Annotated in this window: 61 protein-coding genes (1 of these 61 running past the window's edge); 38 read left to right on the top strand and 23 right to left on the bottom strand. The window is 66.2% G+C overall.

Features of this window, described 5'->3' with window-relative positions:
* From glnD to GGC30_RS11610, 4 genes are all read left to right on the top strand, one after another.
* Positions 1-253, top strand: the final stretch of a protein-coding gene (gene glnD / locus GGC30_RS11625; protein ID WP_153924249.1) for a [protein-PII] uridylyltransferase. The gene continues 2,453 nt to the left of window position 1, outside the view; the window shows 253 of its 2,706 coding nt (coding positions 2,454-2,706); its start codon lies beyond the left edge, outside the window; the stop codon is at positions 251-253.
* Positions 254-289: 36 nt separating this feature from the next.
* The gene (murJ, locus tag GGC30_RS11620; protein ID WP_153924247.1) at positions 290-1,885 is read left to right on the top strand and encodes a murein biosynthesis integral membrane protein MurJ; all 1,596 of its coding nucleotides are present in this window, start codon (positions 290-292) and stop codon (positions 1,883-1,885) included.
* A gap of 125 nt (positions 1,886-2,010) precedes the next feature.
* Entirely contained in the window at positions 2,011-3,066 is a 1,056-nt protein-coding gene (gene trpS / locus GGC30_RS11615; protein WP_153924237.1) for a tryptophan--tRNA ligase, read from the top strand.
* Complete coding sequence (locus GGC30_RS11610; RefSeq protein ID WP_137720462.1) at positions 3,066-3,530, top strand: OsmC family protein; 465 nt, start codon at positions 3,066-3,068, stop codon at positions 3,528-3,530. The genes trpS and GGC30_RS11610 overlap by 1 nt, the downstream gene beginning before the upstream one ends.
* On the opposite strand, the gene GGC30_RS11605 is transcribed toward GGC30_RS11610, so the two are convergent.
* Genes GGC30_RS11605 through GGC30_RS11595 form a run of 3 tightly spaced genes read right to left on the bottom strand, consistent with a single transcriptional unit; the run spans position 3,527 to position 5,732 of the window.
* The gene (locus GGC30_RS11605) at positions 3,527-4,468 is read right to left on the bottom strand and encodes an NAD(P)/FAD-dependent oxidoreductase (RefSeq protein WP_228763716.1); all 942 of its coding nucleotides are present in this window, start codon (positions 4,466-4,468) and stop codon (positions 3,527-3,529) included. The genes GGC30_RS11610 and GGC30_RS11605 overlap by 4 nt on opposite strands.
* Positions 4,446-4,925, bottom strand: a complete 480-nt coding sequence (locus GGC30_RS11600) for an Rrf2 family transcriptional regulator (RefSeq protein WP_153924230.1) — start codon at positions 4,923-4,925, stop codon at positions 4,446-4,448. The genes GGC30_RS11605 and GGC30_RS11600 overlap by 23 nt, the downstream gene beginning before the upstream one ends.
* 57 nt (positions 4,926-4,982) lie before the next feature.
* A complete protein-coding gene (locus GGC30_RS11595) occupies positions 4,983-5,732 on the bottom strand; it encodes a dienelactone hydrolase family protein (protein WP_153924227.1) in 750 nt (249 codons plus the stop codon).
* 108 nt (positions 5,733-5,840) lie between these two features.
* On the opposite strand from GGC30_RS11595, the gene GGC30_RS11590 reads away from it, so the two are divergent.
* A complete protein-coding gene (locus tag GGC30_RS11590) occupies positions 5,841-6,470 on the top strand; it encodes a PadR family transcriptional regulator (RefSeq protein WP_153924225.1) in 630 nt (209 codons plus the stop codon).
* Positions 6,467-7,267 (top strand): siderophore-interacting protein, encoded by an 801-nt coding sequence (locus GGC30_RS11585; protein ID WP_153924223.1) that lies wholly within the window; start codon positions 6,467-6,469, stop codon positions 7,265-7,267. The genes GGC30_RS11590 and GGC30_RS11585 overlap by 4 nt, the downstream gene beginning before the upstream one ends.
* Before the next feature lie 3 nt (positions 7,268-7,270).
* On the opposite strand, the gene GGC30_RS11580 is transcribed toward GGC30_RS11585, so the two are convergent.
* Complete coding sequence (locus tag GGC30_RS11580) at positions 7,271-7,909, bottom strand: alpha-ketoglutarate-dependent dioxygenase AlkB (RefSeq protein ID WP_153924221.1); 639 nt, start codon at positions 7,907-7,909, stop codon at positions 7,271-7,273.
* Positions 7,872-8,240, bottom strand: a complete 369-nt coding sequence (locus GGC30_RS11575) for a hypothetical protein (protein WP_153924218.1) — start codon at positions 8,238-8,240, stop codon at positions 7,872-7,874. Before GGC30_RS11575 ends, GGC30_RS11580 begins: the two co-directional genes overlap by 38 nt.
* Before the next feature lie 257 nt (positions 8,241-8,497).
* Here GGC30_RS11575 and dnaK point away from each other — a divergent pair, with 257 nt between their 5' ends.
* The 3 genes from dnaK (at position 8,498) to dapB (ending at position 12,562) form a co-directional block, all read left to right on the top strand.
* The gene (dnaK, locus tag GGC30_RS11570; RefSeq protein ID WP_255353582.1) at positions 8,498-10,438 is read left to right on the top strand and encodes a molecular chaperone DnaK; all 1,941 of its coding nucleotides are present in this window, start codon (positions 8,498-8,500) and stop codon (positions 10,436-10,438) included.
* A 175-nt stretch (positions 10,439-10,613) separates the two neighbouring features.
* Positions 10,614-11,816, top strand: coding sequence for a molecular chaperone DnaJ (gene dnaJ / locus GGC30_RS11565; protein WP_055755084.1), 1,203 nt, complete (start codon positions 10,614-10,616; stop codon positions 11,814-11,816).
* Entirely contained in the window at positions 11,813-12,562 is a 750-nt protein-coding gene (gene dapB, locus GGC30_RS11560) for a 4-hydroxy-tetrahydrodipicolinate reductase (protein ID WP_153924217.1), read from the top strand. Before dnaJ ends, dapB begins: the two co-directional genes overlap by 4 nt.
* A gap of 69 nt (positions 12,563-12,631) precedes the next feature.
* Here the strand turns inward: dapB and dnaQ are convergent, their stop codons facing one another.
* From dnaQ to GGC30_RS11535, 5 genes are read right to left on the bottom strand one after another with little or no spacing between them, the layout of a single operon-like run.
* On the bottom strand, positions 12,632-13,354 hold the full coding sequence (dnaQ, locus tag GGC30_RS11555) for a DNA polymerase III subunit epsilon (RefSeq protein WP_153924215.1): 723 nt from the start codon (positions 13,352-13,354) through the stop codon (positions 12,632-12,634).
* 24 nt (positions 13,355-13,378) lie between these two features.
* Positions 13,379-14,011: a dephospho-CoA kinase gene (gene coaE, locus GGC30_RS11550; protein WP_153924213.1), complete on the bottom strand. Its 633-nt coding sequence runs from the start codon at positions 14,009-14,011 to the stop codon at positions 13,379-13,381.
* On the bottom strand, positions 14,008-14,838 hold the full coding sequence (locus tag GGC30_RS11545; RefSeq protein WP_153924211.1) for a shikimate dehydrogenase: 831 nt from the start codon (positions 14,836-14,838) through the stop codon (positions 14,008-14,010). Before GGC30_RS11545 ends, coaE begins: the two co-directional genes overlap by 4 nt.
* The gene (locus tag GGC30_RS11540; protein WP_370451966.1) at positions 14,835-15,431 is read right to left on the bottom strand and encodes a nucleoside triphosphate pyrophosphatase; all 597 of its coding nucleotides are present in this window, start codon (positions 15,429-15,431) and stop codon (positions 14,835-14,837) included. The genes GGC30_RS11545 and GGC30_RS11540 overlap by 4 nt, the downstream gene beginning before the upstream one ends.
* Positions 15,428-16,297 (bottom strand): pyruvate, water dikinase regulatory protein, encoded by an 870-nt coding sequence (locus tag GGC30_RS11535; protein ID WP_055809600.1) that lies wholly within the window; start codon positions 16,295-16,297, stop codon positions 15,428-15,430. The genes GGC30_RS11540 and GGC30_RS11535 overlap by 4 nt, the downstream gene beginning before the upstream one ends.
* Before the next feature lie 450 nt (positions 16,298-16,747).
* On the opposite strand from GGC30_RS11535, the gene hemE reads away from it, so the two are divergent.
* From hemE to GGC30_RS11480, 11 genes are all read left to right on the top strand, one after another.
* A complete protein-coding gene (hemE, locus tag GGC30_RS11530) occupies positions 16,748-17,806 on the top strand; it encodes a uroporphyrinogen decarboxylase (RefSeq protein ID WP_153924210.1) in 1,059 nt (352 codons plus the stop codon).
* On the top strand, positions 17,803-18,864 hold the full coding sequence (gene hemH, locus GGC30_RS11525) for a ferrochelatase (RefSeq protein WP_153924208.1): 1,062 nt from the start codon (positions 17,803-17,805) through the stop codon (positions 18,862-18,864). The genes hemE and hemH overlap by 4 nt, the downstream gene beginning before the upstream one ends.
* Positions 18,861-19,328, top strand: coding sequence for a CopD family protein (locus GGC30_RS11520; RefSeq protein WP_153924199.1), 468 nt, complete (start codon positions 18,861-18,863; stop codon positions 19,326-19,328). Before hemH ends, GGC30_RS11520 begins: the two co-directional genes overlap by 4 nt.
* Positions 19,329-19,535: 207 nt before the next feature.
* The gene (gene rho, locus GGC30_RS11515; RefSeq protein ID WP_153924197.1) at positions 19,536-20,969 is read left to right on the top strand and encodes a transcription termination factor Rho; all 1,434 of its coding nucleotides are present in this window, start codon (positions 19,536-19,538) and stop codon (positions 20,967-20,969) included.
* A gap of 40 nt (positions 20,970-21,009) precedes the next feature.
* Positions 21,010-21,234 carry a DUF6489 family protein gene (locus GGC30_RS11510; protein WP_055755073.1) on the top strand — a complete coding sequence of 75 codons (225 nt, stop codon included), beginning with the start codon at positions 21,010-21,012 and terminating at the stop codon, positions 21,232-21,234.
* 36 nt (positions 21,235-21,270) lie between these two features.
* Complete coding sequence (gene mnmE / locus GGC30_RS11505; protein WP_153924195.1) at positions 21,271-22,581, top strand: tRNA uridine-5-carboxymethylaminomethyl(34) synthesis GTPase MnmE; 1,311 nt, start codon at positions 21,271-21,273, stop codon at positions 22,579-22,581.
* Positions 22,582-22,683: 102 nt separating this feature from the next.
* Positions 22,684-24,564, top strand: coding sequence for a tRNA uridine-5-carboxymethylaminomethyl(34) synthesis enzyme MnmG (gene mnmG / locus GGC30_RS11500; protein WP_153924193.1), 1,881 nt, complete (start codon positions 22,684-22,686; stop codon positions 24,562-24,564).
* Positions 24,564-25,196 (top strand): 16S rRNA (guanine(527)-N(7))-methyltransferase RsmG, encoded by a 633-nt coding sequence (gene rsmG, locus GGC30_RS11495; protein WP_153924191.1) that lies wholly within the window; start codon positions 24,564-24,566, stop codon positions 25,194-25,196. The genes mnmG and rsmG overlap by 1 nt, the downstream gene beginning before the upstream one ends.
* Positions 25,177-25,995: a ParA family protein gene (locus GGC30_RS11490; protein WP_039246649.1), complete on the top strand. Its 819-nt coding sequence runs from the start codon at positions 25,177-25,179 to the stop codon at positions 25,993-25,995. Before rsmG ends, GGC30_RS11490 begins: the two co-directional genes overlap by 20 nt.
* A 24-nt stretch (positions 25,996-26,019) precedes the next feature.
* Positions 26,020-26,910 carry a ParB/RepB/Spo0J family partition protein gene (locus tag GGC30_RS11485; protein ID WP_153924189.1) on the top strand — a complete coding sequence of 297 codons (891 nt, stop codon included), beginning with the start codon at positions 26,020-26,022 and terminating at the stop codon, positions 26,908-26,910.
* Positions 26,911-26,936: 26 nt separating this feature from the next.
* Positions 26,937-27,119 (top strand): hypothetical protein, encoded by a 183-nt coding sequence (locus GGC30_RS11480; protein WP_055755069.1) that lies wholly within the window; start codon positions 26,937-26,939, stop codon positions 27,117-27,119.
* Between the two features lie 2 nt (positions 27,120-27,121).
* On the opposite strand, the gene holA is transcribed toward GGC30_RS11480, so the two are convergent.
* From holA to GGC30_RS11460, 4 genes are all read right to left on the bottom strand, one after another.
* Positions 27,122-28,174, bottom strand: coding sequence for a DNA polymerase III subunit delta (gene holA, locus GGC30_RS11475; protein ID WP_370451965.1), 1,053 nt, complete (start codon positions 28,172-28,174; stop codon positions 27,122-27,124).
* Complete coding sequence (gene lptE, locus GGC30_RS11470) at positions 28,171-28,650, bottom strand: LPS assembly lipoprotein LptE (protein WP_153924187.1); 480 nt, start codon at positions 28,648-28,650, stop codon at positions 28,171-28,173. The genes holA and lptE overlap by 4 nt, the downstream gene beginning before the upstream one ends.
* Entirely contained in the window at positions 28,650-31,229 is a 2,580-nt protein-coding gene (leuS, locus tag GGC30_RS11465; protein WP_370451964.1) for a leucine--tRNA ligase, read from the bottom strand. The genes lptE and leuS overlap by 1 nt, the downstream gene beginning before the upstream one ends.
* A 174-nt stretch (positions 31,230-31,403) precedes the next feature.
* Positions 31,404-31,868, bottom strand: coding sequence for a DUF3576 domain-containing protein (locus GGC30_RS11460; RefSeq protein WP_017505409.1), 465 nt, complete (start codon positions 31,866-31,868; stop codon positions 31,404-31,406).
* Positions 31,869-32,231: 363 nt separating this feature from the next.
* Between GGC30_RS11460 and GGC30_RS11455 the strand changes: the two genes are divergently transcribed.
* On the top strand, positions 32,232-32,612 hold the full coding sequence (locus GGC30_RS11455; RefSeq protein WP_066627100.1) for an NtrZ family periplasmic regulatory protein: 381 nt from the start codon (positions 32,232-32,234) through the stop codon (positions 32,610-32,612).
* Between the two features lie 10 nt (positions 32,613-32,622).
* On the opposite strand, the gene GGC30_RS11450 is transcribed toward GGC30_RS11455, so the two are convergent.
* A complete protein-coding gene (locus GGC30_RS11450; RefSeq protein ID WP_228763715.1) occupies positions 32,623-33,267 on the bottom strand; it encodes a thiamine phosphate synthase in 645 nt (214 codons plus the stop codon).
* Between GGC30_RS11450 and GGC30_RS11445 the strand changes: the two genes are divergently transcribed.
* Positions 33,266-33,982 (top strand): YggS family pyridoxal phosphate-dependent enzyme, encoded by a 717-nt coding sequence (locus GGC30_RS11445; protein ID WP_153924181.1) that lies wholly within the window; start codon positions 33,266-33,268, stop codon positions 33,980-33,982. The genes GGC30_RS11450 and GGC30_RS11445 overlap by 2 nt on opposite strands.
* A 65-nt stretch (positions 33,983-34,047) precedes the next feature.
* On the top strand, positions 34,048-34,734 hold the full coding sequence (locus tag GGC30_RS11440) for a response regulator transcription factor (RefSeq protein ID WP_066627096.1): 687 nt from the start codon (positions 34,048-34,050) through the stop codon (positions 34,732-34,734).
* A 4-nt stretch (positions 34,735-34,738) separates the two neighbouring features.
* On the opposite strand, the gene GGC30_RS11435 is transcribed toward GGC30_RS11440, so the two are convergent.
* Complete coding sequence (locus GGC30_RS11435) at positions 34,739-35,338, bottom strand: YitT family protein (protein ID WP_153924179.1); 600 nt, start codon at positions 35,336-35,338, stop codon at positions 34,739-34,741.
* 11 nt (positions 35,339-35,349) lie between these two features.
* Here GGC30_RS11435 and GGC30_RS11430 point away from each other — a divergent pair, with 11 nt between their 5' ends.
* Positions 35,350-36,849, top strand: a complete 1,500-nt coding sequence (locus GGC30_RS11430; protein ID WP_370451963.1) for a PLP-dependent aminotransferase family protein — start codon at positions 35,350-35,352, stop codon at positions 36,847-36,849.
* A gap of 3 nt (positions 36,850-36,852) precedes the next feature.
* Here the strand turns inward: GGC30_RS11430 and GGC30_RS11425 are convergent, their stop codons facing one another.
* From GGC30_RS11425 to GGC30_RS11410, 4 genes are all read right to left on the bottom strand, one after another.
* Positions 36,853-37,650: an exodeoxyribonuclease III gene (locus tag GGC30_RS11425; RefSeq protein WP_153924171.1), complete on the bottom strand. Its 798-nt coding sequence runs from the start codon at positions 37,648-37,650 to the stop codon at positions 36,853-36,855.
* A gap of 217 nt (positions 37,651-37,867) precedes the next feature.
* Entirely contained in the window at positions 37,868-38,371 is a 504-nt protein-coding gene (locus GGC30_RS11420; RefSeq protein ID WP_153924169.1) for a hypothetical protein, read from the bottom strand.
* Between the two features lie 47 nt (positions 38,372-38,418).
* Complete coding sequence (locus GGC30_RS11415) at positions 38,419-39,351, bottom strand: Gfo/Idh/MocA family protein (protein ID WP_153924167.1); 933 nt, start codon at positions 39,349-39,351, stop codon at positions 38,419-38,421.
* A 4-nt stretch (positions 39,352-39,355) separates the two neighbouring features.
* Positions 39,356-40,519 carry a DegT/DnrJ/EryC1/StrS aminotransferase family protein gene (locus GGC30_RS11410; protein ID WP_153924165.1) on the bottom strand — a complete coding sequence of 388 codons (1,164 nt, stop codon included), beginning with the start codon at positions 40,517-40,519 and terminating at the stop codon, positions 39,356-39,358.
* Between the two features lie 175 nt (positions 40,520-40,694).
* Between GGC30_RS11410 and GGC30_RS11405 the strand changes: the two genes are divergently transcribed.
* The 3 genes from GGC30_RS11405 to GGC30_RS11395 all read left to right on the top strand — a co-directional run bounded on the left by GGC30_RS11405 (position 40,695) and on the right by GGC30_RS11395 (position 43,222).
* Positions 40,695-41,771: an AGE family epimerase/isomerase gene (locus tag GGC30_RS11405; protein ID WP_153924163.1), complete on the top strand. Its 1,077-nt coding sequence runs from the start codon at positions 40,695-40,697 to the stop codon at positions 41,769-41,771.
* Positions 41,768-42,277 carry an HAD-IIIA family hydrolase gene (locus GGC30_RS11400; RefSeq protein ID WP_153924161.1) on the top strand — a complete coding sequence of 170 codons (510 nt, stop codon included), beginning with the start codon at positions 41,768-41,770 and terminating at the stop codon, positions 42,275-42,277. The genes GGC30_RS11405 and GGC30_RS11400 overlap by 4 nt, the downstream gene beginning before the upstream one ends.
* Before the next feature lie 63 nt (positions 42,278-42,340).
* Positions 42,341-43,222, top strand: a complete 882-nt coding sequence (locus GGC30_RS11395; protein WP_153924158.1) for an alpha/beta fold hydrolase — start codon at positions 42,341-42,343, stop codon at positions 43,220-43,222.
* Here GGC30_RS11395 and GGC30_RS11390 read toward each other — a convergent pair.
* On the bottom strand, positions 43,219-44,193 hold the full coding sequence (locus GGC30_RS11390) for an ABC transporter ATP-binding protein (RefSeq protein ID WP_153924156.1): 975 nt from the start codon (positions 44,191-44,193) through the stop codon (positions 43,219-43,221). The genes GGC30_RS11395 and GGC30_RS11390 overlap by 4 nt on opposite strands.
* 185 nt (positions 44,194-44,378) lie before the next feature.
* Between GGC30_RS11390 and GGC30_RS11385 the strand changes: the two genes are divergently transcribed.
* The 5 genes from GGC30_RS11385 (at position 44,379) to polA (ending at position 49,048) form a co-directional block, all read left to right on the top strand.
* Positions 44,379-44,663, top strand: coding sequence for a hypothetical protein (locus GGC30_RS11385; protein WP_370451962.1), 285 nt, complete (start codon positions 44,379-44,381; stop codon positions 44,661-44,663).
* Between the two features lie 56 nt (positions 44,664-44,719).
* A complete protein-coding gene (locus GGC30_RS11380) occupies positions 44,720-44,959 on the top strand; it encodes a zinc-finger domain-containing protein (protein ID WP_153924154.1) in 240 nt (79 codons plus the stop codon).
* A gap of 81 nt (positions 44,960-45,040) precedes the next feature.
* Entirely contained in the window at positions 45,041-45,481 is a 441-nt protein-coding gene (locus tag GGC30_RS11375) for a VOC family protein (protein WP_153924152.1), read from the top strand.
* Complete coding sequence (locus GGC30_RS11370) at positions 45,481-46,098, top strand: DUF6655 family protein (RefSeq protein WP_055809524.1); 618 nt, start codon at positions 45,481-45,483, stop codon at positions 46,096-46,098. The genes GGC30_RS11375 and GGC30_RS11370 overlap by 1 nt, the downstream gene beginning before the upstream one ends.
* Positions 46,099-46,135: 37 nt before the next feature.
* Positions 46,136-49,048 carry a DNA polymerase I gene (gene polA / locus GGC30_RS11365; protein WP_153924150.1) on the top strand — a complete coding sequence of 971 codons (2,913 nt, stop codon included), beginning with the start codon at positions 46,136-46,138 and terminating at the stop codon, positions 49,046-49,048.
* Positions 49,049-49,055: 7 nt separating this feature from the next.
* Here the strand turns inward: polA and GGC30_RS11360 are convergent, their stop codons facing one another.
* Positions 49,056-50,210: a hypothetical protein gene (locus GGC30_RS11360; protein WP_153924148.1), complete on the bottom strand. Its 1,155-nt coding sequence runs from the start codon at positions 50,208-50,210 to the stop codon at positions 49,056-49,058.
* Between the two features lie 157 nt (positions 50,211-50,367).
* Between GGC30_RS11360 and GGC30_RS11355 the strand changes: the two genes are divergently transcribed.
* Together GGC30_RS11355 and GGC30_RS11350 are read left to right on the top strand one after the other, a co-directional pair.
* Positions 50,368-50,571 (top strand): twin transmembrane helix small protein, encoded by a 204-nt coding sequence (locus GGC30_RS11355; RefSeq protein ID WP_055755048.1) that lies wholly within the window; start codon positions 50,368-50,370, stop codon positions 50,569-50,571.
* Positions 50,572-50,573: 2 nt separating this feature from the next.
* Positions 50,574-51,146 (top strand): cob(I)yrinic acid a,c-diamide adenosyltransferase, encoded by a 573-nt coding sequence (locus tag GGC30_RS11350; RefSeq protein ID WP_039246607.1) that lies wholly within the window; start codon positions 50,574-50,576, stop codon positions 51,144-51,146.
* Positions 51,147-51,156: 10 nt separating this feature from the next.
* On the opposite strand, the gene GGC30_RS11345 is transcribed toward GGC30_RS11350, so the two are convergent.
* Positions 51,157-51,501: a hypothetical protein gene (locus GGC30_RS11345; protein ID WP_055755047.1), complete on the bottom strand. Its 345-nt coding sequence runs from the start codon at positions 51,499-51,501 to the stop codon at positions 51,157-51,159.
* A 116-nt stretch (positions 51,502-51,617) separates the two neighbouring features.
* Between GGC30_RS11345 and GGC30_RS11340 the strand changes: the two genes are divergently transcribed.
* From GGC30_RS11340 to GGC30_RS11325, 4 genes are all read left to right on the top strand, one after another.
* Entirely contained in the window at positions 51,618-52,382 is a 765-nt protein-coding gene (locus tag GGC30_RS11340; protein ID WP_017505433.1) for an electron transfer flavoprotein subunit beta/FixA family protein, read from the top strand.
* A gap of 1 nt (position 52,383) precedes the next feature.
* A complete protein-coding gene (locus GGC30_RS11335) occupies positions 52,384-53,313 on the top strand; it encodes an electron transfer flavoprotein subunit alpha/FixB family protein (protein ID WP_153924146.1) in 930 nt (309 codons plus the stop codon).
* Between the two features lie 76 nt (positions 53,314-53,389).
* Positions 53,390-53,680, top strand: a complete 291-nt coding sequence (locus tag GGC30_RS11330; protein WP_153924143.1) for a DUF167 domain-containing protein — start codon at positions 53,390-53,392, stop codon at positions 53,678-53,680.
* A 54-nt stretch (positions 53,681-53,734) separates the two neighbouring features.
* Positions 53,735-53,935 (top strand): hypothetical protein, encoded by a 201-nt coding sequence (locus GGC30_RS11325; RefSeq protein WP_153924141.1) that lies wholly within the window; start codon positions 53,735-53,737, stop codon positions 53,933-53,935.
* Positions 53,936-54,155: the final 220 nt, after the last annotated feature.

Genomic DNA, 54,155 nt, shown 5'->3' with positions numbered 1-54,155 from the left:
CGCCCATGTCGCCAGCTATGGCGAGCGGGCGGTGGACAGTTTCTACGTCGTGGATCGCAAGGGGCGGAAGATCACCTCGGAACAGCGGATCGCCGAACTGCGCACCGCGCTTGAGGCCGTGCTGGACAGCCGCGCGCCCGCGCCCGCCGGACGCAAGGTCGCCTCGGCCCGCGCCAGCGCACGCGACGTCTCCGACCTGGGCCGCCGCAGCCCGCGCGCAAAGCCCGTATCGCCCGGCGAACAAGCGCGCTAAGCGACAACCTTCCTCCGCGCCCTGTCGAATGTCCGCATGAGCCTCGCCCGAAACACCCTGGTGCAGTCGACCCTGACGCTGGGCAGTCGAATTCTCGGCTTCGTGCGCGACATGGCGCTGGCGGCGCGCTTCGGCCAGGGGCCGATGATGGACGCCTTCACCACGGCGTTGATGCTGCCCAACATGTTCCGCCGCCTGTTCGCCGAGGGCGCCTTCGCCCAGGCCTTCGTGCCGGTCTATGGCGGGGTTCGGGCGCGCGAGGGCGAGGAAGCGGCCGCCGTCACGGCGTCCGAGGCGCTCAGCTTCATGCTGGCCGTGGTCGCCGGCTTCTGCATCCTGTTGCAGGTCGTGATGCCGTGGATCATGCCGTGGCTGCTGTCGGCCTATCAGGGTCAGCCCGAGGTGCTGCGCGCCGCCGTGATCGCGACCCAGCTGGCCATGCCCTATCTGGCCTGTATGACCGTGGCCTCGCTGCTGTCGGGCGTGCTTAACACCGGCGGTCGGTTCGCGCTGTCGGCGGCCGTGCCGGTGTTTCTGAACCTGTGCACCCTGGCCGCCCTGATGCCGCCGCTGATCCTGCCGATCCCGCAGGAGACGGTGCTGCTGATGGTGACGGCGGCGGTGACGGTGTCGGGCCTGATCCAGGCCGGTCTGCTGTGGTGGGGCGTGCGGCGTCTGGGCGTTCGGCTGAAGATCGGCCTGCCGCGCATCACGCCGAATGTGCGTCACACCCTGGCGCTGGCCGTGCCCGGCGCCCTGGCGGGCGGGGCGCTGCAGATCAACTCTCTGGTGTCGCAGTTCCTGACCGGCTCGGACGAGGGCGCGCGCTCGGTGCTGTATAACGCCGACCGCCTGTATCAACTGCCACTGGGGCTGGTGGGGGTCGCCATCGGCCTGGCCCTGGTGCCGCGCCTGACCAAGGCTTTCGTCGATGGCGATCACGAGGGCGGCCAGAAGACGCTGGACGACGGCATCAACCTGGCCATGGCCTTCACCCTGCCGGCGGCCGTGGCCCTGTTTGTCATTCCCTTCTTCATCATCGACGCGACGGTGACGCGGGGCGCCTTCACCTCGGCCGACGCCGCCCGCACCGCCGACGTTTTGCGTCAGTTCGCCTGGGGCGTGCCGGCCTTCGTCCTGGCCAAGGTTCTGACCCCGCCCTTCTTCGCGCGCCAGGACACGCGCCGTCCGATGATCTTCGCCGTGGCCAGCGTGGTCATCACCGTCATCCTGGGCTCGGCCCTGTTCTTCTGGTTCCGCCGTCAGGGCTGGGACGGGGTGCTGGGCCTGGCCATCGCCACCAGCACCTCGGCCTGGGTCAACGTCGCCCTTTTGGGCGGCGTCCTGATCCGCGAGAATAGCTGGCGGCCGTCGCCGGCCTTTTTGTCGCGCATCGCGCGCGTCATCGCCGCCAGCGCCATGATGGCCGCCCTGCTGTTCGCCGCCGACGTCTTCTATCCGCAGCTTAGCCGCCTGTTCCTGGCCAAGGAGATCGCCGTCCTGGTGGTCTGCGGCGCCGGAGCAGGGCTTTACGGCTTCTGCCTGCTGGCGTTCCGGGCCGTCACGATCTCGGAACTGAAGGCCACGCTGAAGCGCGAGCCCGGCGGCGGCGCGGTCTCCGGTCTGGACTGACAGGCGGCGAATCGATAAGCGCGAGGCCATGACGACCTCGGGCCTGATCCATGACCTGCGATGGCGCGGCTGAGCCGCCGCCTGCCTCGCCACGCCTGCCTTTCGACCTTCCGAGACCCGATCCCATGACCGACCAGACCCCGGACGTTGCGACCCCCGTCCCTAACTATGACGGCCCTCGCCGCATCCTGTCCGGCATACAGGCCTCAGGCGCGCTGCACCTGGGCAACTACCTCGGCGCCCTGAAGCGGTTCGTGGAACTGCAGGACCAAGGCGCGCCGGTCTATGTCTTCGTCGCCGACATGCACGCCATCACCGTGTGGCAGGATCCGGCCAAACTGACCGCCCAGACGCGCGAGATCGCCGCCGCCTATCTGGCCTCGGGCCTGGATCCGGAAAAGGCGACCATCTTCCCGCAGTCGGCCGTGCGCGCCCATGCGGAACTGGCCTGGATCTTCAACTGCGTCGCCCGCCTCGGCTGGCTCGACCGGATGACCCAGTTCAAGGAGAAGTCGGGCAAGCACAAGGAACGCTCCTCGGTCGGCCTCTACACCTATCCCGTGCTCCAGGCGGCCGACATCCTGCTGTACAAGGCGACCGAAGTGCCGGTCGGAGAGGACCAGAAGCAGCATTTGGAGCTGACCCGCGACATCGCCGCCAAGTTCAACAACGACTTCGGCGTTCCCGGCTTCTTCCCCGTACCTGAACCGATCATCCAGGGACCGGCGACCCGCGTCATGTCCCTGCGCGACGGGGCGGCCAAAATGTCCAAGTCGGATCCGTCCGACAACAGCCGCATCAACCTGACCGACGACGCCGACACGATCGCCTCCAAGATCAAGAAGGCCAAGACCGATCCCGAGCCGTTGCCGGAAACGCTGGATGGCCTGAACGAACGGCCCGAGGCCAAGAATCTGGTCGCCATCTATGCGGCGTTGGCGGGCCTGACCCGCGAACAGGTGATCGCACAGTTCGGCGGCCAGGGCTTCGGCGCCTTCAAGCCGGCGCTGGCGGACCTGGCGGTGTCGTCGCTGGCGCCCGTGACGGCCGAGATGCGCCGTCTGATGGACGATCCGGCCGAGATCGACCGCGTGCTGAAGGCCGGCGCCGAACGCGCCGCCGAGGTCGCCGATCCCGTGGTGGACGAGGTCAAGAAGATCGTCGGCTTCTGGAGGGCGTAATGGGGGTCTATGAAGCCAAGGTCGTCTGGAACCGCGGCGACCAGCCCTTCCTGGACAAGGGCTACAGCCGGGCCCATTCCTGGAGCTTCGACGGCGGAGCGGTGGTGCCGGGGTCGTCGGCGCCCTCCAGCGTGCCCGTGCCGATGTCAGATCCGGCCGGCGTCGATCCGGAAGAGGCGATGATCGCCTCTCTGTCCAGCTGTCACATGCTGTGGTTCCTCGCCTTCGCCGCCAACGCCGGCCTGGTGGTCGACACCTATGTTGACGAAGCGTCGGGCAAGATGGGCAAGGACGAGAACGGCAAGCGCTACCTCGCCGAGGTGACGCTGCGCCCCTTCACCAGCTTCACCGGCCGCGAACCCGATCAGGCCGAGATCGACGCCCTGCACCACCAGGCCCACGATCACTGCGAAATGGCCCATTCGGTCCGCGCGACCATCACGGTCGAGGCGACGATCGGCTAGGCGGCGATCGCCGTCTCTTCCTCGACCAGGGACCGGAACAGGGCGTGGGCGGCGATCATGCCGTCGGAGGTCGCCAGGGTGATGTTGGAGGCGGCGCGCGCCAGATCGCCGGCGGCGAAGACGCCCGGCTGGGTCGTCTGCTGCATAGCGTCCACCTTGATCACTCGCCCCATCGGGGTGTCAGTCATCTCGCAGCCCAACCGCTCGGCGAACGGGCTGGCGACGCGCACATTGGCGCCGACGAAGATCGCCTTCAGGTCGACGAACCGTCCATCGGTCAGCCGCGCGCCGCTTAGCTCCGGCGCCTCGCCCTCCAGCCGCGCGATGGGCGTGGCCTCGATGGTGACCCCGCGTCGATCCAGCAGACGGGCGTCCTCGGGCGACAGTTCGACGTCCAGATCCATGAACAGGGTGACCTGGCCCCATTCGGCGACCGTCGCCGCATACTGGACCGCGTGATCGCCGCGCCCCAGCACGCCGATGGGGCCGCCGCCGATCTCATAGCCGTGGCACCAGGGACAGTGCAGGGCGGTGCGGCCCCAGCGTTCTTTCACCCCCGGGATGTCGACCAGCACGTCCTCGACTCCGTGCGACAGCAGCAGCCGGCGACCGCGTGTGCGCGTGCCGTCAGCGAAGGCGACCGAGAAACCGCCATCGATCCGTTCGACCTCGACCGCCTCCGCCATGCGGAAGGCGGCGGTCGGATAGGCCGCGACCTGGGCTCGAGCCGACGCCGTGATCTCAGCGCCGGGCTTTCCGTCATTGGTCAGGACGCCATGGGCGCGAGCGGCGAACCGATTGCGCGGCCGGCCGTCGTCGATGACCAGAACGCGGCGGCGCGCGCGGACCAGCTGCATGGCTGCGGATAGGCCGGCATAGGAGCCGCCGATGATCAGGGCGTCGTGCGCCATGACGTCAGGACTTTCGGGCGTGGGCATGCAGGAGGTCTCTCTTGGGATGTTCGGCCATGCGGCGCGAGAAATCCGCCGCCAGATCGGCCAGGGTTATGTCGTTCAGACGCGCGATCAGCAGGGCGCGGGCGGCGGCGTAGGTCTCGGCCAAGGCGTAGTTGACCGCCGCCTCGACCAGGCAGCCGTCGGCCTCGATAGGCGGAGCGGCCGGAAACAGATCCGCGCCGCCGAGGGCCGCGTTCACCTGGCCCAGGGTGACCTGATCCAGCGGTCGCGACAGACGCCAGCCGCCGCCATGTCCCTTTTCCGACGCCACCAATCCCTGCTCGCGCAGGCCGGCCATGGTTCGGCGCACCACCACGGGATTGGTCGAAAGGCAGACCGCGAGCTGGTCAGAGGTCATGGGCGAGCCGGTGCGTGTCTCATGCCCGGCCATGTGCAGCAGGGCGTGGAGAATGTTGGACAGGCGAGAATCCCTTTTCATGTAACTGCAATTGTTACGTGATGGATCGCCCGTCAAGAGCGCGCGTCTGCTTTTTTTTTAGCCGTGTGGGACGGCGTCGGTCAGGAAGGCGCCGAAACGGCGCAGGGCCTCGACTGTTAGGTCCGGATCGTGGCGCATCGGACCGTTGTTGGTGGGTTCGTCGAAGGCGTGAGTGCCCCCGGCGATCCAGCTTTCGACCTCGGAGCCGCAGTTGCGGATCATGGCGTTGACCTGTTCGGCGTTGCGCACAGTGGTCAGGTGGTCGCGCTTGCAGGTGACGGCCAGAACGCGCGGGCAATGCCGCCAGGGCTTCAGCCGGTTGAAGGCGAACGGGCCGATGTAGGGATAGGCCAGCCACACCGCCTTGACGCCGGACAGGTCGGCCTCGGCGGGATCGATCACGCCAAAGGCGCCGGGCGTCGGCGCGCCGCTCATCATCTCCATGATCGACCAGCCGCCGTGGCTCCAGCCGGCCAGGGCCAGCTTTGTCGCATCGACATCGGGGCGTGCCGAAACGCCCTGGATCGCCGCCAGGACGTCGCCCACCCGCTCATAGCCCCGGAACGACAGGCCCGTGCAGACCGCCGCCAGGGTGAAGGCCCGACCCCAGCCGCGCGGGCCGTAGGAATCGATGATGAAGGCGCGCCAGCCCGCCGCCTTGGCGACCTCGGCATAGCGGGGCAGGTGATCGCGCAGACCCCCGCAGCCGTGGAACATCAGCACGGCAGGACGGGGCCGATCGTCGTCCGGACCTACGACGGTGATGTAGGGCTCCAGCCGGGCCCAGCGGCGCTTCAGATCATCCATTCCCGATTTACGCCGCAGCTTACGCTCCGACGCCAGCCCCTCTTGCGCATTTCCTCATTCAGATATATCTGAACCGCTGTGAATAGATATATCGAAAAGGAATCGATCATGAGGTCCAAGGGGATCTTTCAAGGACGCCGCAACGGGTGCGGCGAAAAACACGGTCGCCATGGCGGCCTGGCCTTCGGGCGCGGCATGCGCGGCGGGCGCGGCGCGGACTTCGGTCCCGGGTGGGAAGGCGGCGAGGCGCGCGGACGTGGTCACGGCCATGGCCGGCGCGGCGGCGGGCGCCTGTTCGACCACGGCACGCTGCGCTGGGTGCTTTTGTCGCTGATCGCCGACAAGCCCAGCCACGGCTATGAGCTGATCAAGGCGGTCGAAACGAGACTGGGCGGCGCCTATTCGCCCAGCCCCGGCGTCATCTATCCCAGCCTGACCTTGCTGGAGGAGATGGGCGCGCTGGAGTCCGAGGCCCAGGGCGGCAAGAAGCGGTACGCGATCACCGAGGCCGGACGCGCCATGCTGGCGGACAAAGACGATCTGCTGAAAACCGCCGAGGCGACGATGGACAAGTTCGCTGCACGCGCCCTCCGTCCGCCCGCCATCCAGGACGCCATCGGCCGACTGCGCCACACCCTCCATGGGCGGCTGACCGGCGAGGTCGCCCTGACCGACGCTCAGGTCGACGCCATCGCCGCCGTTTTGGCCGAGGCGGCCGACAGGATCGAAAAGACATGAGTGCGCGCGAAAGCCGTCGCGTTCGGCACGAGCTGAAGTTTCGCACGCTCTCGGTCGTCTCGGTCGAAGGCCTGACGCCCACCCTGAAGCGGGTGATCCTGAGCGGCGATGACCTGACCGGCTTCGTCAGCGCAGGATTCGACGATCATGTGAAAATCTTTCCCGTACGAGACGGAGAGACGCTGAACCTGCCGACCGCAGGGCCAGACGGCCCGGTGTTTTCAGAGCCCCGGCCGATCGCGCGCGACTACACGCCGCGGGCCTATGATCCCGCGACCAACCGGCTGACCATCGACTTTGTCATCGGCCATAGCGGTCCGGCGACGGAATGGGCCGAAGCGGCGGCGCCTGGAGCGATCTTGGGCGTCGGCGGGCCGCGTGGGTCGTTCATCGTCCCGGTCGACTATGCCGACCATGTCCTGATCGGCGATGAGACGGCCTTGCCGGCTATCGCCCGCCGTCTGGAGGAACTGCCGACCGGGGTGCGCGCCCTGACTGTGATCGAGGTTGCAGACGCCGCCTCGCGATTGACGCTGACGAGCCGCGCGAACCTGACGTCAGTCTGGGTCGAGCGCGACGGCGATCATGAACAGGCCCGCGCCCTGGTTTCGGCCGCGAAGTCGGCGGCGGCCGACGTATCGCGCGACGACGCCTATGTCTGGATCGCGGCGGAAGCCCAGGCGGCCAAGGCGTTGCGCGGCGCCATGGTCGCACTCGGTTTCGACCCCAAGGCGATGAAGGCGGCGGGCTACTGGCGTCTGGGCGATGGCGGCGCCCTTGGCGTCATCGAAGACTGACGTTCAACGCGCCCGGCGCAGCGTCAGGTTCAGCCGGCCGCCGCCGGGGATCAGGCGCGACGATCCGGCCAGCACGCGGTCGACGCCGTGACGGGCCAGGCGCGCGGGGCCGGTCAGGGCGCAGACGTCGCCGCTGTCCAGCCTCAGCGTCGTGGTGCGTCCGCCGTCCGCCGCGCCGATGCGGAACGTCGCCGCGTCTCCCAACGACACCGACAGGACAGGCGCGCCGAGATCGGCCTCGTCCTTGTCCTGATGCAGGCCCATCTTCGCCGCATCGCGATACAGATTCACCAGACAGGCGTCCGGCGGCGTGGGCCAGGCGACCGTCGCGTCCCACAGGTCGAGCAGCACAGTCGGGATCGCGGGCCACGGTCGCCCGGTTTCGGGATGGGTCGACTGATAGCGATAGCCGCCCCGGTCGGAGACCCAGCCCAGAGGCCCGAAGTTGCTCATCTGAACCGAAAAGGGCCGCCCGCCCGGCGTGGTCGGCCGATAGAGGGGCGCGTCATCCAGCCGGGCGACCACCTCGGCGACCAGATCAGCCTGCGCCGCGGCATCGAGCGCCCCCGGCCAGAGCCGGTAGCCCTCGACGGCGGTCTTCACCTCAACGGGTGTAGGTGTATTCGCTGACCTCACAGACATTGATGCGCGACCGCGTCAGCTCCTGACCGTTGGTGAACTCGGCCTTGAAGTCATAGATGCAGGCGCCCGAGCCGTCATCGATGTTGATGCGCACATCCTGCCCGCTTTCCAGAACATCCGAGCCCAGGATGTCCTCTTCCCAGTCATCGCTGCGCGAATCCGACGCGTAGAAGCGCAACATGGTCCAGCCGGTGCGGTTCTTGATGGTGACGTGCCGATCATAGCCGTCGCGCGACTGGATGGCCGGCGCCCCAGCAGGCGGCGCGGCGGCGGCCGAAGAGCCGATCAGAACGGCGGCGGCGACGGCGGCCTTGAGCATGATCTTGATCATTGTTTCCTCTCCCTTCCTTCATCGCGGTCCCCAGAGCGCGATGGGAAATCTTATGCCCGACGATCGCTGCCTCCGCATCTTCGAATTTCAACGTTCTTCGAAAGCGTTGAATCGCATAACGCCCTTGCGGGCCGGGGGGATTTTCCCATATCGGGGCCAGCTTCGGAGAAACCCCGCGAAACTTGGGGCTATCCAGCCTGATCCACGCCAACCCAACCGGGGGCGGTCACGCGCGGCGCTTCGTCGAAGGCCGCCGCATCGCCCGCCGAACCAGAGAGACTGAAGAACACATGGCCAAGATTATCGGCATCGACCTGGGCACCACCAACTCGTGCGTCGCCGTCATGGACGGCAAGACGCCGAAGGTGATCGAAAACGCCGAGGGCAACCGCACGACCCCATCGGTCGTGGCGATCCAGGACGGCGCGGAAGTGCTGGTGGGCCAACCCGCCAAGCGCCAGGCCGTCACCAACCCGTCCAACACCTTCTTCGCGATCAAGCGCCTGATCGGCCGCAACTTCGATGATCCCGTCGTCGCCAAGGACAAGGGCATGGTGCCCTATGAGATCGTCAAGGGCCCGAACGGCGACGCCTGGGTGCGCGCCTTCGGCAAGGACTATTCCCCGCAGCAGATTTCGGCCTTCACCCTGACCAAGATGAAGGAAGCGGCCGAGGCCTATCTGGGCGACAAGGTCACCCAGGCCGTGATCACCGTGCCGGCCTACTTCAACGACAGCCAGCGTCAGGCCACCAAGGACGCCGGCAAGATCGCCGGCCTGGAAGTGCTGCGCATCATCAACGAGCCGACTGCGGCGGCCCTGGCCTATGGTCTGGAAAAGAACGACGGCCAGAAGATCGCCGTCTATGACCTGGGCGGCGGCACCTTCGACGTCTCGATCCTGGAGATCGGCGACGGCGTGTTCGAAGTGAAGTCGACCAACGGCGACACCTTCCTGGGCGGCGAGGACTTCGATCTGCGTCTGGTCGACTACCTGGCCGACGAGTTCAAGAAGGAGCAGTCGGTCGACCTGCGTCAGGACAAGCTGGCCTTGCAGCGCCTGAAGGAAGAGGCTGAAAAGGCCAAGAAGGAGCTGTCGACCACGACCCAGTACGAGGTCAACCTGCCGTTCATCACCATGAACGCCTCGGGTCCGCTGCACCTGAACATCAAGCTGACGCGCGCCAAGCTGGAAAGCCTGGTCGAGGATCTGGTCCAACGCACGATCGAGCCGTGCAAGAAGGCCCTGGCCGACGCCGGCCTGAAGGCTTCGGACATCGACGAAGTGGTTCTGGTCGGCGGCATGACCCGCATGCCCAAGGTCGTGGAAGCCGTGAAGGCCTTCTTCGGCAAGGAGCCGCACAAGGGCGTGAACCCTGACGAAGTCGTGGCCCTGGGCGCCGCCGTTCAGGCCGGCGTTCTGCAAGGCGACGTCAAGGACGTGCTGCTACTGGACGTGACGCCGCTGACCCTGGGCATCGAAACCTTGGGCGGCGTGTTCACGCCCCTGATCGAGCGCAACACGACGATCCCGACCAAGAAGAGCCAGACCTTCTCGACCGCCGACGACAACCAGTCGGCCGTGACGATCCGGGTCTTCCAGGGCGAGCGTCCGATGGCGTCGGACAACAAGATGCTGGGTCAGTTCGACCTGATGGGCATTCCGCCCGCACCGCGCGGCATGCCGCAGATCGAGGTCGCCTTCGACATCGACGCCAACGGCATCGTCAACGTCTCGGCCAAGGACAAGGCGACCAACAAGGAGCAGTCGATCCGCATCCAGGCGAACGGCGGCCTGTCAGACGCCGACATCGACAAGATGGTCAAGGAAGCCGAAGCCAACGCCGCGACCGACAAGGCCAAGAAGGATCTGGTCGAGGCGCAGAACGCCGCCGACAGCCTGATCCACTCGACCGAGAAGGCCCTGGCCGAACATGGCGACAAGGTCGGCGCGGACGAGAAGACGGCCATCGAGACCGGCCTCGCCGAGCTGAAGACCGCGCGCGAAGGCACTGACCCGGAAGACATCCGCGCCAAGACCAACACCCTGGTCCAGGCCTCGATGAAGCTGGGTGAAGCTATGTACGCCCAGCAGCAGGGCGACGCCGCCGCCGAAGGCCAGCCGGCCGACGACGGCGTGGTCGACGCCGAGTTCGAGGAAGTGTCGGACACGGACGGCGACGACAAGAAGAGCGCCTGATCCGTCACAGGTCGCTGAAATGATAAGGCCCCGCTTGTCTTGCGATAGGCGGGGCCTTTTCATGAAACTTGCATCATAGGTCCCGGACCCCATGTCATCCGGGACATCGATTTCGACCAACGCTCGATAAGAGGCGAGGCGAAAGCGAACGGGGAAGTATGAGGACGAACGCCCGATGGCGCGTGATTATTACGAAGTTCTGGGTGTCGAACGCACGATCGACGCCCCCGGCCTGAAAGCCGCCTACCGCAAGCTGGCCATGATCCACCACCCGGACCGCAATGGCGGCTCGGAAGAGTCGATGGCAAAGTTCAAGGAGCTGTCCGAGGCCTATACGGTGCTGTCGGACGACAACAAGCGCGCGGCCTATGATCGTTACGGCCATGCGGGCGTAAATGGGGGTGGCGGCGGCAATCCCTTCGGCCAGGGCGGCCAGGGTTTCTCGGACATCAACGACATCTTCTCCCAGGTCTTTGGCGATGCGTTCGGGGACGCGTTCGGCGGACGCCAGGGCCGGGGCCAGCAGGGCGGACCGCGCCGGGGCTCGGACCTGCGCTACGATCTGGAGATCACCCTGGAGCAGGCCTACAAGGGCGAGGACGTCGAGATCGACATCCCCTCGACCATGACCTGCGACACCTGCGAGGGGTCGGGGGCCAAGCCGGGCACCAAGCCTGTCACCTGCACCACCTGCCAGGGCGCCGGTCGCGTGCGCCAGGCCAACGGCTTCTTCCAGGTCGAGCGCACCTGCCCCCGTTGCCACGGCCAGGGTCAGATGATCGCCGATCCCTGCACCACCTGCCACGGGCATGGCCAAGTGCGCAAAACCCGCACCCTGAACCTGAAAATCCCCGCCGGCGTGGACGACGGTTCGCGCATCCGTCTGTCGGGCGAGGGCGATGCGGGCCAGCGCGGCGGACCGCGCGGCGATCTGTACGTCTTCATCTCGGTCACGCCGCACGACCTGTTCGAGCGCGACAACCTGGACCTGCTGGTCACCGTGCCCGTGCCGATGACGGTGGCGGCCCTGGGCGGCGAGATCGACGCCCCTTGCCTGGTCTCAACGGCCTGCGACGGCAAGTGCAAGGCCTCCGTCGCCGTGCCGGCCGGCGCCCAGACCGGCAAGACCGTACGCATCAAGGGCAAGGGCATGCCCCATCTGAACGGCCGCAACCGGGGCGATCTGGTGGTCGAACTGTTCGTCGAGACGCCCACCGATCTGACCGCGCGCCAGCGTGAGTTGCTGGAAGAGCTTGCCCTGTCGTTCGGGGAGGGGCAGAACCCCAGGAATTCCAGCTTTGCCGGAAAGGCGAAGCGTTTCTGGGCCGACATCCTGGGCAGTCAGGACGCGGACGGGTCGAAAGAGAACGCGGTTTGAGCGCAATCTTCCACGCCGGCATATCCGGCTATCGCGGCCGGATGGGGCGTGCGGTCTCTCAGGTTCTGGACGCCCGCGAGGACGTGGTGGTCGCCGCCCGTTTCGATTGGGGCGAAACCGCCGACCTGTCGCTATGCGACGTGATCATCGATTTCTCCACCCCGGCCGCCTCGGTGGCCCTGGCCCGGAGCGCAGCCGAGCGCGGCGGCCCGGCCCTGGTGATCGGCTCGACCGGCTTCACGGACGAGCAGGAGGCCGATCTGATGAAGGCCGCCGAGAAGGTCGCCATCGTCAAGAGCGGCAACTTCTCCCTAGGCGTGAACATCCTGATCGGCCTGGTCCAGCACGCGGCCCAACGTCTGGACGCCCAGGATTGGGACATCGAGATCACCGAGGCCCACCACCGCCGGAAAGTGGATTCACCGTCGGGCACGGCCCTGATGCTGGGCGAAGCCGCCGCCGAGGGGCGGTTCGCGGATCTGGATGACCTGCGCTCCAAACCCTATGACGGGGTCCAGGGCGAGCGCGAGAGCGGCAAGATCGGCTTCTCCTCCATCCGCGCCGGCGGCATCATCGGCGAGCATACCGTGCTGTTCGCATCGGAAGACGAGGTGCTGACCCTGAGCCATTCGGCGATCGATCGGTCGCTGTTCGCCAAGGGCGCGGTCGCCGCCGCCGCCTGGGTGCGGACGCGGGGCCCCGGTCTCTATGACATGCAGGACGTACTTGGCTTTCGCCAAGCATGATTTAGAGGCGCTGACGCGCCGCGCTACGTTCGCGCCGCGGTCGCTCACGACTTGAGCGCCGAAAAGAGACTAAGCCGCGTCTTCCTGCGCCGGCAGGCCGTAGGCGTCCCAAAGTGATCGGTCCTTCAGCGCCTTGGCGAGGAAGGCGACGTGGGCGGCCTGTTCCTCTGGCGTGGAGCGCGGCGCCAAGGGGCGGGGACGCTGGCCGTAGGCGGCGGTTTCGATGACGCCGCCGGGGCCACGACCGACCGGCGCGGACGACAGGTCCAGCACCCGTTCCTTGCCGCCGCGAAGCTCCAGATAGACCTCGGCCAGCAGACGGGCGTCGATCAGGGCGCCGTGCAGCGTCCGCTCGACCAGCGACACCTTGTAGCGTTTGCACAGGGCATCCAGTGAGTTGGGCATCCCCGGAAACCGCGTCTGGGCCAGTTTCAGCGTATCGATCCAGCGCGCCTCGCCGGTGATCGGCCGGCCGCACCGCGCATATTCGAAGTCGATGAAGTTGCGGTCGAAGGCGGCGTTGTGGGCGATCATCTGCGCATCGCCGATGAATTCGATCAGGTCGTCGGCGATCTCGGCGAACTTGGGCGCATCCTTGACCTTTTCGTCGGTGATGCCGTGAACCCGGATGGCGTCGGGCGGGATCAGCCGCTCGGGATTGACGAACCGATGGAAGGTCCGCCCCGTCGGCAGCAGATCCTGGATCTCGATACAGCCGACCTCGATCAACCGGTCGCCCGTCTTGGGGTCGAAGCCGGTGGTTTCCGTATCCAGAACGATCTCGCGCGCCATTTGCTCTTAATGGCGTCATTCGCCTCAGCGCGAAAGGCTCGCCGCGCCACGCCGGGGAGATATCCACGACGGGTCCAGAACGGCGGCCACGATCGCCTCGACCTCGGCCCGCGCGGCCTCCAAACCCCGGCCGGTGTCGATGACGAAATCGGCGCGCATACGCTTTTCGGCGTCCGGCATCTGGCGCGCCAGGATGGCGTCGAACCGTTCGCGGGTCATGCCGAGGCGGGCCAGGACGCGCTCCGCCTGGATCGCCGGATCGGCGGTGACCACGACCACGGCGTCGACGGCCCTGTCTCCACCCGTCTCGAACAGCAGGGGGATATCCAGAACCGCCAGTTTACTACCCGCCGAGCGCGCCGCCTCCAGGTCCGCCGCGCGCCCCTGGGCGACCAGGGGGTGGACGATGGCTTCCAGACGCCGAAAGGCGGTCTCGTCTTTCCCAAGCGCCTCAGCCAGACGCGTGCGATCGACCGCGCCGTCCACCACGACGCCGGGAAAGGCTTCGCCTACCGGACCGACCGCCGCGCCGCCGGGCGCGTAGAGGCGGTGAACCGCATCGTCGGCGTTCCAGACGACGGCCCCCAGATCGGCGAACATGGCTGTCGTCGTCGACTTGCCCATGCCGATGGAGCCGGTGAGACCGAGCAGGATCATGCCGCCTCGCCCAGATGCGTCATCAACAGGGCCCGAAGATCGATAGGCGGCGGCGGGCGGCGGAACAGGGCTTCGAACGACGGCGCCGCCTGGCCGATCAGCATGGCCAGTCCATCCACCGTCGGCAGGCCGCGTTCGCGCGCTGCCGTCAGGAACGGCGTGGACAGCGGCTTGTACGTCATATCCATCACCACCGTGCCTGGCGCGATCCGGTCGAAGTCGATGGTCGGCGGGACGCTGAGCGCATTGATGACCAGGGCCGCGCCGTCGAAGGCGTGGCCGTCCGCCATGACCCGAACCGAGGGTCCAAGATCAGCGGCCAAAGCCTCTGCACGTTCGGGCGAACGGTTGACGATGCGAACCTCGGCGCCGGCCTCGACCAGGGCGCCGGACCCTGCGCGGGCCGCGCCGCCGGCGCCCAGCATCACCACCGGCCGCCCGGCCACGTCCAGGTCCGGCGCCTTTTCCTTCAGGCCGCGCATCAAGCCCACGCCGTCGGAACTGTCGGCCAGCACCCGCCCGTTTTCGAACTGCAGGATATTGGCCGAGGACGTCAGCCGCGCCGCCGCCGTCGCCTGATCCGCCACGGCGAAGGCCTGTTGCTTGAACGGCGCGGTGACGTTCAGCCCCATGATCAAACCGGCGCGTCCCGCTGCGACTAGGGCCTCGAACCCGGCCGCATCGGCAGGGGCGAAGGGGACGTAGGCGCCGTCGATCCCGCCGGCCGCCAGCCAGGCGTTGTGGATGACCGGGCTGAGCGAATGGGCGACCGGATTTCCGACGATGCCGGCGACCAGGGCGGCCCCGGTTATGCGGTGCGTGCTCATGTCGCGATCACCCCCGCCCGACGCAGCTCTTTCAACACCGGCCAGAGCGGCAGGCCCAGCACCGTGAAATAGTCGCCGTCCACCGCCTCGAACAGCTGCGAGCCCAGCCCCTCAAGCCGGTAGGAACCGACGCAGGACAGCAGGGCCTCGCCCTCCGCGGCCAGATAGGCGTCGAGGAAGGCGACCGAGAAATCGCGCATCCGCATCTGAACCGTATCGACGCCGGACCAGACGATCTGGCCCTTGGTCGCCAATGCTGCGCCGGAATGCAGCTGGTGCGACTTGCCGCGCATGGCCTTCAGCCGCTCGCGCGCCGCGTCCAGAGACCTGGCCTTGGAGACCAGGCCGCCGTCAAAGGCCAGGGTCTGATCCGAGCCCAACACCCAGGCGGTCTCATCGTCGCGTGAGACGGCCAGGGCCTTGGCTTCCGCGAGACGAACGGCGAGGGCGGCGGCGTCCAGGTCGGTCGAGACGGCCTTGATGGCGTCCTCGTCCACATCGGCGACGCGCACCTCGAAGGCGACGCCGGCGTTGTCCAGCATGGCGCGGCGGGCCGCGCTCTTGGACGCCAGGATGAGAGCTTCAGATTTCACCAGGTCGTCCCGATCTTGTGGTTGCGATGCTCGCTCAGAAGATTGGTGATCGCCGCCGCCGTCTCTTCCACCGAACGGCGGGTCACGTCGATGGTCGGCCAGCCGCGCCGCTCGAAGGCCCGGCGCGCTTTGATCGTCTCGTCGCGCACGGCGTCCTGATCGGTGTAGTTCGACGACTGGCTGGCGTTCAGATTGTCGATGCGGTTGCGCCGGATCTGAACCAGTCGATCCGGCGACACGGTCAGTCCGATCACCAAGGGGTTCTTCAGCTTGGTCAGCCGCTCGCCGTCCTCCTGACCCGGCACCAGGGGCACGTTGGCCGCCCTGATGCCCCGGTGGGCCAGATAGATGCAGGTCGGGGTCTTGGATGTCCGGCTGACCCCGCACAGAACGACATCGGCGCCCTCCAGCTGATCCAGAGAGCCTTGGCCGTCGTCGTAGGCCATGGCAAAGTCCAGCGCCGCGATCCGGTTGAAATAGTCGTGGTCCAGCGCGTGCTGGGCGCCGACGCGTGTGGACAGGGCCGCGCCGAGGTAGCGCGACATGGCCCCGACCAGCGGATCCAGCGCGCCGATCTGGGGCATGTCCAGGCGACGGCAGCCTTCTTCCAGCTGCTCGCGCAGATCGCGGTCGACCAGGGTGTGGAGAACGACGCCCGGCGCGGACTCCACCTCCTGCAGCACCCGCTCCATCTGCTTTGCCGACCTCACCAGGGAATAGATGTGCTCGATCGGAATGACGCCGTCGAAGCGTGCGGTCACCGCCTTGGCCATGGCGTTCAAGGTCTCGCCGGTGGAGTCCGACACCAGGTGAACGTGGAAATAGGTGGCCAGACGGGCCGGTCCCGAGGGTCTTGCAGGGCTCATGAGACTGTCTGTCTCCCTGTTGAAAGTTGGGGGACGGCGTTGGACCGTCGGGGCGCCGTTTTTCTTAGCCGCTGATCGATCCGCCCGCGAGCGGGGATGATGGTGGATCGCGTTGGTCGTCCGCCGCCGGATCATCCCAAGGCGGAAAACCGAATTTCCAACCGCTGTGGAAAATCCTAATGAAAGGTTAACGGCGCTTAACCGCGTTCACAGCCGCAAGTCCCCGCAAACCCTTGTCTGTTAAGGTTTCGTTAGGGATTGTCCACCGGCTGGATTGGTCGTTTCGACATCCCCGTTAAGGATATGGCAGACGTGGATATCCGCTTTTGTTCCGCCGCCTCCGATCGAGTCATCCCCGTCATTCCACCGCCCTACCTGCCACTTCGAATCTTTTAATTCTTAATCTGATTAGGGATTGAGAGCGGGGGGCTGTGACCTTAATCCTCCGGGATGACCGATCAGACCCAGACTGCCGATCCGACACCCTTGGTGCTCCGGGCTCTCCGCGGGGAGACCCTGGAGCGTCCGCCGGTGTGGTTCATGCGCCAGGCCGGTAGGTATCTGCCGGAATATCGCAAGCTGAGGGCCGAGGCGCCCGACTTCATCGCCTTCTGTCTGAACCCCGACATGGCCGCCGAGGCGACGCTTCAGCCGATGCGCCGGTTCGGCTTCGATGCGGCGATCGTCTTCGCCGACATTTTGCTGATCCCGCGCGCCTTGGGCCAGGACGTTTGGTTCGAGACGGGGGAGGGGCCGCGTCTGGGCGAAATGCCGATTCCGGGTCGGATGGCCGAGCTTGCCCCGGCGGCGGGCGAGCATCTGTCGGCGGTGGGTGAGACCCTGTCGATCGTGCGCGCGGCCCTGGAGCCTGAACGCGCCCTGATCGGCTTCGCCGGCGCGCCCTGGACAGTGGCGACCTATATGCTGGACGGACAGGCGCGCACCATCGGCAAGGGCGAGCGCGCCCAGGCCCGCACCTACGCCTATGCCGATCCCGAGCGCGTCGACGAGACGCTGGAGGTTCTGGTCGAGGCCACGGCCCGATATCTGAAGATGCAGGCCGACGCCGGCGCCCAGGTTCTGAAGATCTTCGAGAGCTGGGCGGAGGGTCTGCCGGATGATCTGTTCGAAAGATTGGTCCTGAAGCCCCACCAGGCGCTGGTGAAGCGCACGCGGGAGCTGGGTGTCACTGTACCCCTGATCGGCTTCCCACGGGGCTCTGCGGCGCTCGCAGAGAAGTATGCCGAGGCGGTCGAGGTCGACGCCGTCGCCCTGGACACCGCCTGCCCGCTCGAGGTCGGCAAACGGGTGCAACAGATCAAGCCGATCCAGGGGGCGCTCGACCCGCTGTTGCTGCGCGCGGGCGGGGATTTGCTGGACCGACGCGTCGATCAGCTGATGGAGGCCTGGGGGCAGGGGCCTTGGCTGTTCAACCTCGGCCACGGCATCCTGCCGGATGTGCCGATCGACCATGTCGAACAGGTTTTGAGACGGATCGGCGCCCAATGAGCGACGCGACCCCCGGCCGCCGCATTGCGGTGGTGCTGTTCAATCTGGGCGGGCCGGACGATCAGGCTTCGGTCAAGCCGTTCCTGTTCAACCTGTTCAACGACCCGGCCATCATCGGCCTTCCGGGGATTTTCCGCACGCCTCTGGCCAAGCTGATCTCCAGCCGGCGCGAAACCAGCGCCCAGGCCAACTACGCCCTGATGGGCGGGGGATCGCCGCTGCTGCCCGAAACCCGTCGTCAGGCCGAGGCTTTGCAGGCGGTGCTTGGCGCGCGGCTTGGCGGCGATGAGGTCAAGGTCTTCATCGCCATGCGCTATTGGCATCCGTTGACCGAGGAGACGGCGGCCGAGGTCGCCGCCTTCGGACCCGACGAGGTCATCCTGCTGCCGCTCTATCCGCAGTTTTCGACCACGACGACGGAATCCTCGCTGAAGGCTTGGAACGCCGCCTATACCGGCCCGGGCGTCAGCCGCGCCGTCTGCTGCTATCCGGCCGCGACAGGCTGGGTCGAGGCCCAGGCCCAGGCGATCGGCGAGAAGCTAGATGAGGCGGTGGGCCAGCCGGTGCGGGTGCTGTTCTCCGCCCATGGCATCCCCGAGAAGCTGGTGACCGGCAAGGGCGATCCCTATCAGGAGCAGATCGAGACGACGGTCGCCGCCGTGGTCGCCGCCATCGCGGCGCAGCGCGGGCCGATCGACCACGCCATCTGCTACCAAAGCCGGGTTGGGCCGATGAAATGGCTGGGCCCGTCCACGCCTGAAGCCATAGAAGCCGCGGCCAAAGACGGCGTTGGGGTCGTCGTCACGCCTATCGCCTTTGTCTCGGAGCATATCGAGACCCTGGTCGAGCTGGATATCGAATACGGCGAACTGGCCCACGAAAAAGGGGCCAGTCCATATTTGCGGGCGCCGGCGGTCGGGATTGAGCCGCTGTTCATAGACGCCTTGGCCGATGCGGCCGTGGGCGCGCTATCCCACGCGGGCGTCGCGCCGTTCGGCCAGGGGTGCAAGGCGGACTGGAAGGCCTGTCCGCATCGCAAGGTAAGGCAGGCGGCATGAACCCCTATGATCTCGCACGCGGGCTGCACATTCTGGCGGTGATCGCCTGGATGGCGGGTCTTCTGTTCCTGCCTCGGCTCTACGCCTATGACGCCGAGCAGAACGCCAAGCCTGAACCGCTGAAAAGCGAAATGCAGACCCTGTTGCGCCTGTGGCAGACGCGGCTGCTGCGCATCATCCTGAACCCAGCGATGATCCTGGCCTGGGTGTTCGGCCTGTGGCTGATCCACATCGACGTATCGGCGCGCGGCGCCGCCTTCCTGGGCGAGCCGTGGATGGTCGCCAAGCTGGCGGGTGTCTTCCTGCTCAGCGGCTGGCATGGATTTCTGGCGGCCCAAAGGAAGAAGATTGCGGCCGGCACGTCGAAATATTCCGGCAAGTTCTGGCGCATGACGAACGAAGTGCCCTTCGTTCTAGCCATCGTCATGGTGCTGTCGGTGACGACGGAGTGGACGTTCCGATAAGCGGCTCCGCTTGACCTGACCCGCCGCCTGTGGTTCCGCTGGCGGCGAACCGTTCGGCGTCCTGCGCCGGCGGTCCCTCTCTTTCGTGACGCCTGCAGGCCTTGGAGCCAGCGGGAGCCCGTCGCACCTCCCTTCGGCCTTCCGGCCAGACATTTTCAGAGACCCGCGCCGCAGCCGTCTGGCCGTGTGCGCCCGCGAGCCTGCATCATGACCGACGTCCGCGACACCAATCCCGAGACCCCCGAGAACGAAGGCGTGGAGCTTGAAGCCCCCACCCATCACGGCGCGGCGCATGAAGCCGGCGAGGCGGCGGGCGCCGATTCCGGCGTGGACACGACGGCGGATGACGAAGAGGACGGCGAGCCCGTCGTCGCCAACGGCCGCATCACGCTCGCCGAACTGAACGAGAAGACCCCGGCCGACCTTGTCGCCTTCGCTGAACAGCTGGAGGTCGAGAACGCCTCGAACCTGCGCAAACAGGATCTGCTGTTCGCCATCCTGAAGGCCCTCGCTGACGAAGAAGTCGAGATCATCGCCGACGGCGTCCTGGAAATCCTGCCGGACGGCTTCGGCTTCCTGCGCAGCTCGGACGCCAACTATCTGCCGGGCCCGGACGACGTTTACGTCTCGCCGTCGCAAATCCGGCGCTTCGGCCTGCGCTCGGGCGACACCGTCCATGGGGCCGTGCGGGCCCCGCGGGAAGGCGAACGCTACTTCGCCCTGCTCAAGGTCGACACGATCAATCTGGAAGACCCCGAAGCGGTCAAGACCAAGGTCCTGTTCGACAACCTGACGCCGCTCTATCCCGAAGAGCGGCTGCACATGGAAATCCAGGATCCGACGTTGAAGGATCGCTCGGGCCGGGTCATCGATATCGTCGCGCCCTTGGGCAAGGGCCAACGCTGCCTGATCGTGGCGCCGCCGCGCGTCGGTAAGACGGTAATGCTGCAGAACATCGCAAAGTCGATCGAACGCAACCACCCGGAAGTCTTCCTGATCGTCCTGCTGATTGACGAACGCCCCGAAGAAGTGACGGACATGCAGCGAACGGTGAAGGGCGAGGTCGTCGCCTCCACCTTCGACGAGCCCGCCACCCGCCACGTCGCCGTCGCCGAAATGGTGATCGAGAAGGCCAAGCGTTTGGTCGAGCACAAGAAGGACGTAGTGATCCTGCTGGACTCCATCACGCGTTTGGGCCGCGCCTACAACGCCACCGTTCCCTCGTCGGGCAAGGTCCTGACGGGCGGTGTCGACGCCAACGCCCTGCAACGGCCCAAGCGCTTCTTCGGCGCGGCGCGTAACGTGGAGCAGGGCGGTTCTCTGACCATCATCGCTACGGCCCTGATCGACACCGGCAGCCGCATGGACGAAGTGATCTTCGAAGAGTTCAAGGGCACCGGCAACTCGGAAATCGTGCTGGACCGCAAGGTCGCCGACAAGCGCATCTTCCCCGCCATCGACGTGCTGAAATCCGGCACCCGCAAGGAAGACCTGATCACGCCGAAGGATCAGCTGGCCAAGACCTATGTCCTGCGCCGCATCCTGAATCCGATGGGACCGCAGGACGCGATCGAGTTCCTGCTCGACAAACTGCGTCAATCCAAGAACAACTCGGACTTCTTCCAGTCGATGAACACGTAATCCGTCTTCGGACGTTTCACGTGAAACAGGAGACCATGCGATGAAGGTCAATGTGGAAGTCGATTGCACGCCGGCGGAGGCGCGCGCATTCTTGGGTCTGCCGGACGTGACGCCGCTGAACGAGGCCATGGTCGCGGAGATGCAGAAGCGGATGGAGGCCAATGTCGCCGCCATGCAGCCCGAGGAATTGATGAAGACTTGGACCAGCTTCGGCCTGCAGGCCCAAGACCAGTTTCGACGCCTGATGGAAGCGGCGGTGAAGTGAGCATCCGCCCGCCCCGGAGCCGCTCGGTCTGAGTTGATGATCGATACCATCTTCGCCTTGGCGACGCCGCCTGGCCGAGGCGCCATTGCGGTTCTCCGTTTGTCGGGTCCTAGCGTCGAGGCCGCGTTGACGGCGCTGGGCGCAACACGTTTGAAGCCGCGCATCGCGTCGGTGCGTGACCTCAGCCATGCCGGCGAGCACATCGATCAGGCGTTGGTGCTGCGTTTTGTGGCGCCAAACAGCTACACGGGTGAGGACGCCGCAGAACTGCATCTGCATGGCGGTCGCGCGGTCGTTGAGGCCGCCAGCCGAGCCTTGATTACCCTAGGCTTGCGCCCGGCAGACCCCGGCGAGTTCACACGCCGCGCGTTCCAGAACGGCCGCATGGATCTGGCGCAAGCCGAGGCGGTCGCCGATCTGATCGACGCGGAAACCAGCGCCCAGGCCAAGCAGGCGTTGGGCCAGTTGGACGGCAAGCTCAGCGAAACCTATGCCGGTTTCCGCCGTGATCTTCTTCAAGCCCTGGCTCTGGTCGAGGCCGAGATCGATTTTCCCGATGAAGAGGTGCCGGACAACTTGGCCCGTACGGCGGGGCCGGTGCTGGACCGACTTGGAGCCGACCTGAGACGCGCGGTCGATACGGGGCGGCGTGGCGAACGGGTGAGGGACGGTTATCGCATTGTCCTGATCGGAGAGACGAACGCCGGCAAGTCATCGCTGTTCAATGCGCTGGTTGCGCGTGAGGCGGCCATCGTGACGCCGATCGCCGGCACCACGCGGGATGTGCTGGATGCCGATCTGGTGATCGGCGGCTATGCCGTGACTTTGTCGGATACGGCAGGCTTGAGAGACAGCGGCGACCCCGTCGAGGCCGAGGGCGTGCGCCGCGCCCGGCTTCGCGCCGAACAAGCCGACTTGCGTGTCTGGGTTCGCGCGCCGGGTGATCCGGACGGGGTGGCTGCGGCCTACTTCAACGATGGCGATCTGATCGTGGCGACCAAGTCCGACCTTGGCGCCCGGTCTGGGGGGGAAGATGGTTTTGAGACTTTAGCTGTCAGCACCGCGACCGGCGAGGGCCTGATCGAGCTTCGGGACTGGATTGCCGCCCGTCTTGCGAGAGATCTTTCCGGCGCCGACTTCCCTGCCGTGACGCAAGAGCGGCATCGGCTGCGTTTGCTTGAGGCGCTGGAAAGCGTTGATGCGGCGCGGGCGGCGCTCGATGTTGCGCCTGAAATGGCTGGCGACGATCTGAGACGGGCTGCCGACGCCTTGGCGCGCGTCACAGGTGCGATCGGTGTCGAGGAAATTCTGGGCGAAATCTTTTCGACTTTTTGCATCGGAAAGTAGGTCTAGCCATACCGCTGTTTCACGTGAAACGGAGGGGCATCGTAGTCTGACGAGCTTGGCCTGCCTCTGGCGATGACACCCGTTTTGCCCTATGTGGCGGCAATGATTTCTCACCCTGATCTCGTATTCGACGTCGTCGTCATTGGCGGCGGCCACGCCGGCTGTGAAGCGGCGGCGGCCTCCGCGCGGGCGGGCGCCCGCACCGTCTTGCTCACCCAGAAGTTGGAGACGATCGGCGAGATGTCGTGCAATCCGGCTATCGGGGGGCTGGGGAAGGGGCATCTCGTTCGCGAGATCGATGCCATGGACGGCGTGATGGGCCGGCTGGCCGATGTGTCAGGCATCCAATTCCGCCTCCTGAACCGGTCCAAGGGCGCCGCTGTTCGGGGCCCGCGCAGCCAGATCGACCGTCGCCTTTATCGCGAGGCCATGCAGGCCGAACTGAAGGGGACGCCCAACCTGACCCTGATGGCGGGGACGGCCGAGCGGCTTGTCCTAGAAGGCGACCGTGTGGTCGGCGTCGTGACCGGCGCGGGAGAGACGGTTCGCGCTGGGGCAGTCGTCCTGACGACCGGCACCTTTCTGAACGGCGTCATCCATCGCGGCGATGAACGCATCCCGGCGGGGCGGCATGGTGAGGAGCCCTCGACCGGTCTGGCCGCCGATCTTCATGCGGCCGACCTGATGATGGGGCGTTTGAAGACGGGCACGCCCGCACGCCTGGACGGTCGGACGATCGCCTGGGAACGTCTGGAAATGCAGCAGGCGGACGAGGAGCCGTCAGCTTTTTCCTTCCTGTCAGACCGGATCGATGTGCCCCAGATCGCCTGCGGTGTGACCCACACGACCGAAGATACCCATCGGATCATCGCGGAGAATCTTGGGGAGAGCGCCGTCTATGGCGGCAAGCTTTCGGGACGGGGGCCGCGTTACTGTCCGTCGATCGAAGACAAGGTCGTTCGGTTCGCCGACAAGACGAGCCATCAGATCTTCCTCGAGCCGGAAGGATTGGACGATCCGACGGTCTATCCGAACGGGATCTCCACCTCGGTGTCAGAGCCGACACAACTCGCCTTCCTTCGCACCATCCCGGGGTTGGAGGCGGTCGAGGTGTTTCGATACGGCTACGCCATTGAATACGACTACGTCGATCCGCGCGAGTTGACGGCGGCGCTAGAGGTGAAAAGGCGTCCCGGACTGTACTTGGCCGGTCAGATTAACGGCACCACGGGTTATGAGGAAGCGGCGGCGCAGGGGCTGATGGCGGGACTGAACGCCGCGCGTTCAGCGGCCGGCCAGGAGCCGGTGATCCTGGGGCGTGATCAGGCCTATATCGGCGTCATGATCGACGATCTGGTGACACGCGGTGTCACCGAACCGTACCGGATGTTCACCAGCCGGGCGGAATATCGGCTGACGCTGCGAGCGGATAACGCTGACCTTCGGCTCACACCCATTGCGACCACACTCGGCATTGTTGGCTATAAGCGGCGTATTCGGTTTGGAGCCAAGGCCCTGGCGCTTGCGGCAGCGAGTGCTGTTTCACGTGAAACACTGTTCACCCCCAACCAAGCCAGCGCACTCGGCATATCTGTAAATGCTGATGGTCGTCGACGGTCGATGCGCGAACTGTTGGCCTTCCCCGATGTGACTTTGGATCAATTCCTCTCGGCAGTGCCCGTCATTGCCGATTGGACCAATGAAGTCCGCGAGCAGGTCCAGATCGACGCGGCCTATGCCAACTATTTGGATCGCCAATCGCAGGATGCGGACGCTCTGAAGGTGGAGGAGGGGCTGATGCTTCCGACCGATCTCGACTACGGCGCCGTCGGCGGTCTGTCGAACGAGGTGAAGGAGAAGTTGGCTCGCGTGCAACCTCGGACCCTGGGCCAGGCTGGCCGGATCGAGGGCATGACGCCCGGCGCTTTGACGGCGCTGCTGGCCTATGTGAAGCGCGCGCCCAAGGCATCGGTCGCGGCCTGATGTTGGAGGCTGAACAAGAGACGTTCCGTGCACGCGCCAATGCGTCAGCGGAACAGATCGCCGACCTCGAAGCCTTTCGACTGCGATTGGTCGAGGCCAATGCGGTGATGAATCTAGTCGGCCCGGACAGTCTGCCAGACTTCTGGAACCGCCATGTCTGGGACAGTGCGCAACTGCTTGATCTGGTGCCGGACGCGAAGACCTGGGCGGATCTGGGGGCAGGGGCCGGCTTTCCCGGGCTAGTGCTTTCCACCATGCTGAAGGGGCGGGATGGGGCCCATGTCTGGCTGATCGATAGCCTGGCCAAGCGCTGCCGATTCCTTCAGGAGGTTGTGAATGCATTGTCATTGCCGGCGACGGTCATCGTCGGTCGGGCTGAGGCGCAGACTGTGACGTGTGACATCGTCACCGCCCGAGCCGTCGCGCCAATGGAGAAACTGCTGGGTTATGCACAGCCCTACTTCCAAAGGGGTGCACAAGGTCTGTTCCTGAAGGGGGAGCGTGCCGAATCCGAGTTGATCGAAGCGCGCAAATCCTGGCATTTCGAGGCTGAACTGGCCCCGTCGCAAAGCGACGTGCGCGGCCGCATCGTGACAATCCGGAGCCTCCGCCGTGCCCGCTCAACGCGCTAGAAAGCCCGCCCGCGTCCTCGCCGTGTCCAACCAGAAGGGCGGGGTCGGCAAGACGACGACAGCCATCAACCTCGGCACCGCCCTGGCCGCCATCGGGGAGCGCGTACTGATCGTGGATATGGACCCGCAGGGCAATGCCTCAACGGGTCTGGGTGTTCCACGTGAAACACGGCGGGTAACCATCTATGATGTCGTCGTTGACCAGCGCTCCATCGCGGATGCTTCGGTGCAGACGACTGTGCCGGGTTTGTGGATCGTCCCGGCCGACGCGGACATGTCGGGCGTTGAGATCGAACTGAGCCAAGCGGATCGCCGTTCCTATCGGCTGCGTGATGCTCTTCGCGCGCACGACGACGGCCCTACCGCGTATGATTACGTCCTGATCGACTGCCCGCCGTCGCTGAACCTGCTGACGCTGAATGCGATGGCGGCGGCGGACGCGGTGCTGGTGCCGTTGCAATGCGAGTTCTTCGCCTTGGAAGGTTTGAGCCAGCTGATGCGCACCATCGATATGGTCAAGCACAGCCTCAATCCATCGCTGGAAATCCAGGGCCTGGTCCTGACGATGTTCGATCGTCGTAGCGCCCTGTCGGGCCAGGTGGCCAACGACGTGCGCGCTCACTTTGGCGACAAGGTCTATGAGAGCGTGATCCCGCGTAACGTCCGCGTCGCCGAGGCGCCGTCGTTCGGCAAGCCGGCGCTGATCTATGACCTGAAGTGCGCGGGCAGCCAGGCCTATCTGCGGCTGGCCAAGGAAGTGGTGAAGCGCGAACGCCAGCGGCTGAAGCTGGCCGCGTGAGTTTATTAGAAACGGAACAATATCTTGGCTGAACGACAAAGAGGTCTGGGCCGCGGCCTGTCGGCGTTGATGGGGCAGGACGCCGAGGCGCCGGTCGCATCTGACGCCCCTGTGCCCGCCGGCGTGCAACGCGTGCCGATCGAAAGCCTGAAGCCCAATCCGGACCAGCCGCGCAAGACCTTCCGCCAGGAGGATCTGGAGGAACTGACCGCGTCGATCCGCGACAAGGGGGTTCTGCAGCCAATTTTGGTGCGGACCCAACCGGGTGAGGAGGGCGTCTGGCAGATTATCGCCGGCGAGCGCCGCTGGCGCGCGTCACAGGCGGCGCGCCTGACCGAGGTGCCGATCGTGGTCCACGAGATGGACGACGTCGAGGTGTTTGAGGTCGCGATCGTCGAGAATGTCCAACGCGCAGATCTGAATCCGCTGGAGGAGGCCGAGGCTTATCGCGTGTTGATGGAGCGGTTCGGCCGGACGCAGGATGCGGTGGCAGGCGTCGTGGGCAAGAGTCGCAGCCATGTGGCCAACACCATGCGCCTGCTGCAACTGCCCGAGCGGGTGCTGTTCTATGTGCGCGAAGGCAAGCTGTCCGCGGGTCACGCCCGAGCCCTGATCAATACGCCCGATCCGGGCCAGTTGGCGGACATCGCCTTCGTGGATTGTCTCAGCGTCCGTGAGACAGAGGCCCTGGCGCGCCGTGCGGTCGAGGGGCCGAAGCCGACGAAGACCAAGTCGGCGTCGGCGGCCGTCGGCGGGGAAGGGGCGGCCGATGTCGCCGCCCTGCAGCAGGATCTGGCCGATGCGCTGGGCCTGAAAGTGCAGTTGTCGGACAAGGGCGGAAAGGGCGAACTGACGATCGGCTACGGCTCGCTGGAGCAGCTCGACGACCTGTGCCGCCGTTTGATGCGCGGCTGAGCGCTAGACTGTGCTAGTGTGTCGATATGACTGAAGACACGACACCCACAGCCGCCGACAAGCTGAAACAGGCGCTCGCCGCCAAGAAGGCCAAGGCGGGTCATGGATTCAACGCCCAACCGGGCGCCAAGGCCGAAGAGAAAGCTGTGTCGGCGCGCAATGTCGCCATGGCCCAGCCCGCCTTCCGCAAGGCGTCCAAGCGCGGCTAGGGCTACAGCCCCAGGCGTCTGGCGCGACCTGCGATTTCCAGCAGCAGGCGTTCGGCGATCAGTTGGTCCGGCATTCCGGTCGTCTTGGTGGCGACATCGGCCGTGTTGATGCTGTCCAAAACCTCGTCCAGGGCTTCCAGCCGCCAGGATCGCGCCTGACGCAGCATTTCCGCCTCCTGTTTCCAGAAGACGCCAGCGGCCTTGGCGGCCTCCTTGGCGTTCGCGCCGCTGGCTTGCAAGATATTGATCCGACGTAGCTTTCCGAGATGGATCGCCGCGGAGCGAACGGCGAGCACCGACGATTCGCCCTCGGCGAAGGCGCGCCTGAGCCCCGCCTGCGCCGGGCCGGGACGCGCGCCGAAAGCCTGAAGCGCCGCATCCGACAGGGAGGCGTCCGGCTCGACACCGAGATGATGCTCCAGCGCGTCCATATCCAGCGTCTTGCCGGAGCCGGGGCCGATGAAGAGGGCCAGGCGCTCGATCTCCTGCCGCATCAAGCCCCGCTCGCGCGGCAGGCGCGCGACGAAACGGTCCAGGGCGTCGGACGTCAGGCCCACCTTGTCGGCGGCCAGGGCTTCACGGACCATGCGGGCGACATCGCCGGTCTCGTCCTCGTAGCAGACGATGCCGACCGCGCCGTTTTCCTTCTCGGCCGCCTTTCTGAGCGCGGATTCGCGGCCCAGCTGGTCGACCTCAACCACCATCATGGCGTCGGGATTGTAGCCGCCGTCGGCGTGGATCTTCAGCGCGGCGGCGACAGCCTTGTCCACGCCGGGCTTAAGCGTCGACAGACGGATGCGCACCAGACGACGGCCGCCCATCAGGGACATGGCCGTCAGCGCTTCTTCCAGCTTCGTTTCATCGCCATCGATGTCGCTGTCGGTCAGGACGGTGACATTGAAGGGGTCGTTCAGGTCGGGCGTGACCGTCTTGCACAATACCTCGGCCCGCTCGGCGACGCCTGACCGGTCCTTGCCGTGGATCACCGCCGCCCGGATCGCCGGATCGGGCGCCTTCAGAAAGCGATCGATCTCAGGGCGTTTGGCCAGGATCACGGGTTCGACATCGCCTGCATCAGATCCAGTCGGATCAGGCGAGCCAGTTCGGCTGCGGCGCGCTCCTCTCCGTCCTGCTGGGCGGCGATGGCGGCATAGGGCTGGTCGGCGGTGGCGTAGGTCGTGGTGACCGTTTCCGTGCCGCTGACGGGCGTTCCTCCGCTGGCCGGGGTCAGGATCCAGGTCGCCTTGACCGTCAGTTCATAGCGGGTGGCGGTGTCGTCAATGCGGCGACCCAGCGAGCGGCGGTTCTGCTGGACCTCGGTCGTCAGGCGATACAGCGGCGTCGCGCCGCGATCCCAGGCGAGGACGTCTTCCAGCTGCTCGCGCAGGCGATAGCCCAGGCGGTCGTCCTGGGTCGTGACGGCGATCCGGCGCAGGGATGAACCCACGGCAGGCTCGGCATACATGGGCGTGAAGCCGCAGGCGGAAACCGTGAGAGACGCGAGAACCGCGAGAGCCGCCGCAATACGCATCAGCCGGCCACCAGATTGACGATGCGGTCCTTGACCACGACGATCTTCTTCACGCTCAGACCCTCCAGCCGCGCCTTGACCGTTTCGTCGGCCAGGACCAGGGCTTCGACCTCGGACGGCTCCATGCCGCGCGGCACGCGGATTTCCGCGCGACGCTTGCCGTTGATCTGGATGGGCAGGACCACCTCGTCGTCGGCCGCGAGCGCAGCGTCCCACACGGGCCACGGCGCGTCCAGAACCATCCCGTCTTCCCCCAGCCGCGTCCAGGCTTCTTCGGCCAGGTGCGGGGTGAAGGGGGCGATCAGACGGGCCAGCGCCGAAAGTGCCTGACGCTTGGCGTCGCCGCCGGCCTGGGCATTGTCGCGAATGGTGGAGACGAAGGCATAGAGCTTGGCGATGGCCGAGTTGAAGCGGAAACCTTCGACCCCTTCGGACACGGCCTTGATGGCCTTGTGCGTTTCGCGCAGCAGCTCGGCGTTGGCCTTGTCCTCGCCCGCGAAACCGGCGTCATAGGTGTCGAACAGGGTCCAGGCGCGCTGGACGAAGCGACTGGCGCCCTCCACGCCGCCAGGGGTCCACTGCACGTCCCGCTCGGGCGGGCTGTCGGACAGGACGAACAGGCGACCGGCGTCCACGCCGTGGCTTTCCAGGATTTCGGCCGGCGCGACGACGTTCTTCTTGGACTTCGACATCTTTTCGATGTCGCCGATGACCAGGATTTCGCCGGTCGAAAGCTGGCGGGCCGAGCGGACGCCGTTGTCGTTCTTCAGCTCCACGTCGGTCGGCTCGACCCAGGCGCCGTCGGCCCGGCGATAGGTCTCGTGGACCACCATGCCTTGGGTGAACAGGCCGGCGAACGGCTCCTTCACCGACAACATGCCGGCGTCAGACAGGGCGCGGGTGATGAAGCGAGCGTACAGCAGGTGCAGGACCGCGTGCTCGACCCCGCCGATATATTGATCGACAGCCAGCCAACGGTCGGCGGCGGCTTTGTCGATCGGCGCCTCGGCCGTCGGGTCGGTGAACCGCGCGAAATACCAGCTGGAATCGACGAAGGTGTCGAGCGTGTCGGTCTCGCGCGTCGCGTCGACGCCGCACGACGGGCATTTGACGTGCTTCCAGGTCGCGTGACGCGCCAAGGGATTGCCGGGCACGTCGAAGGTCACATCATCAGGCAGGACCACCGGCAACTGATCGGCGGGAACCTCTACGACACCGCAGGACGGGCAGTGGATGATCGGGATCGGGCAGCCCCAATACCGCTGGCGCGAAACACCCCAGTCGCGCAGGCGATAGATGGTTTCGGCGCGGCCCTGGCCGGCGGCCTCGACCTTGGCGATCGCGGCGGCCTTGGCGGCCTCGACGTCCATGCCGTTCAGGAAGTCGGAGTTGAAGATGCGGCCGGGGCCGACGTAGGCCTCGGTTCCGATTTCGACTGTCTCGGCGTCGTCGGGTTTGACCACCGGCGTCACCGGCAGATCGTATTTGCGGGCGAAGTCGAGGTCGCGTTGGTCATGGGCCGGGCAGCCGAAGATCGCGCCCGAACCATAGGTCGACAGCACGAAGTTGGCGGCCCAGACGGGCAGGGTCTTGTCCGGATCGAAGGGATGGCGGACGCGAACGCCCAGATCCACGCCCAGCTTCTCAGCCTTTTCGATCTCGGCTTCGCTGGTACCGGTCTGAGCGCAAGACTTGATGAAGTCCGCCACGTCCGGCCGGTGTTCGGCGATGGCCTTGGTCAGGGGATGGTCGGGGGCGAGGGCCAGGAAGCTGGCGCCGAACAGGGTGTCGGGGCGGGTGGTGTAGACCTCGATCGGATCGCGGGCGTGGTTGGGTTCGCCCTCGGGGGAGGCGGGCAGGAAGGCCGGCGCCTCGGCGATGTCCCACCACAGGGTCGCGCCCTTGGACTTGCCGATCCAGTTCTCCTGCATCAGCCGGACCTTTTCGGGCCAGCGGTCCAAGGTCTTCAGGCCGTCGATCAGGTCGTCGGCATAGTCGGTGATGCGAAGGAACCACTGGTTCAGCTTGCGCTTCTCGACCAGGGCGCCCGAGCGCCAACCGCGTCCATCGATCACCTGTTCGTTGGCCAAGACCGTGTTGTCGACCGGATCCCAGTTGACCACCGCATCCTTGCGATAGACCAGACCGCGCCGATACAGCTCCAGGAACCAGGCCTGCTGCTTGCCATAGTATTCCGGGTCGCAGGTGGCGAACTCACGCGACCAGTCCAGCGAAAGGCCCAGCAGCTTCAGCTGTTCGCGCATATTGGCGATGTTGGAATAGGTCCAACCCTTGGGATGGATGCCGCGCTCCATGGCCGCGTTCTCGGCCGGCATGCCGAAGGCGTCCCAGCCCATCGGGTGCAGAACGTCGTAACCTTGCGCGCGCTTGGACCGCGCCACCACGTCGCCCATCACATAGTTGCGGGCGTGACCCATGTGGATGTTGCCCGACGGATAGGGGAACATCTCAAGCACATAGTATTTCGGCCGGCCGGTGTCCTTCGTGACGAAGGAGGAAGCCTCGGCCCATCGGGCCTGCTGGCGGGGTTCGGCGGTCTTGGGTTCGTAACGGGCCACGGTCGTCCTGAAAGTCGAAAGGGCGCTGACGCCCTCCCGGCTCAACTAGCCCGAAGGACGACAGCGCCCAAGAAGTAATACGTTTCGTCGTTCCCAGAAGGTCCGACGAAACTAAACCAGTCGGCGCTCAAGCAGCCGAAAGGCGGTAGCGCCAAAATAATGCGAGCGCCGGCTTTAACCGGCGTTCGACAGGTTCAGCTGGCGCGCCTTGGTCAGGATGGCGTTTTCCAGATCGGCCTCGGTCTGGGCGGCGACCGGGGCGGCGGTCCACTGACCATCGGCGCCCTTCACTTCCTTGGTCACCGTGACGTTCAGCGCGTCGGCGCGCAGACGGGTGTCCAGGATGAAGACGGTCGCCTTGAAGCGCTCGTTCGGCGTCTGGGGGTTGATGTACCAGTCATAGTTGATGACGCCGCCCCACGGATCGGCGGTCAGCAGCGGCATGAAGCTGAGGGTGTCGAGCGAGGCGCGCCACAGGAAGGCGTTGACGCCGATGCCCTGTTGCACGTTCGTCTTGGGCGCAGACTTCTTGCCGCCGACGAAGGGAATGCTCGAGCAGGCCGACAGGGAGGCGCCCAGGGCCACGCCCGAGACCAGCACGACCGCGACGTTCCGAACCAGGGCCTTGTTGAGGCTCATCAAGAGAAGTCTCCGTAAACTCAGGGACGTGAGAGCCCTCGCCCGCACGCGCGCACGGCATGGGGAATGCCGACTGCCAGGCTCTATAACACGGCGAAAAGGGGCGATGACAAGGCGAAGTCGGTTCCCGTCGCCTCGCGCGTCGCGGTGTTTTGTGAAGGGCCTGTGAGATTTCGCCGGAATCCGCCCGAATCCCGTGACGCTTGAGACACATACGCCGACAACAATGCGCGGGAACCTTGTTATCGCCGGCTCATTGCGTTGACCGCGCAGACGCCCGGTGTCTAATCGCGGGGCTCACGACCATATAAGGTCGGTTCAGGGTTGAAATGCCGCCTCATGGCGGGGTTCGAAGGATTTGGTATGCGGTTCGGTGGTTTCCTGGCTGTGATGATGGCGACGACGGCGATGGCCGCGTCGACGTCGGCGCTCGCCCAAAGCACATCCACCGTTTCCCTTTCGGAGGCCCAGGCGGCGCAGCGCAATGCGCCGGCGCCGCAGCGTCGCGGTCTGCGCCTCAACGATCGTGGCCGCTGGGGTCTGGATTTCAACCTGAATCAGCCCGTGGGTCGCGAGACCGACTGGGGTGATGTCGAGGCCGGCGCCTATTACCGCCTGAACGACCGTCTGCGTGTCGGCGCCGCTGCGGCCGTCAGCACGCCGGAAGCCGATCCGGCCCGCGCGCCCGAAACCAACGGCCGGGCCCAGCCCCGCGTCCGTCTGGAAACAATCTTCAAATTCTGATCTCGACCGGTCAGCGAAACGCTGACTGGATCGCATTCACCGCCGCCAGGCCGCATGCGCCCGTGTGTGCGAGCGTTGCGGCGTTCTCTGGCGTGACGCCGCCCAGCGCATAAACCGGGAGGCTGGCGGCTTTGACATGCCGTTCGAATGCCGCGACGCCCAGGGCGAGTTTGCCGGCGGACGCGCCGCCCGCCGGAAACACCGGCGACAGGATCAGGGCATTCAGATCTTCGGGCGGTGGGGATAGGCCGTGCCAGGCCGCCGTCAGAATCCAGCCGGGTCGATCCGAGCGAATGCGCGCGGCCTGCTCTACAGCACGTTCGGGCAGGTGGAGCCCGTCGGCGTCGATCACCTCGGCCAGATCGGGGGCCAGCCCGACCAGTAGTTTCACGCGCCGATCGGCCGTCGCTTCCCGAAGCCGATGCCCCGTCTCGACGGCATTGGAGGCGCCAAAGGCGCGATAGACCACGGCCGAGCCGGCGGGCAGGCGCGCCGCCGTCTCCCACGGTCGGGGCGTGCGATCCGGGTCGGTGAAGAACAGCATCGGCGGCAACGCTGCGGCGGCCGGGCTGACAGCGGCGGCGGCGCGGTTTAGAGCGGTCGCGGCGTTCCAGAGCGCGCGCGCATCGTCGCTGTAACCGGCCGGCAGGATCATGACCTCTTCTTCCTCCGCTTTTTCCGCCCCGTCCATCGCCGAAAGGGTCGCCGAGGTGCGGGCGCGCATCGACGCCGCCTGCCATGCGACCGGTCGGGATCCAGCGGACGTGACCCTGACCGCCGTGTCCAAGACGCAAGCCCCCGAGGCTATCGACGCCATCCTTGCGTCGGGTCAGCGGATCTTCGGCGAAAACCGGGTGCAGGAGGCGCAGGGCCGGTGGGCTGATCGTCGCGAAGCCTTGCCGGGCCTGGAGTTGCGGCTGATCGGCCCCTTGCAGACCAACAAGGCCGAGGATGCGGTCGCCCTGTTCGATGTGATCGAAACCCTGGACCGTGAAAAACTGGCGCGCGCCCTGGCGCAGGCGGGCGAAAAGCGCGGCCGATCGCCGCGCGTCCTGGTCCAGGTCAACACCGGCGCGGAGCCCCAGAAGGCCGGCGTCCTGCCCGATGCCGCCGACGCCCTGATTGCGGCGGCGCGCGACACCTATGGGCTGACGGTCGAGGGTCTGATGTGCATTCCCCCGGCGGATCAGGATGCAGGGCCACATTTTCAGATGTTGCGGGCCATGGCCGAACGCAACGGTGTATTGGTCCTTTCGATGGGCATGAGCGGCGACTACGAGACCGCCATACGGTGCGGCGCGACGCACGTCAGGGTCGGAACGGCCTTGTTCGGGGAACGAAATCGACCCGAAACGCCCTCTAGCTCGTAACCCGATGTGAATATTCGCACCCCCAAGCCTTGGCGCGGGGGCCAAGCCTCGCCATTGTCTGTCCCATGCCTACGCCCAAGACCATTCTGATCATTGACGACGACGACGACCTGCGCGAGGCCCTGGCCGAGCAGCTGAACCTGCATGAGGAGTTCAAGACCCAGCAGGCCGCGACCGCGACCGATGGCGTCCGGATGGGGCGCGAGATCCGCGCCGATCTGATCCTGCTGGACGTCGATCTGCCCGACATGGATGGCCGCGAGGCCTGTCGCCTGTTGCGCAAGGACGGGGTTTCGACACCGGTCATCATGCTGACGGCGCAATCGGCGGACGCCGACGCCATCCTGGGCCTGGACGCCGGAGCCAACGATTATGTCACCAAGCCCTTCCGGTTCGCCGTGCTGCTGGCGCGCATCCGCGCCCATCTACGCAGTCATGAACAGTCCGAGGACGCCGTCTTCACCATTGGCCCCTACGAGTTCCGGCCTGCCGCCAAGGTGCTGATGGACTCAAAGGGCAAGAAAGTGCGGTTGACCGAAAAGGAAACCAATATCCTGAAATACCTCTATCGCGCCGGGGCCAAGCCGGTGTCGCGCGAAGAGTTGCTGACCGAGGTCTGGGGCTACAACGCCGGGGTCACGACGCATACGCTGGAAACCCATATCTATCGCCTGCGCCAGAAGATCGAACCGGAACCGGGCCATGCGCGTCTGCTGCTGACCGACGCGGGCGGATACCGGCTGCAGCCTTAAGGGCTCAGTCGGCCGTCTTCGGGCGGATCGTGAACAGCGGCAGGAAGATGTGGACCAGCGGGCCGATGGTCAGGGCGTAGAGCACCGTGCCCACTCCGACCGACCCGCCCAAGAGCCAGCCGGCGGCGGTAACGGTCAGTTCGATGGCCGTCCGCACCCATTTCACCGGCCAGCCTGTACGCGCGACGATGCCGGTCATCAGGCCATCGCGGGGGCCGGGACCGAGGCCTGCGCCGATATAGGCCCCGCTGGCCACGCCGTTCAGGACGATGCCGGCGATGAGCAGGCCGGCCCGGAGCGGTAGGCCCAGGTCGGACGGAATCCAGCCTAGGCCGACGTTGGCGACCGTGCCGATGACCAGCACATTGGCGACGGTCCCGATCCCCGGCTTCTGGCGCAGGGGAATCCATAGCAGCAGCACGGCCATACCGATCAGATTGACCACCAGACCAAAGCTGATCCCGGCGGGTTTCGCGAACCGCTCGAACACCCCTTGGTTCAGTACGTCCCACGGATCCAGACCGAGATCGGCGCGAACGATCATAGCGATGGAGAGGCCGTAGAGGACGAGGCCGATGAACAGCTGGATCAGGCGACGGGTCATAAACCGATCAGATGCGCCAAACTGGCTATCGAAAACAGAGCCAGTTATGCCATTCTGGCCCCATGTCGTCGCGGTCGATCGGTCTTGTTTCTCTGACGCGCCACCTGGGCGCTTGGCGGTCGCCGGGTGCAGGCGCAGCCTACCGGCAGCTCGCAGGGGCGATACGACTGCTGATTCTGGATGGCCGACTGCCCTTGGCGGCGCGGTTACCGGGCGAGCGGGAACTGGCGCAGGCGCTGGGCTTGAGTCGAACGACCGTCTCGGCCGCCTACCGCCGCCTGCGGGATGACGGGTTCCTGACCGGCGGGCAGGGCGCCGCCGCACGCACCAGCCTGCCGACCGGACCGTCGCCGCGTCATGAGGCGACGCCAACGGACAAGGCCGGCCTGATCGACCTGACCGCCGCCGTCCTGCCGGCCGATGCCAATGTGCATGCGGTCTATGTGCGGGCGCTGGAGCGATTGCCGGCGAACCTGCCAGGACACGGTTATGAGACGTCGGGGCTGGAGGAACTGCGCGAAGCGGTGGCCGCGGGATACCGGCGGCGCGGCCTGGCGACCTCTTCGGGGCAGATATTGATCACGCATGGCGCGCACAACGGACTGGTCCATCTGCTGCGCCTGACAACGCGGCCAGGCGCGCCGGTGGTGTTCGACCATCCCACCTATCCGCAGGCGATCGACGCCATCCTGGCGGCGGGCGGTCGCGCCGTACCCGTCGCCTTGCCGGACGGCGAGGGCGAGGAGGGTTGGGACGTCGAGGGTCTGGTTGCGGCCTGCCGAAGCAGCAACGCGGCGATGGCCTATCTGGTGCTGGACCACAACAATCCGACCGGCCGGATGATGCGGGCGGCGGACCGGACGCGCTTGCTGGCGGGGCTCAAGGGGTCGGAGACCCTGCTGGTGCTGGACGAGACACTGGTCGAACTGACCTTGAGCGGACCGCCGGCGCTCAGCGCCTCGGCCGTCGATGCGCCGCGGATCGTCAGGCTGGGTTCGATGTCCAAGAGCGTCTGGGGCGGTTTGCGGATCGGCTGGATCCGCGCGGACCGGGCGGTGATCCAGCGCCTGGCCCAAAGTCGCGCCAGCTTCGATCTGGGTGTCCCGATCCTGGAGCAGCTGGCGGCGGTCGAACTTTTGAACGACGGCGGCAAGGCCCTGGCGGCGCGTCGGCCCCTCTTGCGCGCCCGGCGGGATCATCTGCGGGCGCGGCTCGCCGAAAAACTGCCTGAGTGGGTCTGTCCGCGCCCGGCTGGGGGACTGTCCCTATGGGCGCGGCTGCCGGGGCCGATCAGTTCCGCTTTGACGATCGCAGCCGAGGCCGAAGGCCTGCGCCTCGCCGCCGGTCCGCGATTCGGCGTCGACGGCGCCTTCGAACGCCGGCTGCGCCTGCCCTATACCTTGCCGGAAGATCAGCTGGACGAGGCGGTGGCCCGGCTAGGGCGCGCCGCCAGAAAGGTCGGCCGGGGGCGAAAGGCGGCGGGGTCGGTCAAGCCGGTCGCCGTCTATTGAGGATCACACGTCCAGATCGACCGTCACCGGCGCGTGGTCGCTGGGACGATCCCATTCGCGGACGTCGTCGTGGATGCGGGCGGTGTCCTTGACAACGGCGGGGGTCAGGCCGGGCGAGGTCCAGATGTGGTCCAGGCGCAGACCGCGATTCGATTTGCGGAAGTCGGCGGCGCGATAGCTCCACCAGCTGGCCAGTTTCTGGGGCTCGGGGAAGCGGTCGCGCAGCACATCGGCGAAACCGCCCGTCTCCTGAAGCCGGTTCAGGGTCTCCACCTCGATCGGCGTGTGGCTGACGATCTTGGACATATAGCGGTGGTTCCAGACATCGCCCTCTCCCGGTGCAATGTTGAAGTCGCCTGCCATGACCAGGGGGCGAGACTTGTCCTGCTTGGCCACGATCGCGGTCAGCTGCTCGTAGAAATCCATCTTGTGATCGAATTTGGGGTTCAGCACCCGGTCGGGAACGTCTCCGCCGGCGGGGATATAGAAGTTCTGCACGTCGATGCCGGACACGCGGGCCGAGACGCAGCGCGCATGACCCAGTTTGCACACCTGGAAGGTGTCGCTGTCCTCAAGCGGCAGGCGGCTGGCGATGGCGACGCCGTGCCAGCCCTTCTGGCCCGCCACGCGAAGGTGGGGCATGCCCATGTCCTCGAAGGCGCCGCGCGGGAACTGGTCCGTGGTGCATTTGATCTCCTGAAGCATCAGGACATCGGGCGCGCGTTCGGCGACGAAACGGGCGACCTGGTCGATGCGCAGGCGGACGGAGTTGATGTTCCAGGTGGCGAGGCGAAGGGTCATGCCCCCGTCTAGCAGGCGCGCCGCGTAAAAAAAGCCCGGCCGCGACGGGCCGGGCTCTGGGAGGTTCGTCTCTCTCGCCGCCGGGGAGGGGGATATTCCAGGGCGGTAGAACGGCCGCCGCCGCTCGTGTGCCCAAAGTGTCACTGACGAATATAAAAGTCAAATCGTCACAATTGCCCGCTTGTGCGTGCTCATTATGAAACAGTCTAAACGCGGATCAGTCTCGTGGCGTTTGCGCTTGCGGGGCCGTCGCCCATTCGCCGCGCCAGTCGTAGCTGAGCGTTACGCAGTGTCGATAGGCGCCGTCCGACCACCGACCCACCGCCTGCATCGTCAGGGGACGGGGCGCACGGACGCGACCCATGATCAGCCAGACCTCGTCGGCGCCGGGACACAGGGCGCGCGACAGGCCGCGGCCGTCGCCGTCCTGATCGATGGCATAGATGTCGTTTTCCTCGGCGCCCTGCGGCAGGACGCGTCGCGCGGCGTCCGGTCCGCCGCGCGTGAAGCCTGCCGTGCCGCGCGCGGTGGTGGAGAACAGACGCTCGACCTGCACAGCGCCGAACAGACCGCGCCGCACCTGCAAGGTGACGCCCTTGGTCAGCGCTTGGGTGATCCGGTCCGACGCATTATAGGCCAGGTAGCGAGTGTCCGCATGGGCGGGCGCCGCTGCCGAACCGACGACGATCAGGGCGAGAACGGTGGCGGTGATACGGCGCATACGTTTCTCTTCCTCAGGTTTTGCGGCGAGAACGGGGCCTGATCCGATCAGTGTTCGCCGAGGCAGCGCAGCGCGACCTCGAGATTGCGCAGGCCGTCTTCGCCGGTGACGGCCGGCGTTTCGCCGGTCGTGATGGCGCGGGCGAAGGCCTCCAGCTCCTTCTTCAGCGGTTCGGCCGGCCAGCTGTTCAGTATCCGGGTCGAATAGGAGCCGTCCGGCTGCTGGCCGAAATATTCGGTGACCTGGCGCGTGATCAGATCGGCGACGATGAACTTGGTCTTGGTCGCGACCTGCAGGGTGCGGGTCTTGTAGGGGGTGACCCAGTTGGTGGTGATATGGGCGATCACCCCGCTGTCCAGGCGGAACTGAAGCAGGGCCGTGTCCTCGCGGTCCGCGCGGGTGCGGGCCAGTTGCGGCTGGACCTCGACGATCTCGGAACCCGTCAGGTGGCGGATGATATCGATGTCGTGCACGGCCAGATCGATGACCACGCCGACCTCGCCCATGCGGGGCGGGAACGGACCGACGCGGGTGATCTGGATCGAGATGATGTCGTCGTCAGTCACAGCCCGCTTGACGGTTTCGACCGCCGGATTGAAGCGCTCGACCTGACCGACCATCAGAACGCGGTCATTGGCCTTGGCTGCATCGATCATGCGCTGGGCGTCGGCGACGCTGGCGGCGATCGGCTTTTCGACCAGGACGTGGACGCCCTTTTCCAGCAGGGCGACGCCAATCTCGGCGTGGAACCGGTTGGGCGTGGCGACGATGGCGGCGTCCAGGCCGGCGTCGACGAAGGCCTGGGCCGTCGTGACAGGCGATGCGCCATAGGCGGCGGCGACGCCCTCGGCCGTCACCGCATCGGGATCGAAGACGGTGGTCAGGTCGAACTCGCGCATCTCGGAGGCGACGCGCGCATGGTTGCGGCCCATGACGCCGACGCCGGCGACGCCGATCTTGAGGGCGGGGGTGTTCGGCATAGGCTTAGCCCTTGTAGCTGGCGACGGCGGCGACGACCTTGTCCTGGGTCGCCTCGTCCAGATCGGCGTGCATCGGCAGGCTGAGGACCCGGTCCCTCAGCCGTTCGGTGACGGGCAGGCCGCCCGCACCCTGAGGGAAGCGCTGATAGGCCGGCTGCATGTGCATGGGCACCGGATAATAGACGGCGGTGGGCACGCCCTGATCCTTCAAGTGCGCGGCCAGCCCGTCGCGGTCCTCATGCTCGATCGTGTACTGAGCCCAGATGGAGACGCCGCCGTCGATGACGTGGGGCACGGCCGAGACATGGGGCGCGAGGCGTTCGTTGTAGCGGGCGGCGATCCGGTTGCGCCATTCGATCTCCTGACCGAAGACCTTCAGCTTCTCGATCAGGATGGCGGCCTGGATGGTGTCCAGCCGGCTGTTCATGCCGATGCGCATGGCCAGATATTTGGGATCGTGGGCGAAGGCGGCGGCGCCGGCCTCCAGGTCCTTGGCGACGACCTTGCCGTGCACGCGAAGGGAATCCATTTCCTGAGCCAGATCGTCGTCGTCGGTCAGCACCGCCCCGCCGTCGCCGTAGCAGCCCAAAGGCTTGGCCGGGAAGAAGCTGGTCGTGGTGACATCGGCCCACTTCAGCGGATGGTCGCCGTTCAGGGTGCATCCGAAGCCCTGCGCCGAATCCGAGATCAGCTTGAGCCCATGGCGGTCGCAGATCGCGCGGATGGCGGGATAGTCGGCCGGCTGACCAAACAGATCGACGGCGATGACCACCTTGGGCGTCAGGCGACCTTCGGCCTTGACCGCTTCGATGGCCGCCTCAAGCTTGGCCGGGTCCATATTGTAAGTGTGGGCGTCGACGTCCACGAACACGGCCGAGGCGCCCAGCCACGGCACGACCTCGGCCGTGGCCGTGAAGGTGAAGCTGGGGCAGAAGACGGCGTCGCCGGTGCGAACGCCCCAGGCGATCAACGGCAGGATCAGGGCGTCGGTGCCGTTGCCGCAGCCCAAGGCGTGCTTGGCCTGACCAAAGGCGGCGAGGTCGGCCTCGAACTGGCGGACCTGCGGACCCATGACCCAGGCGCCGCCCACGACGGCCTCCTGAACGGCGGCCTCGATCTTGCCGCCGAGGCGTTGGCGCTGGGCCTGAAGGTCGATGAAGGGGATCATGGGGGACGCTCTCCACGGGGGATCGGGGGCGGCGGCCGGACAGGCAGGCCGCGAATGTCGGGTCGTCCTAGCAAGATCGGGCGCGCGGGCCAAATCGCGCGGCGTCACATCGCGTTGCCCTTTGCTACCGCACACAGGTCTTGGCGCCCGTCGGCTTGCGTCCTAAGCCAGCGCCATGACGACGCTTTCCGCCGCCCGGACCAGGGTCTCGAACTGGCTGTTCGACCATGCCCTGCCGCTATGGGCCGAGCGGGGCATCGATGCGCAGGGGCGCTTCTTCGAGCAGCTGGATCTCGATGGCCGGCCGGTGATCGGTCTTCGTCGTCGCACGCGGGTTCAGGCGCGTCAGGTCTATGTGTTCTGCGAAGCGGCCGCCTTGGGATGGGCGCAGGGCCGAGCGGTGGCCCAGGTCGGGCTGGATCAACTGATATCCAGTCGCCGACGTGACGACGGCCTTTGGGTCTCGGCAACCGATGACGACGGCGTGGTGGTCGATGAGACGGCTGATCTTTACGACCTGGCCTTCGTTCTGTTCGCGCTCGCGACGGCGCACCACGTCCTGAATGATGCGCGAGCGCGGCCTTTGGCGCTAGAGACGCTGGCTGCAATCGATCGGTTGATGGCGTCTCCGCATGGGGGATGGGAGGAGGCCCTGCCGCCACGCCTGCCGCGGCGTCAAAATCCCCACATGCATATGCTGGAGGCGATGCTGGCCTGGCAGGCCCTCGCGCCCGATCCGGCGTTCGAGGCGGCGGCGCGGGCGTCGCTGGACCTGTGCAAACACCGCTTCCTGGTCGACGGCGCGATCCGCGAATATTTCACCGAGGATTGGTCCGCCGATCCCGCAACGGGTCAAGTGATCGAGCCGGGCCACCTCGAAGAATGGGCCTGGCTGCTTAAGCAGGCCGGGGACGATTCAGATCTGGCCACGGCGCTGCATCGTCGAGCGGCAGCCCAGGGTTATCGCGACGGGTTCGCCATCCGTGAGATCGGCCCGGCGGGAGAGGTGCTGGATGGCGGGCGGCGTCTGTGGGCCCAGACCGAGGCCATTCGCACGGGGTTGAGTTTTGGCGACGCAGGCGTTTCGGCACTGATCGCCGCAGTATTCGACACGCATTTGGCCACCGCCGTGCCGGGCCTATGGGTGGACAGTTACGACGCCGATGGCCGCTCGCACGATGCGGCCGTGCCCGCGTCCAGCCTCTATCACCTGATGACCGCCTTTTCGGAATTGCTTCGGAGCGACGCATGACCGGCCGGCCCGCCGCCTTTCTGGATCGGGACGGGGTGCTGATCAAGGACAGCGGTTATCCGCATCGGCCCGAGGATCTGAAGCTGATCCCCGGCGCGGCGGCGGCGGTGCGGCGGATGAACCAGGCCGGCTATCGCACCGTGATCGTGACGAACCAGTCGGGCGTGGCGCGGGGCCTGTTCAGCGAAGAGACCATGAACGCCTTCAATGATCTGCTGGTCGCGCGACTGGCCGAAGAGGGGGCGATCATCGACGCCGTCTATTCCGCGCCCTTCCATCCCGAGGCGATCGAGGCGCGCTATCGCCATCCCGACCACCCTGATCGCAAGCCCAATCCGGGCATGTTGCTGCGCGCCATCGCCCAGCACGATCTGGACCCGACGCAGTCCTTCATCATCGGCGATCAGAAGCGCGATCTGCAGGCCGGTGAGCGGGCCGGGGTGGCGGGCTACCTCTTCGAAGGCGGCGATCTGGACGTTTTCGTGCGCGATGTGGTCGGTCTCTAAGACCGGGCGTCGCATTTCCTCGCTTGGTGAATTACTCTGAGCCAAAATCGGAGGACATCGCCAATGAGCGCGCCCTATCCATTCGTTGAACGCCGCTGGACCTCGCCGGATGGGCTCACGCTCTTTGCGCGGGATTATGCGCCCGGTTCCGGCGTCGCGCGTCCCCCGGTGATCGCCATCCACGGCCTGACCCGCAACAGCGCCGATTTCGAAGCCATCGCGCCGCTGCTAGCCCAGAGCGGGCGGCGGGTGCTGGCGGTGGACGTGCGTGGACGTGGCCTGTCGGACCGTGCGCCCGACCCCATGACCTATATGCCCGACGTCTATGCGCGCGACGTTCTGGCCCTGATGGAGCAGGCCGGGATCGATAGAGCGGTCTTCGTCGGCACCTCCATGGGCGGGTTGATCACCATGGCGCTGACGGCGATGCGGCCCAAGGCGGTGGTCGCGGCCATTTTGAACGACATCGGGCCGGAGGTGGCGCCGGAAGGCCTGGCGCGGATCGCCGCCTACAGCGGCCAGCCGGTCGAGATCGGCTCCTGGGCCGATGCGACGGCCTATGCGAAGCGGATCAATGCGGTGGCGTTCCCGCACTATACGGATGCGGACTGGGACGCCTTCGCTCGGCGCATTTTCCGCCAGCAGCCCGACGGCGAGATCGCGCTGGACTACGATCCCGACATCGCCGTGCCGATCCGAGCGGCGGGGGCTAAGGCGCTGGTTCCGAACCTGTGGCCCATGTTCCGACGATTAGCGAAGAATAAGCCCACGCTGCTTGTGCGGGGCGCTGCCTCGGATCTGCTGAGCGCCGACATCGCCGCGCGGATGAAGAAGGCGGCCCCGGCCATGGCCTATGTCGAGGTTCCCGGCATCGGCCACGCGCCCATGTTGGACGAGGCTGAGGCCAAGGCGGCGATCTTCGAATTTCTGGCCGAGGTCGATTAGTCCCTGGTCGGGTCGACCCGTGACGTATCGCCGTAAGTCAGGGCCAGGAAGACGTCCTCCAGGTCCGGATCTTCGGTGGTGATGTCGGCGATAGTGACGCCGGCGGCGCGCACAGCGTTGATGACCTGTTCGACCGACGACTGCCCCTTCTTGTAGGCGACCGCGAAGGCGCCGCCCGGACGGGGCGTAACCTCGAAACCGGCCAGCACCGGCGGCGTCGCCTGGGGTGGTTCAGGGGTCACAACGACATTGCGGCTGTCCAGACGGCGCAGAAGCTGCGGCGTGGGCTCGCAGGCCACCACTTCGCCCCGGTTGACGATGGCGATGGTGTCGCAAAGCTCCTGGGCCTCCTCGAGATAGTGGGTGGTCAGGACGATGGTCACCCCCTCTTCGTTGATGCGGCGGACGTAGGCCCACAGCTGACGACGCAGTTCGACGTCCACGCCGGCCGTCGGCTCGTCCAGGATCAGGATTGGCGGATTGTGGACCAGGGCCTTGGCCACCATCAGGCGGCGCTTCATCCCGCCGGACAGGGCGCGGACATAGGCGTTGGCCTTGTCCGACAGGCCCAAGGCGGCCAGCAGTTCGTCGGACCGGCGCTCGTCCTTGGGCACGCCGTAAAAGCCCGCCTGCACCTCCAGTGATTCGCGCGGTGTGAAGAAGACGTCGGCGACGATCTCCTGCGGCACGACGCCCAGGGCGGCGGCGGCGTCGCGCGGCTCCTTGTCGATGTCGCGGCCCCAAATGGTCACAGAGCCTTCGGACTTCTTCACCACCCCAGCCAGGATGTTGATCAGGGTCGATTTGCCGGCGCCGTTCGGGCCCAGCAGGCCAAAGACGGAGCCGCGCGGAATGACCAGATCGACGCCGCGCAGGGCCGCCTTGGGGGCGGCCTTCTTGGACCCGGCATAGGTCTTCTTCAGTCCCCGCACCTCGATGGCGTTGTCGGGCAGGGCGGGGGTCTCTGACATGGTCGGCTATTCACTCGGACGGGACGGCGAGCGGCATAGGTAGGGCGAGTGACCGCAATCGCCAACCTGTCTCGCCGACAGCATCAGACAAGCAGACCTGTCTATGTGTCAATGGTGCTTGACTTAAGCATTTCGCATGTCTAGCTTGCTTGTCATTAAGACAACCAAACTTGATGGAGATCGACGTGACCGCCGTTCAAAAAGGCAAAACGCCTCTGACCCGCACCCGCCTGATCGGCTTCGTCGCCATGGCGGTCTGCGCCATTGGCTACATTGGTGGAGGACTGGCGCTGCTGGCGGGCAAGACCGATCAGATCGAGATGACACATGCCGCCATCGCCGGCGCCGCCCTGCTGCTGATCGGCGAGATCGGTCTGTGGGTCGGCGCGGCCTGTCTGGGCCTGACGCTGTTCAAGAAGCGCAAGGCGATGCTGAACCGGCTGCTGGGTCGCCGGACCGCCGAGGTTTGACCTTCAGGCCTGCGCCGCCTAGGAAGCGCGCAAGCCTTTCAGACCCGGACCGGACCATGCCTCCCCGCCATTCCGACGCCATCATCCCGCCGCCCGAAGAGATCGTCGTCTCGACCAAACGCGTGGCCTGCGACGGCGGCGGCGGGGCCCTGGGTCATCCGCTAGTCTATATGGACATGGGTGAGGACGACTTTATCGAGTGCGGCTATTGCGACCGGCGTTTCGTCCTGTCGGCCCAGGCCCACGACGAAAACGAATATCTGAGCCCCGCGGCCCGCGCGCCCGAGGTCCACTGAGACCGTAACCTCAGTTCAGTCGCGGTGTTGCGGCGGTTGGGTCTATAGACGGCTGACACGCTGTTCGGACGGAGACGAGCCTTGCGCTATCTGCACACCATGGTCCGGGTAAAGGACATCGACGCCTCGCTGCACTTCTATTGCGACCTTCTGGGTCTGCAGGAGATGCGCCGCATCGAGAACGAGGCGGGCCGGTTCACCCTGGTCTTTCTCGCAGCGCCCAAGAATCTGGAACAGTCGGCGGCCGAACGCTGCCCCGAGGTCGAGCTGACCTTCAACTGGGATCCGGAAGAGTATCAGGGCGGCCGCAACTTCGGTCACCTGGCCTATAAGGTCGATGACATCTACGCCGCCTGCCAGACGCTGATGGACGGCGGGGTGACGATCAACCGTCCGCCGCGCGACGGCAACATGGCCTTCGTCCGCTCGCCGGACGGCATTTCCATCGAATTGCTTCAGGAAGGCGCGCCGCTGGCGCCGGCCGAGCCCTGGGCCTCCATGCCGAACGTCGGCGCCTGGTGATGACGGTGCGGACGGCGGCTCTGCTGACGGTTGCGGCGGTCGTGCTTTCGGCCTGCGCCTCGACCACCGAGAGCAACACCGGCCGCACGGCGACGGAGCAGCTGCTCCTGGCGCGCGCCTCGGACCGGGCGGTCGAGGGGCTGGTCCTGCCTTTGCCGACGGGCGCTTCGGTCTTCATCGACGACGCCTATTTCCAGGGGGAGGGCACACGCTACGCCGTCAGCGCGATCCGGGGGGCGATCTCGGACGCCGGTTTCAGCCTGGCCCGCAACAAGGACGAGGCGAACGCCGTGTTCGAGATCCGCGCCGGCGCACTGTCGCTGGAGCAGATGCGGCGCGTCTTCGGCATTCCCGAGATGCGGATCCCGATCAACGAGACCTTCAACGTCGTCTCCCTGCCGGAACTGTCGGTCTATAGCCACCGGGACCGGGTCGGGGTCGCCGAGTTTTCCGGCTTCCTCTACGAGGCCAAGACCGGTGCGCCGCTGGGCGCCGTGGTGCCGATGATCGGCACCTATCGTATCCGCAGCCACAAGGCTTTCATGGTCGTGTCCTGGGGCCAGCAGCAGGCCCAACCCGGCCAGCGCGATCCGGGATCGAGCTGGACCGAATTCTGACGCTGACGCGGGGGCGTTGGAGCCCTATGTTCCGGCCATGACCGAGACGACTGCGCCCGAGAATCCAGAAACCGAACGCCAGATGACGCAGGACGGCCCTGCGCTGCGGCTGTGGATGATCGACGCCTCGGCCTACATCTTTCGCGCCTATCACGCCCTGCCGCCATTAACGAGAAAGTCCGACGGCCTGCCGGTCGGCGCGGTCCAGGGCTACTGCAACATGTTGTGGAAGCTGCTGAAGGACATGAAAGGCGCCGATGGTCCGACCCATCTGGTGGCCATCTTCGACCATTCGGAAAAGACGTTCCGCAACACCCTGTACGACCAGTACAAGGCCCACCGCCCGCCGCCGCCCGAGGATCTGGTGCCGCAGTTTCCGCTGGTGCGTGAGGCGACGGCGGCGTTCGGCGTCCATTGCGTCGAACTGCCCGGCTATGAGGCCGACGACCTGATCGCGACCTACGCCTGCAAGGCGCGCGACGCGGGCGGGGAGGCGGTGATCGTCTCGTCGGACAAGGACCTGATGCAGCTGATCGGCGGCGGCGTCGTGATGTGGGATCCGATGAAGGACCGGCGTCTGGCCGAACCTGAGGTCTTCGAAAAGTTCGGCGTCGGCCCGGAGAAGATGGTCGATCTGCAGGCCCTGATCGGCGACAGCGTGGACAACGTCCCCGGTGCGCCAGGCATCGGACCGAAGACGGCGGCGCAGCTGCTGGACGAATACGGCGATCTGGACACCCTGCTGGCCAATGCCGGCGAGATCAAACAGCCCAAGCGCCGCCAGACTCTGATCGACTTCGCCGACCAGATCCGTCTGTCGCGCGAGCTGGTGCGCCTGACCTGCGATGCGCCGGCGCCCGAGGCGATCGACGATTTCGCCGTGCGCGATCCCGATCCTACGATCCTGTCGGGCTTTTTGGAGACGATGGAGTTCCGCTCGCTGCAGCGCCGCGTCGGCGACGGCAAGGCGGGACCCAGCGACGTCTCCGCCTTTGCGCCCAAGCGCGCGCCGAACCTGAACGCACCCGTCGCGACCCCTCGCTACGGCCAGGTCATCGAAAGCCCGGCTGAGGTCCAGACGTTCGATCACGCGGCTTACGAATGTGTCCAGTCTGAAGAGGCGCTGGATCGCTGGATCGCGCGCGCAACCGAGGTCGGCGTCGTCGGCTTCGATACGGAGACCGATACGTTGTCGGCGACCCATGCGGGGCTGTGCGGCGTGTCGTTGGCGGTGGGGCCGAACGAGGCCTGCTACATCCCGCTGACGCACGAGCATGAGCCGCAGGCCGGCGAGGGTGGTCTCTTTGGTGAAGCGGGCGAGGCGTCCGAGCCGATCCATCAGCTGGACAAGCCCACGACCTTGGCCAAGCTGAAGACGCTGCTGGAAGACCCGTCGGTTTTGAAGGTGCTTCAGAACGCCAAATACGACATCGCCGTCATGGCGCGTCGGGGCATCCGCGTCGCGCCCTATGACGACACGATGCTGATCTCCTATGTGCTGGAGGGCGGGCTGCACGGGCATGGCATGGACGAGCTGGCGCGCCTGCACCTGGGCCACGAGCCGATTCCGTTCAAGAATGTGGCGGGTACTGGCAAGAGCCAGAAATCCTTCAAGCACGTCGCGCTGAAACCCGCCTCGGAATATGCCGCCGAGGATGCGGATGTGACGCTGCGGCTGTGGCGTATCCTGAAACCGCGTCTGGCGCGCGAGGGTCTGTCCACCGTCTATGAGACGCTGGAGCGCGGCATGCCGACGGTGCTGGCGGACATGGAGCTGAACGGCGTTCGCATCGATCCCGACCGACTGAAGCGCCTATCCAGCGAGTTCGGCCTGCGCATGGCCGAGCTGGAGGCCCAGGCCCATGAGATCGCCGGGCGGCCCTTCAACATCGGTTCGCCGCGCCAGATCGGAGAGATCCTGTTCGGCGAACTGAACCTGCCGGGCGGCAAGAAGACCGCCTCGGGCCAGTGGGGCACCGACGCCAGCGTGTTGGAGGAACTGGCTCTCAGCCACGATCTGCCGCGCGCCATCCTGGACTGGCGCCAGCTGTCGAAGCTGAAGGGCACCTATACGGATGCCCTGACCGCGGCGGCCGATCCCAAGACGGACCGCGTTCACACCAGCTATCAACTGGCCGCCGCCACCACGGGCCGTCTGGCATCCAGCGATCCCAACCTGCAGAACATCCCCATCCGCACCGAGACGGGCCGCGAAATCCGCCAGGCCTTCATCGCTGCGCCGGGCAATGTCCTGATCAGCGCCGACTACAGCCAGATTGAGCTGCGCCTTTTGGCCCATATCGGCGATATTTTCGAACTGAAGCGCGCCTTCAAGGCGGGGCTGGATATTCACGCGGCGACGGCCTCGGAGATGTTCGGCGTGCCGGTCGAGGGCATGCCGTCCGAGACGCGGCGCCGCGCCAAGGCGATCAACTTCGGCATCGTCTACGGCATTTCGGCCTTCGGCCTGGCCAATCAGCTGGGCATCGATCAGGGCGAGGCGGGGGCCTATATCAAGACCTATTTCGAACGGTTCCCCGGCATCCGCGCCTATATGGACAAGACCAAGGCCGAGGTGCGCCAGACCGGCTTCGTCTCGACCGTCTTCGGCCGCCGAATCCACATCCCGGCCATCCATTCCAAGTCCGGAGCCGAGCGCCAGTTCGGCGAGCGCGCCGCCATCAACGCCCCGATCCAGGGCGCGGCCGCAGACATCATCCGCCGCGCCATGATCCGCATGCCCGTCGCCCTGACCGAAGCCGGCCTCAGCACGCGCATGCTGCTTCAGGTCCACGACGAACTGGTGTTCGAGGCGCCGGAAGCCGAAGCCGACCGCGCCATCGCCGTCATCAAACGCGTGATGGAGAACGCGTCGGACCCAGCCGTGGCCCTGACAGTTCCGCTCGTAGTGGATGCCCGCGCGGCGTCGAACTGGGACGCGGCGCACTAGGATCGGGCTAGGCGGCGATCATGCCGATGTCGTCTGGGAGTTCGCCACGGCCGAGCAGGCCGGTTTCGAAGTCCATGAAGATGTCCATCAGCTCCTCGACGTTCACCGGAGCGGCGGAGGAGCCGAAGCGGAAGCGCCAGTAGCTGACGATGTGCTGGACGGCGCCCAGCTGGTCGCCCAGCTTTGCGAACATGGACGGGGCGTCCAGCAGGAAGTCACGGAAAGCGATAGGGCGGCCTTCCTGGGTCAATTTGGCGTAGGCGTCGTCATAGACGCGCAGGGTTCTGCTGACTTCGTCGCACGTCTTGATGATGCGGCCGCGCAGGACATCGCGGCTGCGCGCCAGATATTCCTTGGCGGCGTGATCGACCTTGCCGACGGGCTTGATGGTGCGCACGGCCTCGGCGACGCCGGCGACCTCGCCCAGCAGGGCGGCGAGCGTCCATTTGTAATAGAGGAAGCCTTTCCAGCAAAAGACGCCCTCCTGATACTGTTCGGGCGCCAGGCGCAGGGTCAGTCGCAGGGCGTCCAGCTGATCGCCGGGCGTGTTCGACAGAATCTTGGACGCCATCCGCCCGGCCGAATCCGAGTTCACTGCGATCGTATCCGCGCCCAGGCTCAGCGTGACCAGCGGCTCGATCTCGCTGCGGACGAAGGCCAGCATGCGCTGAAGATCACTGTCGCTGATCGAGAAGTAGCAGGGCGAGGGGTCCAGGCCGCCGCGACGCAACTGCTCGCGCAGCAAAAAGGGGTCCAGCGACGGCAGTTTGTCGATCAGGCGCAGGGTTTCGATATCGGGGTGGTTGGGCGCAACGCCGAACGCCTCCATCATCATCCGCTCAAAGCCGATCTGATTGACGAAGACGTATCGGCCGCCGGTCTTCAGGTCCGTATCGTCGATAGGGATGACGACCTTGGTCGCGACCTGGCGTCGGCCGGTGAACAGATCGGTCTCGTTGCGCCGCAGACGATGTTTGATGATCAGGGCCCGGTTCAGCGCCGCCGTACGGAAGATCGGACGCGCCGCCCAGTCGGGATTGCGCACGGCGCCGTCGGGCGCGCTGTCGCCGTTCTCCTCCCACACGCGCAGCAGATTCAGCACGCGGGCTGTGGAGGCCGAGCTCTTGAGGTGCTCCAGGTTGCGGACGGCGCGATCAGTCATGGCGCTGACGTTACGCCAACAATCGTCACCAAATGGCTTAGCTCGGGAAATAAAATATCTGCGGTCGGCGAATTTCTGCCGTTCGATCCTGCGCGCCGGACAATGGCTTTAAGCGCTGCGCTGGCGCGCGACGGCGATCCGGGTCTAGAACGACGGCATGCAGATTTTCGACATTTTGATCATCCTCGCGATCCTGGCCGTGACGATCACCCTGGGCTTCGGCCTCTATTCGCTGTTTCGGGGCGGGGACTATGCGCGCAGCCATTCCAACAAGCTGATGCGCCTGCGCGTCGGGCTTCAGGCGGTCGCCGTCATTCTGCTGGTCGTCGGCATGATGTGGAAGGCGACGCAGGGAGCCTGATCATGGTGACGCTGAACAAGATCTATACCCGCACGGGCGATGACGGTCGCACGCGGCTGGCGTCTGGCGCGCCTGTGTCCAAGAGCGATGCCCGGGTCGAGGCCTATGGCGCGGTGGATGAGCTGAACGCGGTGATCGGGGTCGCCCGGCTGAACAGCGGCCAGAACGACCGGATCGACGCCATGCTGGGCCGGATCCAGAATGAGCTGTTCGACCTGGGCGCCGATCTGGCCACGCCTCTGGACCCGCCGCCGGCCTGGGAGGCCTTGCGCATCGTCGAGAGTCAGGTTGCGCGCCTTGAGCAGGAAATCGACTGGATGAACGAGAGCCTGAAGGCGCTCGACAGCTTCATCCTGCCGGGCGGCGCGCCTTTGTCGGCCCATTTGCATGTCGCGCGCACCGTCTGCCGACGGGCCGAACGCGAGGCGGTGCGCCTGATCGAAAACGGCGAGGCCGTGAATGTCGAAGCGGTCAAATATCTGAACCGCCTCTCCGACCATCTGTTCGTCGCCGCGCGACGCGCCAACGCCAACGGAGCCAGCGACATCAAATGGAAGCCCGGCGCGACCCGCTAGGCGAAACCGGTCAGGCGGCGGGACGCGCCGCCGCCAGTGCGGCTTTCTGACGCTCGGCCTCTGCGGCGCGGGCGCGGCTCTGGGCGGCGAGATCCTGTTCGATCCGGACCAGCTCGCGGTTCTTCTCGGCCGAAGCCTCGGCGCGCGACACGCCATTGGGGCGGCCGGTGATCTGGGCGATGGAGATAGGCTGGGCGCAGATGCGGCTTTCCATGTCGTACCATTTGCCCGCCGCCTCGCAGCGTTTGCCGGGCGCGACCCAGTAGTCCTGAAGGGCGAAAATCCCGACGACCGTGATGCCGAACAGGCCGAAGAAGATCATCGCCAGGCGGGGAAAGGTCAGGAAACGCTTCATCTCGTGGTCCGTTGGATAGGGATCGAAGCCACAGCTTGACCCCGCGTTACGTTGACAGGCCTTCACGACCGCTCCATGTCCTGCCCACACATTCAGGCGATTTCACGGATAGACCCATGAAGGTACTCGTCCCCGTCAAACGGGTGATCGACTATAACGTCAAGGCCCGCGTCAAGGCGGATCAGTCGGGCGTCGATCTGGCCAACGTCAAGATGAGCATGAACCCCTTCGACGAGATCGCCGTCGAAGAGGCGGTTCGTCTGAAGGAAGGCAAGGAACACCATGCCGCCGGCACCGCGACGGAAATCGTCGTGGTCTCCATCGGCGTCACCCAGGCGCAGGAAACCATCCGCACGGCGCTGGCCATGGGCGCGGATCGGGGTCTGCTGATCCAGTCGGACACGGATCTCGAGCCGCTGGCGGTCGCCAAACTGCTGAAGGCGGTGGTCGAGGAGGAAAAGCCCGACCTGGTCCTGATGGGCAAACAGTCGATCGACGGCGACAACAATGCAGTGGGCCAGATGCTGGCCGCCCTGCTGGACTGGCCCCAGGCGACCTTCGCCGGCAAGCTGGTGATCGATGCCGGCAAGGCCACGGTCACGCGCGAGGTCGACGGCGGCCTGCAGACGATTGCTGCCGAACTGCCGGCGGTGGTCACGGTGGACCTGCGGCTGAACACGCCGCGCTACGCCTCTCTGCCGAACATCATGAAGGCCAAGAAGAAGGAGATCGCCATGAAGGCGGTCGCCGACTACGGCGTCGATGTCGCCGACCGCCTGAAGGTCATCAAGGTCACCGAGCCGCCCAAGCGGTCGGCCGGCGTCAAGGTGGCCGATGCGGCCGAACTGGTTTCCAAGCTCAAGTCTGCGGGAGCGCTGTAATATGGCTGTCCTCGTCATCGCCGATCACGACGGTTCGACCGTTCGCGACACCACCCACAAGACCGTGACCGCCGCGCTGGGCCTCTCGTCCGATGTGGATGTCCTGGTTCTGGGGCAGGGGGCGCAGGCCGCCGCCGATAGCGCCGCCAAGATCGCGGGCGTCCGCAAGGTGCTGCTGGCTGATAGCGCCGGTCTGGGCAAGATGCTGGCTGAGGCGGTCGAGGCGACCGTCCTGCCGTTGGCCGGGGGCTACGACGCCATCCTGACGCCTGCGACCACGGACGGGAAGAACTTCGCCCCACGTCTGGCCGCCAAGCTGGACGTCGCGCCGATCTCGGACATCATCGAGGTGGTGTCGGCCGATACCTTCGTGCGCCCCATCTATGCCGGCAATGCGCTGGAGACGATCCAGTCGGCCGATGCCAAGAAGGTGATCACGGTGCGCCCGACCGCCTTCGCCGCCGCGGCTGAGGGCGGTTCGGCCCCGGTCGAGAGCGTCGCCGGCGCCGACGCGCCCAAGACGGCCTTCGTGTCCGAGGAAATGGTCAAGTCGGACCGGCCCGAACTGGGCGCCGCCAAGATCATCGTTTCGGGCGGTCGCGCCCTGGGATCGGCGGATGAGTTCCATGCCGTGATGGAGCCGCTCGCCGACAAGCTGGGCGCCGCCATCGGCGCCTCGCGCGCGGCGGTCGACGCCGGCTATGCGCCCAACGACTATCAGGTCGGTCAGACCGGCAAGGTGGTCGCCCCGGCGCTCTACATCGCCATCGGCATCTCGGGCGCGATTCAGCACCTGGCCGGGATGAAGGACTCCAAGACCATCGTCGCCATCAACAAGGACGCGGACGCCCCGATCTTCCAGGTCGCGGACTATGGTCTGGTCGGCGACTACAAGACGGTGGTGCCGGAACTGATGGCCGCCTTGGGCTAGGCCCAGGTCGAATCGATCTGAAGAGGGCGCGGCGCCGATCGGAGCCGCGCCTTTTTTCTTGCCCGCAGAGGACCACATGGCGAACTTGCCTGTAAGGCTGCAGCCCGGCGCTGCGGCCGAGCGCATTGATGGGTGGGCGACCGACGACGAGGGTCGACCCGTGCTCAAGGTGCGCGTCCGCGCCCGTCCGATCGAAGGAGAGGCCAACGACGCCCTGATCCGGCTCTTGGCCAAAAGCCTTGGCGTCCCGAAGTCGTCGGTCAGCATCGGACGCGGCGCACAATCACGTTTGAAAATGATCGTCGTGCAAGGCTTGGATGACGAAGAGCTGCGCTTGCGCCTCGTCGACGGTCTTTCTGGCGCTTGAGGAGAGCCATCCGGCCGATTTGTGCGTTCTGCATCGGAACAGGAGACCAGCCCAATGACGATGGACGCCCGCATCCTTCACGCCCGCAGCGGCGTTACCCTCGAGCAAAAGGGCGATGTCTACGCGGTTTCAAGCCTGCGGCTGTCAGAGCCGGCGACCTTTGCGGACGAGGCGGATGCCCAACGCGCATTCGACGACGAGGTCGTGGCCTCCGAGCAGAATCCGGAACTGATGTCGCGTCTCGGCGGGGCCTGAGAAGGCGAAACGCCAGTATTTACGGGCTTCGAATAGCCTCGAGGATTACAATTCCTGATCGACGATCATGAGTCTGCGAGAAACTTCCCCCGCACTGTCAGAATCCGCTTGCTGACAAAGAGGGTGCTCCGTATAGAGCCGCCTCGCTCGGAAACGGGCTGGCCGGCGGGGCGGCGGGGATGAAGATCTCCAAGGTCCCGCGGAAGAAAGGAGCGAAAAA

This window comes from Brevundimonas sp. SPF441 (genome assembly GCF_009661015.1).
Taxonomy (GTDB): domain Bacteria; phylum Pseudomonadota; class Alphaproteobacteria; order Caulobacterales; family Caulobacteraceae; genus Brevundimonas; species Brevundimonas vesicularis.
The sequence above is the reverse complement of the archived record's forward strand: the minus strand, read 5'-3'. Positions and strand labels throughout refer to the sequence as shown.

Excerpts from the sequence above, each read along its gene's own strand:
- GGC30_RS11420 (WP_153924169.1), bottom strand. The coding sequence starts at position 38,371 with ATGCGCCGTATCACCGCCACCGTTCTCGCCCTGATCGTCGTCGGTTCG.
- GGC30_RS11435 (WP_153924179.1), bottom strand. The coding sequence starts at position 35,338 with ATGACCCGTCGCCTGATCCAGCTGTTCATCGGCCTCGTCCTCTACGGC.
- rho (WP_153924197.1), top strand. The coding sequence starts at position 19,536 with ATGACCGACGTCCGCGACACCAATCCCGAGACCCCCGAGAACGAAGGC.
- rsmG (WP_153924191.1), top strand. The coding sequence starts at position 24,564 with ATGTTGGAGGCTGAACAAGAGACGTTCCGTGCACGCGCCAATGCGTCA.
- GGC30_RS11520 (WP_153924199.1), top strand. The coding sequence starts at position 18,861 with ATGAACCCCTATGATCTCGCACGCGGGCTGCACATTCTGGCGGTGATC.
- coaE (WP_153924213.1), bottom strand. The coding sequence starts at position 14,011 with ATGATCCTGCTCGGTCTCACCGGCTCCATCGGCATGGGCAAGTCGACG.
- GGC30_RS11575 (WP_153924218.1), bottom strand. The coding sequence starts at position 8,240 with ATGATCAAGATCATGCTCAAGGCCGCCGTCGCCGCCGCCGTTCTGATC.
- GGC30_RS11325 (WP_153924141.1), top strand. The coding sequence starts at position 53,735 with ATGACGATGGACGCCCGCATCCTTCACGCCCGCAGCGGCGTTACCCTC.
- GGC30_RS11335 (WP_153924146.1), top strand. The coding sequence starts at position 52,384 with ATGGCTGTCCTCGTCATCGCCGATCACGACGGTTCGACCGTTCGCGAC.
- GGC30_RS11610 (WP_137720462.1), top strand. The coding sequence starts at position 3,066 with ATGGGGGTCTATGAAGCCAAGGTCGTCTGGAACCGCGGCGACCAGCCC.
- GGC30_RS11585 (WP_153924223.1), top strand. The coding sequence starts at position 6,467 with ATGAGTGCGCGCGAAAGCCGTCGCGTTCGGCACGAGCTGAAGTTTCGC.
- GGC30_RS11445 (WP_153924181.1), top strand. The coding sequence starts at position 33,266 with ATGACCTCTTCTTCCTCCGCTTTTTCCGCCCCGTCCATCGCCGAAAGG.
- GGC30_RS11405 (WP_153924163.1), top strand. The coding sequence starts at position 40,695 with ATGACGACGCTTTCCGCCGCCCGGACCAGGGTCTCGAACTGGCTGTTC.
- GGC30_RS11590 (WP_153924225.1), top strand. The coding sequence starts at position 5,841 with ATGAGGTCCAAGGGGATCTTTCAAGGACGCCGCAACGGGTGCGGCGAA.
- GGC30_RS11395 (WP_153924158.1), top strand. The coding sequence starts at position 42,341 with ATGAGCGCGCCCTATCCATTCGTTGAACGCCGCTGGACCTCGCCGGAT.
- GGC30_RS11510 (WP_055755073.1), top strand. The coding sequence starts at position 21,010 with ATGAAGGTCAATGTGGAAGTCGATTGCACGCCGGCGGAGGCGCGCGCA.
- murJ (WP_153924247.1), top strand. The coding sequence starts at position 290 with ATGAGCCTCGCCCGAAACACCCTGGTGCAGTCGACCCTGACGCTGGGC.
- GGC30_RS11350 (WP_039246607.1), top strand. The coding sequence starts at position 50,574 with ATGGTGACGCTGAACAAGATCTATACCCGCACGGGCGATGACGGTCGC.
- hemH (WP_153924208.1), top strand. The coding sequence starts at position 17,803 with ATGAGCGACGCGACCCCCGGCCGCCGCATTGCGGTGGTGCTGTTCAAT.
- GGC30_RS11440 (WP_066627096.1), top strand. The coding sequence starts at position 34,048 with ATGCCTACGCCCAAGACCATTCTGATCATTGACGACGACGACGACCTG.
- GGC30_RS11370 (WP_055809524.1), top strand. The coding sequence starts at position 45,481 with ATGACGGTGCGGACGGCGGCTCTGCTGACGGTTGCGGCGGTCGTGCTT.
- trpS (WP_153924237.1), top strand. The coding sequence starts at position 2,011 with ATGACCGACCAGACCCCGGACGTTGCGACCCCCGTCCCTAACTATGAC.
- GGC30_RS11600 (WP_153924230.1), bottom strand. The coding sequence starts at position 4,925 with ATGAAAAGGGATTCTCGCCTGTCCAACATTCTCCACGCCCTGCTGCAC.
- polA (WP_153924150.1), top strand. The coding sequence starts at position 46,136 with ATGACCGAGACGACTGCGCCCGAGAATCCAGAAACCGAACGCCAGATG.
- GGC30_RS11425 (WP_153924171.1), bottom strand. The coding sequence starts at position 37,650 with ATGACCCTTCGCCTCGCCACCTGGAACATCAACTCCGTCCGCCTGCGC.
- GGC30_RS11400 (WP_153924161.1), top strand. The coding sequence starts at position 41,768 with ATGACCGGCCGGCCCGCCGCCTTTCTGGATCGGGACGGGGTGCTGATC.
- GGC30_RS11415 (WP_153924167.1), bottom strand. The coding sequence starts at position 39,351 with ATGCCGAACACCCCCGCCCTCAAGATCGGCGTCGCCGGCGTCGGCGTC.
- mnmG (WP_153924193.1), top strand. The coding sequence starts at position 22,684 with ATGATTTCTCACCCTGATCTCGTATTCGACGTCGTCGTCATTGGCGGC.
- GGC30_RS11360 (WP_153924148.1), bottom strand. The coding sequence starts at position 50,210 with ATGACTGATCGCGCCGTCCGCAACCTGGAGCACCTCAAGAGCTCGGCC.
- GGC30_RS11410 (WP_153924165.1), bottom strand. The coding sequence starts at position 40,519 with ATGATCCCCTTCATCGACCTTCAGGCCCAGCGCCAACGCCTCGGCGGC.
- GGC30_RS11340 (WP_017505433.1), top strand. The coding sequence starts at position 51,618 with ATGAAGGTACTCGTCCCCGTCAAACGGGTGATCGACTATAACGTCAAG.
- GGC30_RS11345 (WP_055755047.1), bottom strand. The coding sequence starts at position 51,501 with ATGAAGCGTTTCCTGACCTTTCCCCGCCTGGCGATGATCTTCTTCGGC.
- GGC30_RS11480 (WP_055755069.1), top strand. The coding sequence starts at position 26,937 with ATGACTGAAGACACGACACCCACAGCCGCCGACAAGCTGAAACAGGCG.
- dnaJ (WP_055755084.1), top strand. The coding sequence starts at position 10,614 with ATGGCGCGTGATTATTACGAAGTTCTGGGTGTCGAACGCACGATCGAC.
- GGC30_RS11380 (WP_153924154.1), top strand. The coding sequence starts at position 44,720 with ATGCCTCCCCGCCATTCCGACGCCATCATCCCGCCGCCCGAAGAGATC.
- GGC30_RS11450 (WP_228763715.1), bottom strand. The coding sequence starts at position 33,267 with ATGATCCTGCCGGCCGGTTACAGCGACGATGCGCGCGCGCTCTGGAAC.
- GGC30_RS11580 (WP_153924221.1), bottom strand. The coding sequence starts at position 7,909 with ATGTCTGTGAGGTCAGCGAATACACCTACACCCGTTGAGGTGAAGACC.
- mnmE (WP_153924195.1), top strand. The coding sequence starts at position 21,271 with ATGATCGATACCATCTTCGCCTTGGCGACGCCGCCTGGCCGAGGCGCC.
- GGC30_RS11430 (WP_370451963.1), top strand. The coding sequence starts at position 35,350 with ATGCGCCAAACTGGCTATCGAAAACAGAGCCAGTTATGCCATTCTGGC.
- hemE (WP_153924210.1), top strand. The coding sequence starts at position 16,748 with ATGACCGATCAGACCCAGACTGCCGATCCGACACCCTTGGTGCTCCGG.
- GGC30_RS11390 (WP_153924156.1), bottom strand. The coding sequence starts at position 44,193 with ATGTCAGAGACCCCCGCCCTGCCCGACAACGCCATCGAGGTGCGGGGA.
- lptE (WP_153924187.1), bottom strand. The coding sequence starts at position 28,650 with ATGCGTATTGCGGCGGCTCTCGCGGTTCTCGCGTCTCTCACGGTTTCC.
- GGC30_RS11455 (WP_066627100.1), top strand. The coding sequence starts at position 32,232 with ATGCGGTTCGGTGGTTTCCTGGCTGTGATGATGGCGACGACGGCGATG.
- GGC30_RS11595 (WP_153924227.1), bottom strand. The coding sequence starts at position 5,732 with ATGGATGATCTGAAGCGCCGCTGGGCCCGGCTGGAGCCCTACATCACC.
- GGC30_RS11605 (WP_228763716.1), bottom strand. The coding sequence starts at position 4,468 with ATGCCCACGCCCGAAAGTCCTGACGTCATGGCGCACGACGCCCTGATC.
- dnaQ (WP_153924215.1), bottom strand. The coding sequence starts at position 13,354 with ATGGCGCGCGAGATCGTTCTGGATACGGAAACCACCGGCTTCGACCCC.
- GGC30_RS11330 (WP_153924143.1), top strand. The coding sequence starts at position 53,390 with ATGGCGAACTTGCCTGTAAGGCTGCAGCCCGGCGCTGCGGCCGAGCGC.
- GGC30_RS11460 (WP_017505409.1), bottom strand. The coding sequence starts at position 31,868 with ATGAGCCTCAACAAGGCCCTGGTTCGGAACGTCGCGGTCGTGCTGGTC.
- GGC30_RS11355 (WP_055755048.1), top strand. The coding sequence starts at position 50,368 with ATGCAGATTTTCGACATTTTGATCATCCTCGCGATCCTGGCCGTGACG.
- GGC30_RS11535 (WP_055809600.1), bottom strand. The coding sequence starts at position 16,297 with ATGAGCCCTGCAAGACCCTCGGGACCGGCCCGTCTGGCCACCTATTTC.
- GGC30_RS11545 (WP_153924211.1), bottom strand. The coding sequence starts at position 14,838 with ATGAGCACGCACCGCATAACCGGGGCCGCCCTGGTCGCCGGCATCGTC.